Source organism: Xenorhabdus sp. NBAII XenSa04, assembly GCF_963866145.1.
GTDB classification, from domain to species: Bacteria; Pseudomonadota; Gammaproteobacteria; order Enterobacterales; family Enterobacteriaceae; genus Xenorhabdus; species Xenorhabdus indica.
This window is the reverse complement of sequence record NZ_CAWMEB010000405.1, coordinates 1-52,038: the sequence shown is the minus strand read 5'-3', so window position 1 is coordinate 52,038 and position 52,038 is coordinate 1. Positions and strand designations below refer to the sequence as shown.

Below are 52,038 nucleotides of genomic sequence, written 5' to 3'. Positions count from 1 at the left end.
TTGAACACCGAATTAATAATATCCGGTTTTATTGTACCGATGATTATGTCGCTTATGATTACCTTCCAGAAGAAGAACGATAGGCTATTCCAAATCTGAAGAAATACACGATAAAGTGATAGGAACGTTTATTGAGCGTGAATACTACTTTTTCTAAGCGATCTAACCGTTTAATACATACTCACAATTGGGAATACCAAACTGGTCTGACGGTTTTATTAACTAAATATGATTAACGAAAATGGCTCACATCAGTGAACCGTCATTCTTTTACCCTCAATTTAAAAATAACACCGTCATTATTATCTGATGATTGATTAGAGATGAGCGATGTATTTTTTATAAGTAATATAATTAAAAATATTATCAGATGTTTTTATGTCATTTGAGTGGGAGTATTGGGACTAAGTATGGTGGTTAAACAGACTTTGTAATTTAACTATATTGATTTTAAAAGTAAAAATGGGGTACTTTCCAATGAATGATTTCTGTCTGCTGGCTAGCTTATTTTTATGTATCAATCTAATAAATTGACCAGATTAAGTATCATAGATTTCAATTTATTCTTGAAACATTCATTTTTAAAATCTATTTAAATACTGAAGCCCGGTTGCGTTTTGTAACTGGGTTTTTTTATCTTCAATTTTTGCATTTATTCCGGGATTTATTTATGGGAAAACCATTTTGGAGAAGTGTTGAATACTTTTTTACAGGAAATTATTCCGCAGATGATGGTGATAATAATATTGTTGCCATCGGATTTGGGGGCCAAATACATGCTTATGGCGGTAATGATCATATTACATTAGGCTCTATTGGTGCTTCGGTTTATACCGGTTCAGGTAATGATACCGTCGTTGGCGGCTCTGCCTATCTGAAAGTTAGTGATACTACTGGCAATCTGAACGTCAAAGGTGCGGCGGGATATGCGGAAATCAATAAAGAAGGGGAAGGAACAATTACTTTCTCTGGTGGGGCTGGCGGGGTAGTTATTCAACATGATGGGCATTCTGGTAATGTGCACTATTCAGGGATAGCAGCCTATAACAATTTATATCGTCGGGGAAACAGCGGGGATATTAAATTTGCAGGGGGTGGCGGTTATAACCATCTCTACTCAGATGTCACTTTCGGCAATATTCATTTTATCGGAGGGGGAGCTTATAACCAAATTACCCGTAAGGGACAGGCTGATTGTTTGAGCGGTGAAGGCATTGCTTACGCAAAAGCAGAAGAAATTGTACTCACCACCGCCACGATGGGAGGAAGCTGGATTGAAGAATCACAGAAAGTCATTGGCATTAAATCCACGCGAGATATAAATACCTATCTGTTTGCATTTGCTGATGAGGAATATACAAAAGTTAATAAAATTCATCTTCATAATGATCCTAAAACCGGCAGGCTGAAATATTACACTACGTCTTGGTATAAAAAGGGAAATCATCTCAAAGATCTGGCATCTCAAGATGTTTCTGACTACGGTGGTTATAAAGCGGTCGATATTGATGGTGCTTATACCTTGTCAAATCTGATGGTTGAACAACACCAGTCATTTACGGTACATGCGCTGGAAAGTGAGCTACCGGAAAATGAGTGGGTAACGTATGCCGGTGGTGTCCAGATCGCAGCGGAAAACATTACTTTGTCGGATGCCCAAATGGGTGGTTATGCGGTTTCAACGGATGGTTCAACCGTTGCTGTCAAGCCGGTGAAATCCAACCGGATGAAAAATACCTATCTGTACGCCAAAGTCTTGGAAGGATACACCAAAGTTGTGGTCGTGCAACTCACTAACGATCCTAAAACCGGTGAGCTGAAATACATTGCCACACCTTGGTATAAAGCCGGTGATCAAACAGCAAATATAGCAAATCAATTTGTTGATATTCGTTCTGGCTACAAAGTTCTCGGTAAAGGCAGTTATACACTCAGCCATGTCCATTACAGTGTAAATACTGTCCGCGTGACTTCTGAGCGGATTGCCAATATACATGAATTCAGTGAACAGGAATTGTTATCCCAAAAACAGGATGACAGTCACGGTGATGTCCGGTTTGAAGGTGCAGGCGGCGGCAATGTTATTAAATCCAATGTGGCCCGTGGTAATGTTTACTTTAAGGGCGCAGGGTTGGCCAATGTGATTCTGCATAATTCAGAAATCGGTGACACTGAATTTGATGGCGCTGGGGCGGCCAATGTTATTTTCAAGAAAGGCAGAAAGGGGCAACTGCGTTTCAATGGGGGCGGTTTTGCTAATGTTATCACCCATATCAGCACGTCTCCTGCCGTTTCATTACAGGCACCTCATGACAGCCAGACTAAAGTTGTCGCTCTGGGCGGGGCCAATATTCTGACCCGAAAGGGGGAAGGGCAGGTTTTTGCCGTCATGGGTGGTGGAGCCAACGTATTGACCCATATCGGGCAGGGAGAAACCACCGGTGTGATGATAGGCGGGGCCAATATCCTGACCAAAGTGGGGGACGGAGAGACTACTGGCGTGATGTTCGGTGTCGGCAATGTGCTGACTCATGTCGGTAACGGCAGAACACTGGGGGCGATGGGGGCAGCAGGCAACGTCTTTACTAAAGTAGGGGATGGTGAAACTATTGCTGCCATGCTGGCCGTCGGCAATATCTTTACCCATGTCGGCCAGGGGGATGCATACGTCATGATGGCCGGCGGGGGCAATATCTTTACCAAAGTGGGGAACGGTCAGGCTCTGGCATTGATGGTGGCATTGGGTAATGTCTTTACCCATGTGGGGGATGGCCTGAGTGTCGCGCTGATGGTGGCCAAAGGCAATATAGCAACGAAAGTGGGGAACGGTGAAACCCTTGCTGCCATGATAGGAACGGGTAATAGCATGACCCACATTGGTGATGGTAGTACCTTTGCTGCGATGTTGGGTGAGGCGAATATTTTGACCAAAGTCGGTCATGATCTGACGGCGGCGCTGATGATAGGCCAGCTCAATATTTATACCCATGTGGGTAACGGCACCAGTATTGGTCTGTTTGCCGGTAAGGCCAATATCATGACAAAAGTCGGAGATGGCACAACGCTGGCGGCGATGTTTGGTCAGGCCAATATCATGACCCATGCCGGTCAGGGCATGACGGGGGTATTGGCCCTGGGTGAAGCCAATGTGGTGACGAAAGTCGGGCATGATTTTCTCGGTGTGGTGGCGGCAGCCAAAGCCAACGTAATAACCCATGTCGGGCAGGGCATGACAGCCGGTTTATTATTAGGCAAAGGCAATATTTTGACGAAAGTGGGCGCGGGGACGACAGCCGGCCTGCTGGTTTCTCAATTTGGCAATATCATGACCCATGTGGGTGATGGCAATACGGTGGGATTTGCCAAAGGTCATCTGAATATCCTGACCAAAGTGGGAGAGGGGCTGGCTGTCAATGCCGCGTGGGGGGATGCCAATAGCATGACCCACGTGGGGAGAGGCAATCACTATAGCTTTGCCAAAGGGAAAGCCAATATCGTTACCAAAATCGGGGAGGGGCAGACGGTCAGTATTGTGCAGGGGACAGCCAATATCCTCACCCATGCAGGTAAGGGGAATGATTATACCGGAGCCTGGGGTAAAGCGAATGTTATTACGAAAGTTGGCCAGGGGCGCCAGGTTACGCTGGCGAAAGGTGATGCCAATATCGTGACACAGGTGGGGCAGGGTGACAGCTTCAGCGCCTTGTGGAGTCAAAGCAATATCGTCACCAAAGTCGGCGATGGAATGCAGGTTATCGCCGCGAAAGGCAAAAGTAATGTCACGACCAACGTAGGTAATGGTTTAAGTGTCGTGGCCACCCACGGTGATTTAAATGTGAATACTAAAATCGGTGACGGTGTTTCTGTCAGTGTGGCGTGGGGTCAATTCAATATCAACACCAAAGTGGGGGATGGACTGGCTGTCTCAGTGATGAAAGGGACAGGCAATGCCAATATTCACGTGGGCGACGGGATGAACATCCACGCCTCTTATGCCCGCAATAACGTTGCTGTTCAAATCGGTAATGGTGATTTCTACAACCTTGCGCTGGCTTCCGGTCACACCGAGAAACATAAATTGGCCATGATGTTCAGTGAATTAAAACAAACATTATTGGGGGTGATGGGCAGTCAGGGCATTAATTTTCTGGTGTATGGTGATGAGGCAAACTCATCCGGCAGCTACCGGGGGCGTGGTGCCATTAATCTGCCGGAAGTCAATGCGCTGAACGGTTTCAAACTGACTGAAATGGCGGAAGTCAGATCAGACTTAGCCATGGATTTGCACGCTTCGGTGAATCAGCTCGATACGCCGGATGTCAGCAAACTGAAAAACATCATGAATGCCGATGAACAGCCGCTAAAAACACAAAAGCCAAATCTGATTGTCAATGGTGATTTTGAAGCGAGAGAGTCAGGTTGGGCATCTACCGAGGGCATGGAAGCTCAGTATTCCGCCGATGCTTATGGCTTGAGTAACTATGGACACGGTAAATATGTCACTGAGCTGGATGCGAATACGAATACCACTATTTATCAGCAGCTCCGGCAGCTTGAAGCAGGTGAAATCATCACCCTTGATTTTGATTTTGCCAGGCGTGTAGCCAGTAGCATTGATAATGGCCTGGAAGTCCTCTGGAATGAGCAGGTGGTTTTCTCATCGTCCAATGATGAAATCACTTGGCAACACAAGCAATTGATGCTGGTTGCGCGGGCAGGCAGCAACCGACTGGCGTTCAAAGGCATCGGTAACAGTGACGGCAGCGGTTATATTCTGGACAATGTCGTTGCAACCTCAAATCGTTCTGACAGTACACAAGTGAAACACGCGTCGCAAATGTCGGTGGCGGGTGATGTGCTGCATGATAAGGCAAACGCAGAAGCAGACCGTCAACGTCTGATGCAGGAAAAAGAGAAACAACGGGCGGCAATTGCAGAGACACAATCTCAGTTGGCGGCGACGGATCTTTCTGCCCTGAACACTAACGGACTGTCACAACTTAGTGCTATCAAGGAGGAAGAGCAGGCTGTAACGGATGAATTGTTGGCAAAAACCATAGCACTTGACAGTCTGAATAACCAAACATACGCAAGCCATCAGGGAGGTTCAGGGGCACAGTGGCGTCAGGATTTTGCCGGCGGATTGTTGGACAACTTCCAGACACAACTGGATAGGGTAAAAGAAACGGCAGGCCAGCAACTGGATAATGCACTTTCCACTATTTCAAAACAACAAGATCAGATAGAAATCGCGCTGGATAAGTCGGAAGTCAATGTTGCTAAATCTAAACAGGATCAACTGAATGCCCAGAAAGATGTTGCGGATGCTCAGGCTAAGGCAGAATACCGGAAAGAAGAGGCACTGACACAACAGAAACAAGCTGAAAAAGCCGCACAGAATAGTTATCAGACTCTTCAGGAGATTGAAGCTGAGGTAGAAGCTACAGCGAAGGACAATGCGCATAAACCGAATTTTACCAATGCTGGCAGTGGCCGGTCAGGTAAAGCCTATGAAGCAGAAGGTGCCGGTAATACAGCCAGCCATATTGGCTCTGGTTCCTTAATGCAGGGAATTGGTACTTTCAGCCAGAAGTTGCAAGAGTCAGATAAGGATTTGTCTGCACTTGCAGATGCTAAACAAGCTGTCGAACGTCTACAGATCAATGCAGGTCTTCGTGCCGGACATGCGAACACCATACATGTGCCACGGTCATTACACACATCGCAGTCGTCAGATCAATCAAATTCAGATCAATCAAATAATAGTTATGCTTCGTCTGTTGGCGCACTTGAATCGATAACAAATGTATCAGGATCGGAAAACCGAAAAGAACAACCTGTTTCCGGCCTGGATTTGAGTGGGCTGAAAGCGTTGGGAAGGACAGATCCCCGTTCAGACAACACTTCTCAAGTTCCACAACCACAAAGCAGTCAGAGTTCCCTGCAAAATGGAGCGACATATCCTTTTATTGCTGCAAGGGCTGCAAAAGTCGCGGATATCTACCGTTGGTTGAGCAAAAATAATGACCGGAGCGGAGGGCTTTCACAAGATAACTATATCCCTGTACCGGGTGGTGAACGTGTTGATATTGAGATAAATGACAACATCAGGTATGAGCTGACTCACTTTATTGAAAATTTTTTTAGTGTCATCCGACATACCATCCCTAAAGACCAAATTGCACCGCTGGCGAAGTTATTTGTCGATTCCACCATTGATTTTGACTGGGATAAGCGCGTTCAATTTATGACTAAATTGGAACGTTTTGGTTATAGCTTTGAACCCCCTCATGGTGAGAAAAGTATTGTTTCATTCTGGTCAGGCCGGGAGTTCAGTGCCTACCGTCATGTACTGGATGCAGCGCAGAAAGATGGCAAAAAAGTAGTTTATGATATTGATGTGAAAGGGAATGTACTTGCCCTTGAACTCAATAAGAAATTGATGGATTGGAACAACATGTCCCTTGATCCCGATGATATTAAGCAAGAAAACCTACATTCAGCCATCGGCGAAGCGGTGCGAAGTAATATCGGATTCTGGAGTTCCGTTTATGCAACCGGTGCGCGTGATGATGTTTATGTTATTGCACCGGAAGGTCTGCGTTTAGGGAATTTCTTCTGGAACGTTGAGTTGCCGGTATTGCGTCAATTGCAACGTGAAGGTCTGGTCAATGAAATTCGCTTGCTGGATAAACCAGTATATCACTACCGCGACAAGCCATTAGAATCCATTGGTCACAGACTGACCGATGCCGGCGTCAGAGTAAAAATACGTTTTGATTCACTGAGCACGGCTGAGCAGAAAAGTTATCTTGAACAAGATCCTGACGGTTACCACGCCAATTCACTGATAGATCTGGATATCAAGTTGAGTGCTATTGATAGCATGTTAAATCAAGCGATTCCATTCTATCGTTTACGGACTGAACGTAATATTTTGATACGTGAAGGCTTACATAACAGCTTTGAAGTTCTTCCCTGGGCTGAACCCCGATCTGCTCTGTTTAAAACCATAAAAGTTGATAATCCGAAAGATCCGGCACAGATAAAAACAATCGAACATTTCATTTTTGCTAATTACCAAAACTATGAACAACTCCCTGCTGAGTTGCGGCTGGTGGAAAATCATATTATTTCCCTTGAAGGGGGGCGTACCCGTATTCTCGCGGAAAGAGCGGATGGTGTCTGGCGTTATTTGCTGGATATCAAATTGATGTCAGGTGATGAGTTACAGAAAAAGGCTTATGTTAAAGGTAAGCCACTGGGGGAAAGTTACCGCAAGGTGATTGAGACGCTGCGTGCTTATGAACAAGTCCTGCTGGAAAAGCCGGATTACTCACTGGATGCGATTGAAAAATTAACTGATTTACACCAACAGGTGGAAGGTTATCTGCTTGGGCACTCTGAATCTGGGCGGGCACCAGCGATGAAACTGCTGCTTTCCCAAATTAACATACGCCTGACGGAATCATTAGTATTGGCAGAGCCGACATTGAGAAGCTCAGGCCAAGGTCATTTCAGCGAATTATACACCAAACTGGATAACGCCAATCTCAAGGATAGCAAACATCTCTATCTGGATGCACAGGGCGATTTTGTGACACGTGGTCAGTTCAGTTTGCACATCTCCAGAAATACCGCCGATGCCGGACTGCAACAGGTTATGGCAGCCGTGACCAAAGAGTATGGTCAAGATGTCACAAATGCAGTTTTTTCCAAACTTTCGGCCCGTGATCTGGCGAAAGATGGCCGGGGCATTGATATAGCCGGATTGAAAAAAGTCCATCTGGCGATTGAACAGCACTTATCCCCTGTCAGTGCAACATTGTATGTCTGGCGGCCAAGTGAGTACAGCACTCTTGGTCATGTAGCATTGCAAATTGGTCAGGGACGTGTTCTGGTCAATGCAGATGATGCCAAGCATTTGAATGAAATAAATTATGTCAGTTGGTGGCCGGCAGGGAGTAAAACTGTCGATATACGCGAGATGTTTGATATCTCAACACAAGATCAACCGGATCTGCGGCTTCGTTGGTATGACCTTAGCCAACCTGCTTTTCAGGCCCCAACGTTAGCATTTGATGTTGAAGCAGAAGAGGATGATGATTTCGGGTTGGTTGATGGTTCTGCTGAACTGAGAGAGTTTATTGAAAAACTGAGAATAGCCAAAGGGGTGGATGCCAAATTCAAGGATGTCAGTGAAGGTTTTGCGATGGTGGCCCTCGCTAATCCTGAACTGCTTAAGTCCGCTGAAATACCGGAATATATTTACCGGCCATTTCTTGCACAATGGGCTGATCCCGGCATAGATATGCACGAAATCGGCCGGAATTTTGCCGAAACCTTACGTATGGCAGCGCAAAGGCAGACATCTAAACGTATGGAAAGTGCAATTGCCGACGTCATGCATCAATTTGCTGAAAGAGAGCTGGCAGAAATTTCCGATTTCAAAAACAGTAAAACGGAACTTGCTCGGGTATACCGCATCAATCTGGAAGGGCTTGATGTGGCAGCAATGCAGGCTGAATGGAGTAAAATCAGCAGCGATCCGAATGCCCGTTATCAGTTACTGTCTAAAAATTGTTCCAGTGTCGTTGCTCGTATTCTCAGGGCGGGAGGCGCGGAGAAAGTGCTCGGCAAGGTCTGGCGACCAACCTTTGGTATCTGGACACCAAATGATCTGTTTGACTTCGGTCGGTCATTGCAGCAAGCAGTTCATATTGAACGGGTTAAACAAAAACATCTCCGTCTCAATGGAGAGCCATTTGAAGCAATTCTGAATAATGAAACCAATGAATATGAACTGGAGAGAGTTGCTATCTCAAACGATGGATCATTGCCACGTGAGAGAGAACCGCGTAATCCATTGACTCGCCTCATGAATAATGAACTGTATGGTGCAAAAGAAGAACGTCGCCGGATCAGTCAGGAGGTACAAAACAAGCTCAATTTGGCAGTAAACCAGGGTGTTGCACAAAAAATTACCTTACAGGGTGAAATCGGGCGCTTAGAAGGTTATTACTATCAGGCGCAAAACAATCAGGTACAAAGCTCGTTACATACAAACATGACAAATAAAGTCGTGTTGTTTATCCATGGCTCTGGTGCGTCTGTTGAAGAGCAAGCGAGTAAAATTCAGCCGCATTATCAACAACAGGGTATTGATATGCTCTCGGTCAATATGCGGGGTTACGGCACCAGCGATGGCTATCCGGGGGAATCAGGGATGTATCAGGATGTACGTACTATGTTCCGTTATCTGGTTAATGATCGTGGTATTAATCCGGAAAACATCATTATCCACGGTTATTCAATGGGTGCGCCAATTGCGGCAGATCTTGCTCGTTACGCTGACAGACAAGGCATGGCTGTTTCCGGCTTACTGTTAGACAGGCCGATGCCAAGCATGACCAAGGCGATCACTGCTCATGAAATACCGAACCCATCCGGTCTTACTGGTGTATTGGCAAAAGCCGTTAATGGTAAATTCTCGGTAGAACAGAATCTACGGGGGATCTCGAAGCAGACGCCAATTATGTTGCTGACCGACAATGAAGGTTTAGGTAATGAAGGTGAAAAACTCCGTACCAGATTAATGACAGCCGGTTATAACATTTCCGGGGAACGAACTTATCATGGTCATGAATCCAGTTATCAATTGATGAATCAGTATGCCGATAAAATTGTTTCTTACCTGTCTGGCACCAACCAGCAAGTACAAGAAAATACGGCTCTTAAAGGCATCAAGAGTGATTTGAGACGCTATATGCAGGCACTGAAACCTCAGATTGATGAAGTAGGTATAGAGCGCGATCTGCGTGCGACAAAGGCTTTCCTGTCAGGTTACAAACATAACCATGCTGAGCGTATTGTGGATGGCTTCCATTCGGATATGGACATCAAACAACTGGTGGATCTGTTGGTCAAAGGGAACTGGACGGCGGAACAAAAAGGGGCATTGGCATGGGAAATTGAAAACCGGGCACTGAAAATTACTCTTCGGCCAAAAACGGAGAAATATAGCCGACTGTTCCGTGATATTACTTCTACTGGCGCAGTAGATCCTAAGGCAAGTGAACATTTAGCGCCACAATTGCTATTGCTGAATTTATCTAATGATGGGTTTGGCGGGCGCTGTGTACCGTTATCGAAATTGGTTCTGCTGGCAAAACAGCTTGAAAATGACGGCCAGGAAAATGTTGGTCATGACTTGTTGAATAAACTTTACTCCGCCGCTTCGGTACTCAGCAATCCAGAGTTATATTCCGAAGTTGAACAAGCCAACGCCAGTAAGTTATTGGGTACATTGTCTGCACTCTATGCCAGAGATCCGATGTTAGACGGTACTTCCAAGGTATGGAAAGAGAAACTGAACGGTGAGAAAGCACTAACCGTAAAAGGTATGATTGAAAGAATCACTGCCACCAACGTGGATGGTCAACCGATTCTGCTGGAGCTGGATACATTGGGTCATGCCATGGCGGCATGGTCAAAAGGCAGTGGAGAGAACCGGATGTATGGGTTCTATGATCCTAATATTGGGATTGTGGAGTTTTCATCTGTGGAGAAATTCAGTAAATACGTTACACGTTTCTTTAGTCGTTCAGACCTGAACATGGCAGAAAGCTATAAAATGTCCAAAAATGGTCAGCGGGAAAGAATTTTCGAGCGTGTGATTGTACTGGATGGTCAAGTACTGGCATCTTATCGTCCGGTAATTGGTGACAAAACAACCATGAAAGATATTCTGGCAATGGAAATTTTTGATGGCTCACCAATGAGAAATACGCTGGAGAGACTCCGTCCGTTGAATAACCAGGATGTCAATACGTGGGAAGTTATTGATGTCTTTCCGAGATTAGAACGCAAAAAAATGCGTTTTGATGGCCAGGTCATTATTCAGCTTGAAGATGATCCTATTGTGGCCGACTCTGTCTCTTATCTGACCGGTAAGCACCCAAACGAGAGTGTCCTTGTCCAGCTTGATACCAATGGCCAGTATAAGGTGGTATACGGTGATCCAAGCTTATTGAACGGTAAAATACGCTGGCAGGTTGTTGGGCACGGTGGTGATGATATTGATGGATTTAATCACACGACGCTAAGTGATTACACTGCATCTGAGCTGGCGATGCGCTTAAAACAGTTTAAAAATAGCTTCCAATATGGAGGGGAGCTTGACCATATCAGTCTGGTAGGATGTTCTCTGCTCAGTGATGATAAGCGGGATGGCTTTGCTTATCGTTTGATTTCAGCTCTTGATGAAAATGGGATCCGTACCACGGTATCTGCCCGTCGCACTGAAGTTGCAATCGGTAAATCAGGGCGTAAGTATACGAAATCAGAACATAATACGCTGGAAAATAAGATCTTCGACAATAAAATCGTGTTGAACTGGAATGAGAATGGAGAATTGGAAGGTCATTCAGAACGTATACGCAATAATGTCTCTGAAAACGATGTTTCGCTTGCTCGTGTAGGCAGTCTGCGTACCGATAGCAGAAAAAACCGGGCACGCGGGATTATTACAGACAATACCGAAATATTCCATGCACCGAAACAATATCAGTATGAGGATTACCCTGCCGAAATGACGTCCAATAACCCGGTGAGTTATTCCGGTAATGTACAGGTACAGGCAGGAGACGGCGAATTTACAACCATTAACTGGGGAACCACCAACGTTGGTATTAAAGTCGGTACGGGTGGTTTCAAATCGCTGGCCTTTGGTGACAACAATGTCATGGTCCATCTGGGGAATGGTGACAGCAAGCACAGCGTTGATATTGCAGGTTATCAGGCATTGGAAGGTGCGCAACTGTTTATCGGAAACCGGAATATCAGTTTCAATCAAGGCCGCAGTAATGATCTGTTGGTCATGATGGATAAATCCATCCCGACACCGCCGATGCTTAATCCATTTGATAGCGTTTCCCGCATATCAGGGGTCCTGCAAAATATTGCCGGATCATTCTCTGCCCCTGACTGGTTGTCTGAGCAGGAAGCACAGTGGACGGTAGAAAGTGTGAAGAAATATCTACAGGATATGTCAGGGCTGGATATGACCAGTAACGTGGATTATATGTCGCTGACTAAGCTTGACTCCCAATATAAACGTAGTGGCCGTGGCCTGAAGAGTGATATCGAAAGCACACTGAATAAAAAATACAACCAATGGTTGAGTGGTGCGGGTAATAAACCAAAGCTGGGTAATCTCAGCCGGGCAGATAAGCTCCGGCAGGCAAATGAGAAATTATCCTTTAATTTCGCCGTTGGCGGACAAGGTGCTGATATTCAAGTAACAACCGGTAACTGGAACTTTATGTTCGGTGACAATATCCAGTCAATTCTGGATATCAACCTTGGTTCACTGTTTGGTTTGATGACACAGCAATACACCTCAACAGGAATGGCAAAAACCACCTTTACTTTTAGTCCGACGGATCTGCCTCGTCAGCTTAAAAACAAGTTGTTGAGAAACCTTGCCAGCGTGAATGCAGATACGACATTAGCCGATATCTTTAATGTGGATTACACATCGGATGGCGCTATTGTTTCCCGCTCAAATCAACCGGTGGATGGTGTCGCTATTCTGCGGGAAATGCTGGAAGTTATCGGTGAATTCAGTGGCAGCCAGTTGGAGGCATTTATTGATCCGGAAACATTACGTAATGGTTTGAAGACAAACCTGTCGGCAGGAGCAGATGGATTAAATTCTTTCCTTGAAAATCACGGAATCAAAGAAAAAGCGCCAACTGAGCAGACGGAGTCAACTGAAAATGTTGGTGCTGCACCGATAGCAGAAGATGCAAACTCAGAGCGCCCATTCGGGTTTAATTTCCTGAACCTGCCAAATTTGTTTGCAACTCTGTTCAGCCAGGATAAACAGCAAGAAATGAAAGAGTTAGCTTCCAACCTGAAACAGAATCTGACTGATGATCTGCTGCATATGCAGGAAAAAACTTTCGATTTCCTGCGCAACAGTGGTCATCTGCAAGGTGATGGCGATATCCATGTCTCTCTTGGTAACTACAATTTTAACTGGGGTGGAGACGGAAAAGATCTGGGCGCTTATCTGGGAGATAATAATAACTTCTGGGGTGGTCGCGGTGACGATGTCTATTACGCTTTAGGAACCTCCAATATCTTCACCGGTGGTGAAGGTAATGATATGGGAGCTTTGATGGGGCGTGAAAACATCATGTTTGGTGGCAAGGGTAATGATGTTGCCGTAGTTGCGGGACGTATCAACTATGCCTACATGGGAGATGGAGATGATCAGGTCTTTGCCTTTGGTGAAGGTGGTGTGATCGAGACGGGCAGAGGACGTGACTATATCGTCGCCTCCGGTAACTTCAATCGCATTGAGAGCGGGGAAGAGCAGGATTACGTGATTACTATCGGTAACAACAATCAGGTTGATTTGGGTAATAATCATGATTTTTCTACAGTTTTCGGTAACTATAATCAGATTGATGCTGGAGCGGGCAATGATACTATCAAGCTGATGGGTTATCATGCTCTGATCAATGGCGGGGCGGGTGATGATCACCTGATCGCGGATGTGATTGCCAAATTCAGTCAATTTGACGGCGGCGATGGTGACGATCTGTTGGTATTGGGCGGATATCAGAACAACTTCAAAGGTGGCACAGGGGTTAACAGCTATGTAGTCAGTGGAGATGTGATTGATAATGTGGTTGAAGATATCAAACACAGTGACAAGATCATTTTCAACAACCTTAACTGGCAAGACTTGTGGTTCCAGCGTAGTGGCTACGATCTGGTTATGTTGACCAACCGTAATATTGAGGATACTTCTGAGCAAGGACAGTTTGAAGCAATCGGCTCGGTGACGTTTACTGACTACTTCAATGGCAATCGTGCGGACATTATCACGCAAATGGGCAGTAAAGACACTCGTGGCGAGCGTGAATATACCGCACTCTCTGCCAATGCACTAGATTCATTGGTTCAGGCAATGAGCGGTTTTGCGCCAGCGATTGGCGATAGTGGTTTTATTGATTCACTGGATAAACAAACTCAATCTTCCATTATGATGGCCTGGTCGGATACCAAAACCGGGAAATTCAAACTGGCTTGATGGTTTTCTTAGCTGAACTTGATTAATCGAAATGGCTCACCAATGTGAGTCATTTTTTATTTAACTTCAAATGGTTAATTTAATATGCTTATGTTTTTTTAACGGGACATTATGATGGCTTTAACAATAGAATTGCTTCGTCGGGATGAGATTAATTAAACCTTGAGGAATTATAAACAGATGTTAGAGATTGCCCTTGAAGCGGTAAATACAATCAGAAAACGAACTCAAGATGCTTTTGACGGTGCGGGACAATTTGATTACAAGTCTAATCATTCTGTTGTCACCCAGACAGATTTAATGCTGGAAACCGAAATTCGCAACATATTAGAAAAACGTAGTCCCGGAGTCCCCATTTTGGGCGAAGAATTTGGGCTAAATGGTGTCGAGAAATTTGAATCCGGCTGGGTTATTGATCCTATAGATGGGACAAGAGCATTTTTGTATGGCGTACCGTTGTTCAGTACGTTGCTGGCTTTTGTTGAGAATGGTGAATCGTTAGTTGGTGTGATTAGTTTTCCGGCCATCTCAACCATTGTTTATGCTTCTCAGGGAGAAGGGTGTTGGATGAGTGTGGAAGGCAAGCCATTACGCCAACTCAAAATTGTTGGGAATTCACCAGAATTTATTGAAAATGCAGTGATTGCTGCTTCTGGAATACACAGTTCCAGCTATAACCTTGTAGACGGTTCGGTTCCTTATAATTTAGATACGTTAGTGAACACTTCCCGTGATTTTATTTTTGTCAATGATTGTTATCAACATGCTATGGTTGCTGCCGGAAGGTTACATTGTGCTATTGATACAATAATGAAACCGTGGGATAGCGCTGCAATTTTGCCCTGTATTAAAGAAGCGGGTGGTGATTTTTGTACACTGAATGGTCGCCGGGAAAAGGTGATGTTTGGTGGTAGCCTGGTATCGGCATGTAATTCAGAATTACTTAATCGGGTAGTGGAGAGAATGAATTCTTCTGTTACTGGTTAAGTAATTCAGAATTTTCTTATTAATTAAATAGCCTATATTCTTAGGCCATTTATTTTTTCCAATTTAATATCCTCTTCATCTTTCAAATTATTATTTTATTGGTTCATTTTGAAAGATGAAGAGATAAATTATTTGATGGTGTTAAAACTGACAAACAAATGCTATATCGTGACAGTTATTTTGGAAATCATCCCAAAAACCTGGTGGGTAACTATCAATATCGCTTTGTAACAGTGTGGGTTTATGCCATGTTAATTGTGTCAATCCTGCTTTATTGCACACTTCTTTATGTTGTTCACGACTCCATTGATACATGGTAAAAGGACTGGGTGGGGTGGTAAGAAATTCTGCCTTGACGAGAGCGCCTTCTTTCCAGGGTTCTTGACTAAGAATATTGACGCGATAATTTATACAGTTTCCTTTTGCTAACCGATAGTCAGGATCAATGGTATAAGCAATCAGTTTACCGTTAGGTGCCAGATTCTTTGCGACTGAACGAAACATCATTTCAAGGTCTTCAAGTGATAGTGCATTACAGAATAGCCAGGCTGCAACTATCAGATCAAATTTTCCGAATGATTCCATATTGCAGGCATCTCTTACATGAAATTCGATATTATCACCGTATTGTTGCGATTTGCTTTTGGCAATCTCAATCATGTTATGTGATATATCGACCCCCACAACTCTTGAAGCACCGTGGTTTCTGAACAATCGGCTAAAAAGACCATATCCACAGGCTAAATCTAACACGGATTTTCCTTGTATATCCCCTGCCAGATTGAGGATAGTCCGAATTTCGATGTTTATTTGGGCGGCAGAGTCTGAAAAACTCTCATATAGATCTGCGATAGGATTATATACGTTTTTAGGATCCATGGTTTTTATCCTTTAATTAATATCAATTGAAGGGGATATTTTTTACTTGGTAAGAATGAAATTTATTATTGGTGTAGTTTTTCCTGATATTTATTTCGTCACAGAACATTAGTGTATAAATAATAATTTAGATATAATTATTTTTGTATTAGTTATATAGTTTAATAAGTATGGAAATAAGGATTTAATAACTAGAATATTAAAAAATAACTTATTAGCGATAGTGTTGAATATATCTCTTGTTGCTACTAACAGGCGTTCAACCCACGTTTACAGGTGGGTTGATATGATGATTATTCTGTTTCTAAAAATCGATGAATTGCCCTGAGTACGGCTTCGGGTTTTTCTGCATGGACCCAGTGTCCGGCACCGGCTATTACCCATGCGTTAGCTTTTGGGAATTGTCTGATAATATCCTGTCGATATTCCTCGGTAATGTAATCTGAATTTCCACCACGGATGAACAGGGCTGGTTTATGCCATGCCGGGATCGTTTCCCAACCGATGATCTTTTCATATTCTTTTTGCAATACAGGCAGGTTGAACTTCCACTCTCCCTGGCGGAAGGATTTTAATAAAAACGGGATCACACCATCTTCCTGAATATTCTGTCGCATGATATCTGTTGCCGCCTGTCGGGTTTGTACCCCTGCTTCGGTAACTTTGTTCAGTGCTGTGAAAATGCCATCATGTTGCCGAACCTGATAAGCCACGGGGGCTATGTCAATAACTACAATTTTTTCAATTCGGTCCGGGGCAATTGCTGTCATGCTCATCGCAATTTTGCCACCCATAGAATGTCCTATGATGATAGCCTTCGGCACATTTAGTTCATCAAGTAGTTCATCAAGAAGTGCTAAAACGTCCTGAGCCATATCGCAATAATCCATATTTTCCGATTGCGGAGAAATACCGTGATTGCGCACGTCAATTTGAATAACCGGATAATATTGTTGTAAATCTCGGCCTAATATTCCCAAATTGCTCAAATCACCAAAAAGCCCATGGATAAGAATAATTGGTGTGGAGGACAGCGGGTTTTCCGGTTTGTGTAAATGATAATTTAATTGATTGTTTGACTTCATAATTTGCCTGAGTTTAATGCCATTCATACAATGTTTAATATTGTAGAGTTTAATATTATGACACATTAGCATGGACAAATGAAATGGGACAAAATGGCTGTAACTGATTGATTTATTTTAGAGGAAAAGCGACTTTTTTTTCAATTCTCAATTGCGGAAAGAATCACTTTAAGTTATTGAAAGTTTAATTGTTTTGTTTTGTTGCATTATATCTTATAATCCGGGGATAATTTTTTCATTAAGAACAGTACTGGATAGAAATGAAAACGATAGAAGTTGATGAAGACCTTTACCGCTTTATTGCAAGCCAAACCCTGCATATCGGTGAAAGTGCATCTGATATTTTACGGCGCATATTGAAATTGGACGCCGGGCAGCCAGTACAAACTACACAGCCTGCCAGCGAGTCTGTCCCTGTCGATAAAGTATCAAATGTGCGTTCCCGTGATACTGTTCGTGTTATGCGCGAATTATTGCTTTCCGATGAATATGCTGAAAAGAAAAAATCCGTTGAGCGTTTCATGTTAGTGTTGTCTACACTGTATAATTTGGACAGTGAAAATTTCTCCAAAGCAACAGAAGAGATGCACGGCCGTACCCGCACTTATTTTGCAGGCGATGAACATACGTTGCTGGCCAGTGGTAAGCAGACCAAACCTCGTCATATCCCCGGCACCCCTTTTTGGGTGATCACCAATACCAATACTGACCGCAAACGCAGCATGATTGAACATATTATGCAGGGGATGAGTTTTCCAGCAAATTTGATTGAAAAGGTGTGTAGCACTATCTAGTTTAGCTACCTGATTTAGCTAGTTAGTTAGCTCTTTAAACTACTCAGCTTATCTGTTCTATACTGCACTGGAGGGGAATCCAGTGCAGCCTTTCAGGAGAAATTAAAGTGGCAATTCATCCAAGGGCAGGGCAACTGGCCCAGCAGCATGATTTAATTAATGTTGCACTTCTCACTTCACAGTATTACACCATACAACCCCATCCAGAAAACCCGGCACATAACGTTAAGTTCGGTACTTCCGGTCATCGTGGCAGCGCTGGACGCAATAGTTTCAATGAAGCACATATTCTGGCAATTTCTCAGGCTATTGTGGAAGTTCGTCAGCAGCACGATATCACAGGACCATGCTATGTAGGGAAAGACACGCATGCACTTTCTGAAGCTGCATTTATTTCAGTGCTGGAAGTGCTGACAGCAAATGGTGTCGATGTCGTTGTACAGGAAAATAATGGTTTTACACCAACACCTGCCATTTCTCATGCAATTCTGTCTTATAATCGCCAGCGGAAAAATTTAGCAGATGGGATTGTGATCACGCCATCCCATAATCCACCAGAAGATGGTGGGATTAAATACAATCCACCGAATGGTGGCCCCGCGGATACGGATCTGACTTCCGTTATCGAGAATCGTGCTAATGAATTGTTGGCAAATAACCTGAACGGGGTTAAACGCCAGTCTTATGAGCAGGCATTGAAAAGTGAATATCTGCATCCACAAGATTTGGTTGAACCTTATGTGACTGCATTAGGTGAAGTTGTGGATATGGCTGCCATACAAAAGGCAGGGTTGAAAATTGGTATTGACCCGCTAGGTGGTTCAGGTATTGCTTACTGGCAGCGCATTGGGGAGTACTATGACCTCGATCTGACATTGGTGAATGACAATATTGACCAGACATTCCGTTTTATGACGCTGGATCGTGATGGTGTGATCAGAATGGATTGCTCATCACGTTGGGCGATGGCGGGTTTACTGGAACTACGTGATAAGTTTGATTTAGCTTTTGCCAATGATCCCGATTATGACCGTCACGGGATTATTACGCCAGCAGGTTTGATGAACCCTAATCATTATCTGGCGACAGCAGTGGATTATCTATTCCGCCATCGTCCACAATGGTCTGAAAAAGTTGCAGTGGGTAAGACACTGGTTTCCAGTGCCATGATTGATCGTGTTGTGACTGATCTGGGGCGTGAATTGGTGGAAGTTCCTGTTGGCTTTAAATGGTTTGTTGATGGACTATATAAAGGCGAATTGGGCTTTGGTGGAGAAGAAAGTGCAGGCGCATCTTTCCTGCGTTTTGACGGTACACCATGGTCAACAGATAAGGATGGTATTATTCTTTGTCTGCTTGCAGCAGAAATGATGGCGACTACCGGTGAAAATCCACAGCAACGCTATGATAAATTAGCTGCGCGTTTTGGTACTCCGAGTTATAGCCGCCTTCAGGCACCGGCAAGCCATCAACAGAAAGCACAATTGTCCAAATTGTCACCGGAAATGGTTAAAGCTGATACATTGGCGGGTGACCCTATTACGGCTCGTTTGACAACCGCTTCAGGCAATGGTGCTTCCATTGGTGGGTTGAAAGTGATGAGCGACAATGGCTGGTTTGCTGCTCGCCCTTCTGGCACAGAAGAAGCTTATAAAATCTATTGTGAAAGTTTCCTTGGTGCTGAACACCGTGAAAAAATTGAGCAAGAAGCTCAGGAAATTGTCAATCAAGTACTCGCTGCGAGTTAATTGACGCTTAACAATGATAAAAGGAAAGCCGTAGCTGTGACTGCGGCTTTTCCGTGGAGATTACTCCGCAATAGAACAAAGCGGTAAGGAAAAATGGAAGCTGGCTCCACCTTTTTCATTATTCGTTGCCCATATTTTCCCATTATGGATTTCAATGATGTTATAACAGATCGTCAACCCTAATCCGGCATTAGGTACAGTCGATTTTCGGTGATTATGTGAGAATTTATCAAAGATAGATTGTTCTTGCCCTACTGGAATACCTGAACCTGTATCCCAAACTTCAATATTAACTTGTTTTTTTTCAACAATGGCTTTGATGCCTAATACTGAGTCTTGATTAGTATGCTTAATAGCATTTTCCAGTAGATTGATAAATACACGCTCTAATAAGGAAGCGTCACACTGTAGCGTTAAATTGGAGGGCAGGGAAAGTTCTACAGAATAATGGCTGAGTGCATAGCTTAATGAATGCAGGGCATTATCAACAATTTTTTCCAACGAATAACAGCCAAAATTGGGCTGAAGGCTGCCTGATTGAATACGTACTATATCCAGAACGTTATTCACCAGATGAGAGGTATTGAGGATTTGTTGGTGAATTTGCTGAAATTGCTTAGCATGATGAGAATTTTCAATGGATAAATCTAATCTCAATGCTTCTGTCTGTTCAGTGAGGATTGTTAGTGGAGTAAGTAAATCGTGGGACAGTGCAGTCAGAAATGCGTTGCGTAATTGTTTCCATTTGTTATCTAATTTGGCTGTTTCTGCACCACGGGCTAAATGTAACCGTTCTAAGGCGTTAGCAATAATTCCAGTAAAAATATGCAGTAACCGCTGTTGTTCCGGTACTAGTAATTGACGAAGGTTAGGTGATTCAATCGCAAGAACAGCAAATACTTGCGACGGAGTTGTTATGGGAATTAACTGATAAGGTACGCCCGGTAGGGTATCCGTACCGGCTCCGGCAGGTTGTTTTTTCTCAAAACACCATTTGGCAATGGCTTCATCAACCAACATTTGCCCACCATTGTAGGATTTCACCTGATATAGGCGGTTATTATTATCCGGCAGTAACAGTCCTGTTTTGGCCTGAAAGCTATTAGATAAAAAGTGGTAGCTGATCCGGGCAACATCTTCTTCATTCAAGGCCCGGCTGAGTTCACGGGTAATTTCATATAAGTGCCGTGTCCGCTGTTCACGATGGCGGGCAACTCTGGCTTGATAACGTATACCCGCGGTCAGGTTTCCCACGACAACTCCTACGATCAACATGACGATAAAGGCGAGCAGGTACTGCATATCTTTAACTGCCAGTGACCAATGTGGCTGAACGAAAAAGAGATCGAAACTGACCACATTGATAAAAGCGGCAAAGACTGAAGGCCAACGCCCATAAAACAGGGCGATGACAACAACGCCGAGTAGGTAGAGTGTCACCAGATTAGCTTTATCAAGAGGCAGTAAAACAGCACGGGAAAATATGGTGATTAAGGCGCACAGTATAATCGCCATCACGAAGCCTTGGATCTGAATGAGCCACTTTTCATTAAATGAGCGGTGATCGGTATGTTCTTTATTATGCGTATGCCAATGTCTTTTGTCTTCCAGAGCAATAATAATGATATCCAGATCGGGGCCAAGTTTGCCTAAACGTTCAACGAAATCAGAGCGCCATCTGCGGTTAAAAATTTTTGAATACAAACTATGGTAACGCCCTACAATGATTTTACCGAGGTTATGTTCTCTTGCGTAACGAAGAATAGCCCTTTCTTTATGAGGCTCAGAAAGTGTAGCGGTTTCTGCTCCCAACTCTTGTGCCAGCCTTAATGCTTTTAAAATAGTACGCCGTTTGACTTCTGGTAGTCGGTGCAGTTTAGGGGTTTCAACGTAAACAGCATGCCAGATACAATCGAGTTTTGCGGCAAGCCGGGCAGCTTTGCGGATCAGTTTTTCATTTCCTTCATTATCACCTATACACAATAGTAAGTTATCCCGTGTATGCCACACTGGCTCTTTTCCCCGTGTATCGCGGAAAGCTCGCATCTGATCATCCACACGATCTGCTGTGCGACGTAAGGCAAGTTCACGTAAGGCGATCAGGTTTCCTTTGCGGAAAAAATGTTCGATAGCTCGTTCCGCTTGACCCGATATATAGACCTTACCTTCGTGGAGTCGCTGGCGCAGATCGTCAGGTGGAAGATCGACTAAAACAACATCGTCTGCACTATCAAATATGTGATCGGGAATGGTTTCCCGCACCCGGATGCCGGTAATGCCACCGACAACATCATTCAGGCTTTCAAGATGTTGTACGTTAATGGTGGTCAGGACATCAATGCCTGCTTCCAGAAGCTCTTCCACGTCCTGCCAACGTTTAGGATGACGGCAGCCTTGAGGATTACTGAATGCTAATTCGTCCATCAAAATAATGGCCGGGCGGCGGGCGATAGCAGCATCAATATCGAATACTGCTATTCTGCGTTTAGCATAGTGGATATGTTTTGGTGGCAGTTGAGGCAAACCTTTCAATAGTGCTGCGGTTTCCTGCCGCCCATGTGTTTCAACGACACCGACAATGACATCCAAACCCTGAGCCAGTAGACGTTGGGCTTCCTGTAACATGGCATAGGTTTTACCTACTCCGGCACAAGCACCAAAAAATATTTTCAGCTTGCCACGTGGTTTCTCATTCGCCAATGTTAGCAGATTGTCTGGGTCCGGGCGTTGTGGTTCGGTCTGATCCATAAGTTATCGGCCTTGTGGTTGCAAGTTATCTAATGCCAGATTAAGTTTCAGAACATTGACTACAGGTTGACCAATATAGTTCGGCAGTGGAGAAGTTGTGTTTTCCTGAATCAGTTTATTAATTACATTTATTGGTATATGGCGGATCGTGGCGATGCGCTGTGCCTGGAATTCGGCTGCTTCAGGTGAAATATGTGGGTCAAGTCCACTACCGGATGCTGTCACTAACTCGACAGGAATTGGTTGGTTTTCCGGGTAGTTAAATAAACGGATTTTAATAATCTGTTGTTGTATTTTATGAAATAAAATCGGGTTAGTCGGTGACAGATTGCTTCCCCCGGATGATAGCGCATTATAGGGCTGTCGGGCGGTCATGGAAGGGCGCCCATGAAAATAGGTGGCTTTGGTGAATTCCTGCCCGATTAATTCAGAACCGATCAATTTTCCATTCTGTTCAATCAATGAACCGGTAGCTTTATGGTGAAACAAGGCTGCTGAGATCCCGGTGATCAGCAGCGGATAAGCAATACCGGTGATCAGGGTAAGAAATATCAACAAAACAATGGAAGAACGTAACCAAATCATTTTTGTCACCTTATTACTTGATAGTCAAATTCTAGAATCTAATGATTTGAAAGCTGCATTATCTGAAATTGTTTTATTCAAAATTTGTGTTACTTAAAACCGAGTGCTGTAAGTAGCATGTCAATAAGTTTGATGCCCACAAAAGGCATAAGCAAACCACCAAGACCATATATCCATAAATTGCGCCGCAGAAGCGACAGTGCATTCATCGGACGATAACTGACACCTTTCAGAGCCAATGGCAGTAAAAAGATAATGACAATCGCATTGAAAATAACCGCCGACAGTACTGCCGATTGTGGTGAATGGAGGTGCATGATATTCAGGGTATTAAGCTGCGGATAAGTAACGGAAAATGCGGCAGGAATAATGGCAAAATATTTGGCAATGTCATTAGCAATACTAAATGTGGTCAAAGAACCTCTGGTCATCAGCATCTGTTTACCAATACGTACCACTTCAATTAATTTGGTGGGATTAGAATCCAAGTCCACCATATTGCCAGCCTCTTTGGCCGCTTGAGTACCTGAATTCATAGCAACGGCAACATCAGCCTGAGCCAGAGCGGGAGCATCGTTTGTACCATCACCAGTCATTGCAACCAAACGCCCTTCAGATTGATATTGGCGGATCAAAGTCAGTTTCGCTTCGGGTGTCGCCTCTGCGAGAAAATCATCAACCCCTGCTTCTGCAGCGATGGCCGCAGCGGTCAGATGATTATCGCCGGTGATCATGACAGTCTTGATCCCCATCCTACGCATTTCATTGAAACGCTCCTTAATACCACCTTTAATGATATCTTTTAGGGCAACGACTCCCAGAACCCGCTGATTTTCGGCAACAACCAGTGGCGTCCCCCCTTTGCTTGCTACTTGCTGTACCAGTAGGTTAATAGCTTCAGGAAATTGACTACGGTTGGCTTCAATATGGCGGCGGATAGCATCAACTGCACCCTTGCGGATCATACGGTCGTTAATGTTGACTCCACTCATGCGGGTCATGGCAGAAAAAGGAACAAACGTAGCGTTTAAGGCACGCAGGTCACGTTCACGCATATTAAAACGTTGTTTTGCCAGGATCACGATGCTACGTCCTTCAGGTGTTTCATCGGCAAGTGAGGAAAGTTGTGCAGCATCAGCCAGTTGTTGTTCCGTCACTCCGGGAGCAGGCAAAAACTGAGATGCCTGACGGTTGCCTAATGTGATCGTGCCGGTTTTATCCAGCAACAGAACATCTACATCACCTGCGGCTTCAATGGCACGCCCACTGGTGGCAATGACATTGGCTTCCAACATGCGACTCATACCTGCAACACCGATAGCAGAAAGCAAACCACCAATGGTGGTGGGAATTAAACAAACTAACAGTGCGATCACCACTGTGACCGTAATGGGAGCACCGGCATGGTTGACTTCAACACTGAATAAGGAAAAAGGGAATAAGCTGGCGCAGGTTAGCAGGAAAATGATGGTGAGAGCGGTAAGCAGAATCGAGAGGGCAATTTCGTTCGGTGTTTTTCGCCGTTTAGCACCTTCAACCATCGAGATCATTCTGTCGAGGAAAGTTTCTCCCGGATTGACAGAACATTCTACGATTAGCCAATCTGATAACACTTGAGTCCCTCCCGTTACGGAGGCAAAATCTCCTCCTGACTCCCGGATCACCGGGGCTGATTCCCCTGTAATAGCACTTTCATTAACCGAAGCACCGCCTTCAATGACTTCCCCATCACAAGGGATAATTTCACCCGCTTCTATGAGTACAATATCGCCTTTGCGTAAACTATCTGACGTGACTTTCTCTTTTGTAGCATCGTGACTGGGCGCGGAAAGTCTGGTGGCCCAGGTTGTTTGTTTTACCCCTTTCAGGCTGGAAGCCTGAGCCTGACTACGTCCTTCTGCCAGCGCTTCCGCAAAATTAGCAAACAGTACAGTGAACCATAACCATAAAGCAATTGACCCGGTAAAGAGTGCTTCACCCTCTGCCTGACCGATTAATATACCGAGCCATAACAAGGTAGTCAGGCAGCTACCAAGATAAACGACAAACATGACCGGATTGTGCCACTGAATGGCCGGATGACATTTTTTTATTGAATCGATAATCGCTTGGCGAATGAGATCGGATTCAAATAATGCCTGTTTTTTATTTCTCATTACTTATCTCACAATGTATCTCACAACTTCACCTAACGTGATAGTTGCCAAAGTTGTAAATGTTCAGCAATAGGGCCAAGAGCTAATGCGGGGATGAAAGTGAGGGCTCCAATCAATAAGATGACCAAAATGAGTAATCCAATGAATAAGGCACTATGCGTTGGTAGCGTACCATTACTGATCGGCTGGCGTTTCTTACTGCTCATGGAACCAGCGATGGACAATACAGGCAGAATGACACCAAAGCGCCCAAGAAACATCACTACTCCTAAGAGCAGATTATAAAATAGGTTGTTGGCTTCCAGGCCAGCGAAAGCACTACCGTTATTATTTGCCGCAGATGTGACAGCATAAAGTATTTCTGTGAAACCGTGCGCTCCGGGATTGGTTACGGCAGCTCGTCCCACATTAAACGAAACTGACAGTGCCGTTCCTAGCAAGATAAGAGAGGGAGTAACTAGAATTGCAAGAGCGACCATTTTCATTTCATGAACATCAATTTTCTTGCCCAAATATTCAGGAGCACGACCTATCATCAAACCCGCAATAAAGACGGCTAACAGAACAAATAGCAACATGCCATAGAGCCCGGCGCCTACGCCACCAAATACGACTTCGCCAATTTGCATTAACCAGAGTGGTATCATGCCCCCTAATGCCGTGAAAGAATCATGCATTGCATTGACTGCGCCACAAGAGGCTGCTGTCGTGATTATGCTGTAAAGAGAGGAAACAAGAATACCAAAGCGGCTTTCCTTTCCTTCCATATTGATATTGCTGTTGACTCCTAATTGCATGAAATGGGGATTACCGGCAGTTTCGGCGTACATCACAACAGATACAGAAACAAGGAAGATGATACTCATTGCCCAGAGTAAGGCATAGCCCTGGCGATTATCTCCGACAACCAGACCAAATGCGAAACACAAGGCGCTAGGGATCAGGAAAATTGCAAGCATTTGTACAAAGTTACTGATGGCATTTGGGTTTTCAAAAGGATGTGCTGAATTTGCTCCAAATATGCCCCCGCCATTTGTTCCCAATAATTTGATAGCTTCCTGAGAAGCAACCGGCCCCATAGGGAGCAGTTGCTGCTGTCCTTCAAGGGTATGGATTGCAACATAGGGAGAGAAATTTTGAATCACGCCCTGGCTGGCAAAGATAAGAGCAAAAATGATCGCCAGAGGTAACAGTAGATATAACGTGATACGAGTGATATCAACCCACGCGTTCCCCAGAGTTTTTACACCCTGACGGGAAAATGCTCGTATTAAGGTAAACGCAATAGCAATACCTGTAGCGGCTGACAGGAAGTTTTGCACTGTTAATCCTGCCATTTGGCTCAGATAACTGAGGGTGTTTTCGCCACTGTAGGCTTGCCAGTTAGTATTAGTTATAAAGCTAATTGCTGTATTGAGTGCCAAATCCCATTTCATACCTGCAAAATGTTGTGGATTGAGTGGCAGATATTTTTGACTTATCAGCAGGATAAATAATAACAACAAGCCTGCAACATTGAATATAATAATGGCAAATGTATATTGCCACCAGTTCATTTCTTTGAAGTTATTGCCAGGTTTTTGTAACCCACAACAACGCCATAGGATTATTTCTGTATTTGTAATCCAGCGAGGTAATTCTCCTTCGATTAGGTTAGCGATAAAATTTCCAAGAGGTTTACTTAATATAAATAGAAATAATAAGAAAGTGGCTATCAGCAGAAAAGAAGAGGCTTCCATTTAGAAATCCTCCGCATTTAATAGCGCATAAATCAAATAGAACAGTAATAGCACTACCAGGATCGCGCCAACAATAATGAGTAATTTATTCACCACTTATCTCCTTGTTTACTTCTTAATAGCTGTTTACTTCTTAATAAAAACAGACGGTTGAAAATAAAAGTGACTATATAAAGAAGATTAAAAAGAGAGCCTGCAAACGTAAAATATAAATGAATTTGATTGATTCAATGTCATAAAAAATAAGTTTAGCAAATCCCAGTAGGTTAATTTTATGTTTTTAAAATGTTTGTTTTGTTTCTGTTTAAGTGTTTTTTTGTAATTAAATTACGTGCCGACAAAAAAAGAGTGATTTTAGGCACTAAAAAAGTGGTCTGATCAGTAGTAAAATTTCATTTCATTGAGTAAAATTTAGTATGTCTTACAGGTATTGCCCATTATGGAGGGTCTTTATGTCTACATATCGTGAATATTCTCGGCATCAGGTTCTCTTACGGCGTGTTGGCGCTGTTGCAGTAGGTGTCATTGCGCTCCCTGTTATGTTATTCAGCCGAAACCGTGCCCGTTTTTACAGCTACTTGCATAAAGTATGGGTAAAAACAAGTGATAAACCCGTATGGTTAGAACGTGCAGAAATTGCCTCTGACACGTTAATTCCCTGAATCTTCTACTCTGTGACTGGCTGTTCTTCGTTTGTTTCTGCATAATGTTTTCTGACTGATATAGCCTACTGAATATAGAATTTAATGTAGTATTCTGACACCTTGCCAGCTTAAGCTGGCAAGGTGTTTTGCTCTTATTGCTTATGACTACTGATGTTGTTACTTAATACATATATATCACTTTGGCTAAGCGAAGAATAGGTACGTCTTCTATGGTGAAAAAGCTAAATAATAAGGGGTGTGTAATGAATAATGTTGAATTAGAGCATGTACTCAATACGGAACTGAATGTTCGTGAGTTTCAGGATTATGCCCCTAATGGATTGCAGGTGGAAGGACGCCCTCATATTCAACGGGTTATAACGGGCGTGACAGCATGTCAGGCTCTGCTGGATGAAGCTGTTCGTTTGGAAGCTGATGCTGTCATTGTACATCATGGGTATTTTTGGAAGAATGAATCGCCTGTTATCCGGGGTATGAAACGCCGTCGTCTACAAACTTTACTCTGCAATGACATTAACCTGTATGGCTACCATCTCCCGTTGGATGCTCATCCTACGTTGGGCAATAATGTCCAGTTAGCACGTCAGATGGGTGTGAAAATCATAGGAACGATTGATCCATTACTTCCTCATGGTGCATTTGATCAACCGATTACTCCGGCAGAATTGTCTGAGCGCCTTGAAAAAAGACTGGAGCGCAAGGTACTGCATTGTGGCGATAACGCCAGGGAAGAGATCCGCACTATCGCATGGTGTACAGGTGGCGGACAAAGTTTTATTGAGCAAGCTGCTGAATTTGGTGTTGATGCTTTTGTTACTGGTGAAGTATCCGAAAAGACCATTCATGTTGCCCGTGAAATGGGGTTACATTTTTATTCGGCAGGGCACCATGCCACTGAGCGCTATGGCATAAAAACGCTTGGTGAATGGCTGACGAATCATCATGGGTTGGATGTCACTTTTATTGATATTCCTAATCCAGCTTGATGTGTATCACAGATTTTTCAATGAAAGAGGCTATTTAATCAATAGCCTCAGTTTCTTATTTATCAGGGTATTACTTATTACGTGATAAAAAGATAATTATGACTCCACTGTAGATCAATATCGTACCTAACGTTTGGCTCCAACCAGCAAGCGCTAAGCCAGCCCCTAACAGCAAATAGTAAAACAACCCTAACAACGCGCCTGCTGTGCCTAATCTATCTGTATAGCGATTTAATGCAGATGCCAAAATATTGGGGATTGCAAGGCCATAAGCAATCACAATACCCAACATAGGGAAAATAAACAGCCAACTATTTTCAAGCAGATAAACACCAATCCCGCTTAATAAGACGAGCCATGCCGCAAGGGATATGATTTTTTTAGTTGGCCATTTCTTTGTTAAAAATTGCTTATTAGATACTGAACCCACCCCAACACCGAGAGTGAAGAGTAGCCCTGTATAACCGAAAAGCTCTGGTGATAATCCGAATTGTGCAAAGCGGAAAGGAGCCAGTTGATAGTAGCTGAATAGACAAATATTGAATAAAGCGATGAGAAACGCACTTCGCCAAATGGCAATATCTTTCAACATTATGCTGGCGGTATCAGATAGCGCAACTGTTGTTACAGTTAACGGGCGTGTTTCTGGTAAGCGAATAACAGACCCACTGATCAAAATAGCAGCCAAAATAGTCAATCCTGCGAATACGGCCTGATAACCGCCAAAATGATTCAGTACAGAGCCGCTGATCATACCAACGGCAGGACTAGCAGCCAATGCAATGCCCATAATGGAGAAAACACGTGCCAGTTCTTCTCCCTGATAACTATCGCGCATGATAGTTTGTGTCCCGATTGAGCTGGCTGCCGCTCCGAAAGCGGATAATATTCTGGCAACCAATAGCAGCCAGAAGTGCTCTGTTAATAGCGCCATAACACAAGCCAGACCATAGAGTAATAATCCGGCAATAATAGCAGGGCGTCTGCCAATAACATCACACATGCGACCCCATACGACGACACCAAAAGCAAAGGCAATAAAGTAAAGTGACAAGGTTTGCGAGGCGTGTTCTGCACTGACGGCAAAACTATTGGCAATATTGGTTAGGGCAGGGCTATAGATGGTTTCCACAATTTGGGGAAACATCATTAAAGCAATAGCGAGCCAAAGTGATGGTTTAACTTGCATGGTATTTTTTCGTCAATGATTGATGACCGGAAGGTTAGCATTCTGATGACTGTCTAATTATGATAAAAAAGACAATAAATTTATATAATCGGACATTAATTTAACGGAAGCTAACATGGCATGGTTGAGGCAAAATGATCATTTTGATCCTGACAGTTTGAATGTCCCTGTAGCAGGCATTGCAGCAGAGTTGGGACAGCACGATTCTGGTTTTCATCAACATAATATGGGGCAGCTACTGTTTACTCAGCGGGGTTGTATCAAGATCACTTTAGCTAATCAGATTTCTGTTTTACCTCCGACCAGAGTGGCATGGATCCCGCCAAAGACATTACATCGGGCGGAAATGCGAGGTTCTGTCGGGTATCGTTCTATCTATATTGATGTTTCTGAAATGGATTGGATACCTGACAGGAGTGAAGTATTGGAAGCTACACCATTGCTACAGGCAGTTTTGGAACGTATTGCAATATCGCCTTTTGATACTGACTGGAGTCAGGGAAAAGATGCACACTTATTGGCAGTGTTTTTTGATGAAATTTGTGAGGCGCGTCGAGAGCCAATTTTATTGCCTTTACCTCTGGATCGCCGTTTGGCCCGTTTGTCGTTTGAACAATTACCGCCACCACTACAGGAAATAGCTACTTATATCGGTGCCAGTGAAAAAACTATTACCCGCATATTTCAGCGTGAAACGGGAATGGGTTACCAACAATGGCGGCAACAATGGCGATTGATTAAGGCAATTGAATTATTGGCACAGGGTAAGACGATATCTTATGTGGCTCAGGAGTTAGGGTTTACCAATGACAGTACTTTTGTCACTTTCTTTCGCAAAATCATGGGAAAGCCGCCACGTGAATATATGGCAGGCTAAGGACTAAGGAGTAAAACCAGTTGCAGGAGACGAAGAGGAGAAAAAACAGATAGTTTCACCAGTAGAAAGCATCATAATCGTTGAAATAATAACGGGTATCATTACATAGCGGATACTGCACCCCACTGTCAGATGGCAAGCCAATTGTGGTGGATTGGCAGGTAAGGTGCAGTATATACACGCTTCAGAATATGAAGTGTGTCAGTCAGTTTGTCAGATTATTTTTGAATCTGACTCGTGAAGTCGCGCTTAGCATGGCCAGTGTAAAGCTGGCGAGGACGAGCGATCTTCAAGCCATCGTCATGCATTTCATTCCAGTGTGCAATCCAACCAATTGTACGGGCAATGGCAAAGATCACGGTAAACATGGAGGATGGAATCCCCATTGCTTTCAGAATAATACCGGAATAGAAATCGACATTCGGATACAGTTTTTTCTCAATAAAGTACGGATCGTTCAGGGCGATACGTTCCAGCTCCATGGCAACTTCCAACAAACTGTCATTCAGACCAAGTTCATCCAGTACTTCATGACAGGTTTCACGCATCACGGTTGCGCGTGGGTCATAGTTTTTATAGACGCGATGACCAAAGCCCATCAGGCGGAAGGAGTCATTTTTATCCTTGGCGCGGGCGACAAATTCAGGAATGTGATCGACAGTCTGGATCTCTTCCAGCATACGCAGACAAGCTTCATTTGCGCCACCATGTGCAGGCCCCCACAATGATGCAATCCCCGCAGCGATGCAGACGAATGGGTTCGCACCAGAAGAACCCGCGGTACGTACTGTTGAAGTTGAAGCATTCTGTTCATGATCCGCATGTAGAATAAAAATGCGATCCATTGCTTTTTCCAATACCGGATTGACCTTATATTCCTCACAAGGCGTTGAAAACATCATATACAGGAAGTTACCGGCATAAGAAAGATCATTACGAGGATAAACAAAAGGTTGACCAATGGAGTATTTGTAACACATTGCTGCCACAGTTGGCATTTTGGATAGCAGACGATATGCAGTAATTTCACGGTGTTGAGGATTATGAACATCCACTGCATCGTGGTAAAAGGCAGCAAGAGCGCCAGTCACGCCACAAAGTACAGCCATAGGGTGAGAATCACGACGGAAACCGTGGAACAGACGGGTAATCTGTTCGTGGATCATCGTATGACGTGTCACAGTTTTTTTGAATTTTTCATATTCTTCGGGTGTTGGTGGCTCCCCATACAGCAGAATATAACAAACTTCCAGATAGTTTGATTTCGTTGCGAGCTGATCGATGGGAAAACCACGGTGCAGCAAAATGCCTTCGTTGCCATCAATATAGGTGATTTTCGACTCGCAGGAGGCAGTGGAAGTGAAACCGGGATCGTAGGTATAGAAGCCTTTTGAGCCGAGGGTACGAACGTCAATCACTTCAGAACCTAGGGTTGGCGTTAGTACGTCTAGTTCGATAGCAGCTGAACCATTTATGGTCAACGTAGCCTTTTTATCAGCCATTTACATCTCCTTAGCGCTTATTTTTTATAACCCCTAACAACCTTCAGATAGGCGCAATTTTTCACTGTGCCGACGGCATTGTGCTACCGGAGAGAATTAAAAATCAGGCTGTATACATTTAGTGCTGAAATCTCATTTACGGACGACAATCGTTTTCAGGTTGTTAAAAAGTTTCTGGATGTCATATCTAAAGTATTTTTAACATAAAATGTTACTATTTTGTGTCATAACGATACTTTTATAAAGCTCGCGTTTTTCGTGAAGTTTACTTTTTCATCGGAAAACGACGGTGGATAATATGCACCGCCATATATGTAAGATAAATGTTTAATCTTTGTCAAACAAGATAGTGGTTTTTATGATAAATGTTTGAAGCGTGATCTTACTCACTGTTCAAGCTAAATGTTAATAATCATATTGTGTGGGAATTGTAATAACAATGTGAAGTACTTATACTGCGTTAAGGTCTCCGGATACCTGATGTAGGAGCACCCAGCGTAATCAAATCACAACGTTTGATGTACAGTAAGGATTGTTAAATTAATGATGTTGTGTCTTTGTATCCTCTTAACGCTGTCTGATTCCCACCCAGGGCCGGAGGATGGAAAATAAAAAAAAGCTGTGTGGGCAAAATTGTGAAAAAACAAAGACCTGTCAACCTCGATTTGCGGACGATAAATCAACCCGTCTCCGCGATAGCTTCGATCTTGCACCGTATCTCAGGCGTCATCACCTTTATAGCAGTCGGCATTTTGCTGTGGTTGCTCGGTATGTCACTGTCTTCGCAAGAGGGCTTCCAGCATGCATCTGAAATTATGACTGGCTTTTTCGCCAAATTTATCCTGTGGGGGATATTAACGGCATTGGGTTACCACATTTGTGGTGGGATCCGCCATGTTTTGATGGATTTTGGCTTCTTGGAAGAGAGCCTTGCTACGGGTAAAACTTCTGCCAAAGTGGCAATCGTGATCGCAGTTATTCTGTCTATTCTGGCTGGGGTATTAATATGGTAAGCAACGCATCCGCATTGGGGCGCACGGGTATTCAGGACTGGCTGTTGTTACGTGCATCTGCAATCGTTATTGTTTTATATGTTTTTTATCTCGTTGGTTTTGTAGCAACAACGTCAGACATCACCTATGAAGTCTGGAGTGGTTTTTTTTCTTCATCTCTCACTAAAGTGTTCACCATATTGGCACTGATTTCTATTCTGGTTCACGCATGGATCGGAATGTGGCAGGTGCTGACAGATTATGTGAAGCCACTGGCACTGCGTCTTGTGTTGCAACTGGTGATTATTGTTGCGCTGCTGGCTTATTTGATTTACGGAACAATTGTTGTGTGGGGTGCATAAATGAAACTGCCGGTAAGAGAGTTTGACGCTGTTGTTATTGGTGCTGGCGGTGCAGGTATGCGTGCTGCACTACAAATTTCACAAATGGGCTTGTCTTGTGCCCTGATTTCTAAGGTTTTTCCGACTCGATCCCATACAGTTTCAGCACAGGGTGGCATTACCGTTGCTCTGGGTAACTCTCATGATGATAACTGGGAATGGCATATGTATGACACGGTAAAAGGCTCCGACTATATCGGTGACCAGGATGCCATCGAATACATGTGTAAAACTGGTCCTGAAGCGATTTTGGAACTGGAACACATGGGGTTGCCATTTTCACGCTTGGATGATGGACGTATCTATCAGCGTCCATTTGGTGGGCAATCCAGAAATTTTGGCGGTGAGCAAGCTGCCCGCACAGCTGCTGCTGCTGACCGTACTGGTCACGCATTACTTCATACCCTTTATCAGCAAAACCTGAAAAACCATACGACCATTTTTTCTGAATGGTATTCTCTGGATCTGGTCAAAAACCAAGATGGTGCTATCGTTGGCTGTACAGCCATCTGTATTGAAACAGGTGAAGTTGTCTATTTCAAAGCCAAGGCAACAATTCTCGCAACAGGCGGTGCAGGCCGTATTTTCCAATCTACGACTAATGCTCACATCAATACTGGTGATGGTGTTGGTATGGCATTGCGTGCTGGTGTTCCTGTCCAGGATATGGAAATGTGGCAATTCCATCCGACAGGAATTGCGGGGGCTGGTGTATTGGTGACAGAAGGTTGCCGTGGTGAAGGTGGCTATCTGCTGAATAAAGATGGTGAACGCTTTATGGAGCGTTATGCACCCAATGCTAAAGATCTGGCTGGTCGTGATGTGGTTGCACGCTCTATGATGATCGAAATCCGTGAAGGTCGCGGTTGTGAAGGCCCATGGGGACCTCACGTGAAATTGAAGCTGGATCATTTGGGTAAAGAGGTTCTGGAATCGCGTCTGCCGGGTATTCTTGAACTGTCCCGTACTTTTGCCCATGTAGATCCTGTAAAAGAACCGATTCCGGTGATCCCAACCTGTCATTACATGATGGGGGGAATTCCAACTAAGATTACGGGTCAGGCACTGACTATTAATGAGAAAGGCGAAGATGTTATCATTCCGGGCTTATTTGCTGTGGGTGAAATCGCTTGCGTATCTGTTCATGGTGCGAACCGTTTAGGGGGTAATTCATTGCTGGATTTGGTGGTTTTTGGTCGTTCTGCTGGTTTGCACTTGAAAGAGTGCCTGATGGAACAGGGAACCAGCCGTGATGCCAGCGAGTCTGATGTTGAAGCAGCACTGCAACGTCTGAACCGTTGGAACAATACCCGTTCAGGCGAAGATCCAGTTGAAATCCGTAAAGCATTGCAGGCTTGTATGCAGCACAACTTCTCTGTATTCCGTGAAGGTGATGCGATGGCGAGAGGATTAGATGAATTGAAAGTCATCCGTGAGCGCCTGCAAAATGCCCGTTTAGATGATACATCATCAGAATTCAATACCCAGCGCATCGAATGTCTGGAATTGGATAACCTGATGGAAACCGCTTATTCGACTGCTGTAGCCGCAAATTTCCGTACAGAAAGTCGTGGAGCACATAGCCGTTTCGATTATCCAGAGCGTGATGATGCAAATTGGCTGTGCCATAGCTTGTATTTACCGCAGACTGAGAGCATGACCCGTCGTGAAGTGAACATGCAGCCAAAATTGCGTGAAGCCTTCCCGCCAAAAGTGCGTTCTTACTAATTGCGTTGTTGATGTTCCAGTTGCGGAGAAATAGATTATGAAACTTGAATTCTCAATTTATCGTTATAATCCGGATGTAGACAACGTACCCCGTATGCAGGATTACACGCTGGAAGCTGAAGAAGGGCGTGACATGATGCTGCTGGATGCACTTATCCAGTTGAAGGAACAAGATCCAACGTTGTCATTCCGCCGTTCGTGCCGTGAAGGTGTATGTGGTTCTGACGGTCTGAATATGAATGGAAAAAACGGGCTGGCTTGTATTACTCCTGTCTCAGCACTACACCGTGGTAACAAGAAGATGGTTATTCGTCCGCTGCCTGGTTTGCCAGTTATTCGTGACCTGGTTGTTGATATGGGGCAGTTTTACGCGCAATATGAAAAAATCCGTCCTTATTTGCTCAATGACGGTAAAAATCCACCTGCACGTGAACATCTGCAATCACCAGAACAGCGTGCAAAATTGGATGGTCTTTATGAATGTATCTTGTGTGCCTGCTGTTCGACGTCATGCCCGTCATTTTGGTGGAATCCGGATAAATTTATTGGGCCTGCAGGTCTTTTAGCTGCATATCGTTTTCTGATTGATAGTCGTGATACTGAAACCTCATCCCGATTGGATGGGCTGAATGATGCTTTCAGTGTCTTCCGCTGTCATGGGATCATGAACTGCGTTAATGTGTGTCCTAAAGGCCTTAACCCAACAAAAGCGATTGGGCATATTAAGTCGATGTTGTTAAGACATAGTGCTTAATTAAAATATGACTTAATTAAATATACTGACAATGTATAGATAGTGCATAAATAACACATAAACTGTGTGTAAATAATGCATATAAGGTTGCCCTCCACAATTTTGAAATAAATATCAAACCAGTGGAGGGCATAAAGAATGAAAAATGATAAATTGCCTGCTGCTAATGACGGCGCATGTTATTGGAATAAGGAACCTTTAAAAACTGCCTCTCAGTTTTTAAAGGTTCCTTGAAGGGTAGGATAACCCAAATAAAGAACATGCATTAAGCACGTCCAAATGAACCTTTTATCAACACCGCTTATTAATAAAGCGGTATTTGTTAACCACGGCGAAAACTAAAGCTTTTAAAGCTTAAGGGATCACAATGCAGAACGGTGCAATGAAGGACTGGCTGGACTCAAGCTTTCTGGCTGGTGCAAACCAGTCTTACATAGAGCAAATCTATGAAGACTATATAACCGATCCTAATTCTGTTGATGCAGGTTGGAGAGAAATTTTCCAACAATTACCGGATGCAGGACTTCACGGGGAACAACTTCACTCACAGACACGTGATTACTTCCGTCGTCTGGCAAAGGATGCCACTCGTTACCACACTTCAGTCAGCGATCCAGCAATGGATGCAAAACAAGTTAAGGTTTTGCAGCTTATCAACGCATTCCGCTTCCGCGGTCATCAACATGCGAATCTTGATCCATTGGGATTATGGAAACAGGAACCTGTATCGGATCTCGATCCTGCTTTCCATAATTTAACAAAAGCTGATTTTGAAGAAACGTTTAATGTAGGCTCATTTGCTAGCGGCAAAGAGACAATGAAATTGGCGGATTTGTATGACGCACTGAAACGCATTTACTGCGGCTCTATTGGTGCGGAATATATGCATATCACCAATACAGAAGAAAAACGCTGGATCCAGCAGCGCCTGGAATCTGTCTCTGTCAGCTCACAATTCAGCGCAGATGAAAAACGTCGCTTTCTGGCGGAGTTAACTGCGGCGGAAGGTCTGGAACGTTATCTGGGGGCTAAGTTTCCAGGAGCGAAACGTTTTTCTCTGGAGGGCGGTGATGCACTAGTTCCAATGCTGAAGGATTTGATCCGTCATGCAGGCAAGCAAGATACACGCGAAGTTGTACTTGGCATGGCTCACCGTGGTCGCCTCAATGTTCTTATTAATATCTTAGGTAAAAAACCTGCTGATCTGTTTGATGAATTTGCCGGAAAACATAAAGAACATCTCGGAACAGGTGATGTGAAGTATCATCAGGGTTTTTCCTCTGATTTCGAAACTGAAGGCGGTTTAGTACACTTAGCGTTAGCATTCAACCCATCTCACCTTGAAATTGTCAGCCCTGTAGTTATTGGGTCAGTACGTGCTCGCCGTGACCGTCTTGATGAAGGCCAGAGCAACATGGTGTTGCCGGTAACCATTCATGGTGATGCAGCGGTAACAGGGCAGGGGATTGTTCAGGAAACACTGAACATGTCTCAGGCTCGCGGCTATGAGGTTGGTGGTACTGTTCGCATTGTGGTTAACAACCAGATTGGTTTTACTACTTCTAACCCGAAAGATGCCCGTTCAACACAATATTGTACTGATGTTGTGAAAATGGTTCAGGCCCCGATTTTCCACGTAAATGCTGATGACCCGGAAGCTGTCGCTTTTGTTACCCGCCTGGCCTTGGATTTCCGTAATACCTTTAAACGTGACGTGATGATTGATTTGGTTTGTTACCGTCGTCACGGTCATAACGAAGCTGATGAGCCAAGTGCAACTCAGCCACTAATGTATCAGAAAATCAAGAAACATCCGACTCCACGTAAAATCTATGCGGACAAACTCATCGCAGAAGGTCTGCTGTCACCTAATGATGTGACTGAAATGGTCAACTTATATCGTGATGCATTGGATCATGGTGAATGTGTTGTAGATGAATGGCGTCCAATGGGGTTGCATTCGTTTACATGGGAACCTTACCTGAATCACGAATGGGATGAAGATTATCCACATAAAATGGATATGAAGCGTCTGCAAGATCTTGGCAAACGCATTAGTACCATTCCTACCGAAGTGGAAATGCACTCTCGTGTTGCGAAAATCTATGCTGACCGTGCAGAAATGGCCAACGGCAACAAGCTGTTTGACTGGGGGGGAGCGGAAACGCTGGCTTATGCAACCTTGGTTGATGAAGGTATTCCAGTTCGTCTGTCTGGTGAAGATGCTGGCCGTGGTACATTCTTCCACCGCCATGCGGTTATCCATAATCAGGCTAATGCTTCTGTTTATGTCCCTCTGGCAAATGTTCACAACAGTCAGGGGGGATTTAACGTATGGGATTCTGTCCTGTCAGAAGAAGCTGTACTGGCATTTGAATATGGTTATGCAACGACAGAGCCTCGTGCATTGACTATCTGGGAAGCCCAGTTTGGTGATTTTGCTAACGTAGCACAGGTTGTGATTGACCAGTTCATCAGTTCTGGTGAACAAAAATGGGGTCGTATGTGTGGTCTGGTCATGCTGTTGCCGCATGGCTACGAAGGACAAGGTCCTGAGCACTCATCAGCACGTCTGGAACGTTACCTGCAATTGTGTGCAGAACAGAACATGCAGGTTTGTGTGCCATCAACTCCGGCTCAAGTTTATCACATGCTGCGTCGTCAGGCACTGCGTGGTATGCGTCGTCCTCTGATAGTCATGTCACCTAAGTCGTTGCTGCGTCATCCATTGGCAGTATCCAGCCTGGATGAATTGGCTAACGGTAAATTTGAGACAGTCATTGGTGAAGTTGATGCGTTGGAGCCAAAAGGTGTGAAACGTGTTGTACTTTGCTCCGGTAAAGTTTATTACGATCTGCTGGAACAACGTCGTAAGAACGAGCAGACCGACGTCGCCATTGTGCGTATTGAACAACTGTATCCATTCCCGCGTCAGGACATGCAGACTTTACTTGAGCAGTATGCTCATGTGCATGATTTTGTCTGGTGTCAGGAAGAGCCATTGAACCAAGGGGCTTGGTATTGCAGTCAACATAATTTCCGTGAAGCGATCCCATTTGGGGCTTCTTTACGTTATGCAGGGCGTCCGGCTTCTGCTTCCCCGGCTGTGGGCTATACGTCTGTTCACCAGCAGCAACAGCAAGCTCTGGTTAATGACGCACTGAACGTTGAATAAATAAGGATAGAAAATGAGTAGCGTAGAAATTCTGGTTCCAGACCTTCCTGAATCTGTTGCGGATGCCACTGTTGCGACATGGCATAAAAAACCAGGTGATACCGTAGAGCGTGATGACATTCTGGTTGAAATCGAAACAGACAAAGTGATTTTAGAAGTACCAGCAAGTGAAGCGGGTGTTCTGGAATCTATTCTGGAAGAAGAAGGTGCCACTGTACTGTCTAAGCAATTGATTGGCCGTATTAGCCTGAGTGACAGTACGGGTATGCCGGCTGTGGTGAAAGAACAAACAGAAGCAACACCAGCACAACGCCAGACAGCGTCTTTGGAAGAAGAAAGCAATGATGCACTGAGTCCGGCAGTTCGTCGTTTGATTGCTGAGCATGATTTAAATCCTGCTGCGATTAAAGGTAGTGGTGTAGGTGGCCGTATTGTGCGTGAAGACGTAGAAAAATATATTGCTGCGAACAAAAAAGAGAGTACTAAAACCGCTGAATCTGCTCCAGCGGCTCAACCATCTCAGTTGCCTCATCGCAGTGAAAAACGCGTCCCAATGACGCGTTTACGTAAGCGCATTGCAGAACGTTTGCTCGAAGCGAAAAACAACACAGCAATGCTGACGACTTTTAATGAAGTCAATATGAAGCCAATTCAGGAATTGCGTAAGCAATACGGTGATGAATTTGAAAAACGTCACGGTGTTCGTCTGGGTTTCATGTCTTTCTATGTGAAAGCTGTTGTCGAAGCGCTGAAACGTTATCCAGAAGTTAATGCTTCTATTGATGGCACTGATGTGGTTTACCACAACTATTTTGATATCAGCATCGCAGTATCTACACCTCGTGGTCTGGTGACGCCAGTACTGCGTGATGCAGATGCATTGAGCATGGCTGATATTGAGAAAAACATCAAAGAGCTGGCTATTAAAGGCCGTGACGGCAAATTGACCGTTGAAGAACTCACCGGTGGTAATTTCACTATTACCAATGGTGGTGTTTTTGGTTCCTTGATGTCTACTCCAATCATTAACCCACCACAAAGTGCGATTCTTGGTATGCACGCTATTAAAGATCGCCCAATGGCAGTAAATGGTCAGGTTGCGATCCTTCCAATGATGTATCTGGCTCTGTCTTATGACCATCGTCTGATTGACGGGCGTGAGTCTGTAGGCTTCCTGGTGACTATCAAAGAAATGCTGGAAGATCCAACACGTTTGTTGCTGGATGTATAGCATCACCATCAGGGCGGAGGGTGTTAAATTCTGTCCAGTCTGAAATAAAACGATGTTGATGTAAAAAGTGCTGATGTAACAAATTATGCGGCCAGCCTTCGGGCTGGTCATATCCAGAGCAACAAAATAGAAGGTAATTTACCTTTCTTAGATTAAATTATGGATAGAACATCATGAATTTACACGAGTATCAGGCAAAACAACTTTTTGCACGGTATGGCTTACCAGCACCTGCTGGTTATGCCTGCACGACACCGCGCGAAGCAGAAGAAGCAGCATCCAAGATTGGTGCAGGCCCTTGGGTCGTTAAATGTCAGGTTCATGCAGGCGGTCGCGGTAAAGCCGGGGGCGTGAAAGTCGTCAATAGCAAGGAGGATATCCGTGCTTTTGCTGAACAGTGGCTGGGTAAACGACTGGTAACTTACCAGACAGATGTACAGGGGCAACCTGTCCATCAGATCCTAGTAGAAGGGGCTACCGATATTGCTAAAGAGCTGTATCTTGGTGCCGTTGTTGACCGTGGTACACGTCGTGTAGTGTTCATGGCCTCTACCGAAGGTGGTGTCGAAATAGAAAAAGTGGCGGAAGAAACGCCCGAACTGATTCATAAAGCAATCATCGATCCACTGGCTGGCCCTATGCCCTACCAAGGCCGTGAACTGGCGTTCAAGCTGGGTCTGACTGGTAAACAAGTCAACCAATTCACTAAAATTTTCCTGGGATTGGCAAACCTTTTCCTTGAACGTGACCTGGCTCTGGTCGAAATTAACCCGTTGGTTATTACAACTCAAGGTGATCTTGTCTGTCTGGATGGGAAGTTGGGTGCGGACGGTAATGCTATGTTCCGTCAGGCTGAACTGCGTGAAATGCACGACCCTTCGCAGGAAGATCCACGTGAAGCTCAGGCTGCACAATGGGAACTGAATTATGTTGCGTTGGATGGCAACATTGGTTGTATGGTAAATGGTGCTGGTTTGGCGATGGGAACGATGGACATTGTCAAGCTGCACGGTGGTGCTCCGGCTAACTTCCTTGATGTAGGCGGTGGTGCGACAAAAGAGCGTGTTACTGAAGCCTTCAAAATTATCCTGTCGGATGAAAATGTGAAAGCTGTCTTGGTAAATATCTTTGGTGGGATCGTCCGTTGTGACCTGATTGCTGACGGTATTATTGGTGCGGTGGAAGAAGTAGGTGTTCACGTACCTGTAGTCGTTCGTTTGGAAGGGAATAATGCTGAACTGGGTGCGAAGAAACTGGCTGATAGTGGATTGAATATCATTGCAGCAACCAGTTTGACAGACGCAGCTAAACAGGTAGTCGCAGCAGCGGGGAACAAATAATGTCTATTTTAATTGATAAAAACACCAAAGTGATTTGTCAGGGTTTCACTGGCAGTCAGGGTACTTTCCATTCAGAACAGGCGATCGCTTACGGTACTCAAATGGTTGGCGGCGTAACGCCAGGTAAAGGTGGTACGCAACATCTTGGTCTGCCCGTCTTTAATACCGTCCGCGAAGCAGTTGAAGCAACAGGTGCGACAGCTTCTGTGATTTACGTACCAGCACCATTCTGTAAAGACTCTATTCTGGAGGCTATTGATGCAGGTATTAAACTGATCATTACCATTACTGAAGGTATCCCAACGCTGGATATGCTGACAGTTAAGGTAAAACTGGATCAGGCTGGTGTTCGTATGATCGGCCCTAACTGTCCGGGTGTTATTACTCCGGATGAATGTAAGATCGGTATCATGCCTGGTCATATTCATAAGGCAGGTAAAGTAGGTATTGTGTCCCGTTCAGGGACTTTGACTTATGAGGCCGTGAAGCAAACAACTGACGCAGGATTAGGCCAATCCACTTGTGTTGGTATCGGCGGTGACCCAATCCCAGGTTCAAACTTTATTGATATTCTGAAACTGTTCCAGGAAGATCCACAGACTGAAGCTATCGTCATGATTGGTGAAATTGGTGGTACAGCAGAAGAAGAAGCTGCTGCGTATATCAAAGAGCATGTTACTAAACCAGTTGTAGCTTACATCGCGGGTGTAACAGCACCTAAAGGCAAGCGAATGGGACATGCAGGAGCGATTATTGCAGGTGGTAAAGGTACGGCGGATGAAAAATTCGCAGCATTGGAATCTGCGGGAGTGAAGACTGTCCGCAGCCTTGCTGACATAGGCGATGCAGTTAAGGGTTTATTGACCAGTAAATAGTCACAAAATAAGCCATTTTTATAGAAAAAGGCTGCTGCTTTAAAGCAGCCTTTTTATTTTCATTTATAAGATAAACAGTAAGTTAGTCTTTTTATATGGAGAGATATTTTCAAATTTAATTGAACTTATTTTAGAAAATTCTATTTAATCGATTAATTTAATTATAAATATTAAAAAAATATATTTTTCTCATAATGAAAATGAAAAGTTAATTTTATAATGCTTTTTACAGCAAAAAATAAATTAATCGGCATTGTGAGAAACAAATTATTAACACTAAATCAACCGTAATGAAATAATAGCTGTAATGATTAACAAGGAACAAAAAAATTGACTAAAATCAATTTATTACTGTGGAATGTGTTAGCTAATCTTGATTTAATTGTTCTAAAATAAATGGTATTACCTCATAAATTAGCGGCAATATTGGCCTATATTGAGAATTCCAACTTTAGTCATGTAAAAGCTATTTATTGTGTGCGAATATAGGCGTAATATTATTGGGGTATCTACTGAATTTTGATTTAATTAATAATTTATTGTTGTGTTTGAGGCATTTATTGCTGGTAGTTACGAGACTTTCATTTTACGAAAGTCGGGTTGCCGCAAGTCGGTGTCTTCCTGCTAGGAGCAAGGAGTCAAAATGTTTGATATTGTCGAACTGTCACGATTACAGTTTGCCTTAACTGCTATGTACCATTTCTTATTCGTACCATTAACACTCGGTATGGCGTTTTTGCTTGCGATTATGGAAACGGTATATGTTCTGTCTGGTAAACAAATCTACAAAGATATGACAAAATTCTGGGGAAAGTTATTTGGTATTAACTTTGCCTTGGGGGTTGCAACAGGTTTGACTATGGAGTTCCAGTTCGGAACAAACTGGTCATATTTCTCACATTACGTTGGTGATATTTTTGGTGCACCACTGGCCATTGAAGGTTTAATGGCTTTCTTCCTTGAATCCACATTTGTTGGTTTGTTCTTTTTCGGTTGGGATCGCCTGAGCAAGAAACAGCATCTGGTTGTAACTTGGTTGGTTGCATTAGGTTCTAACTTCTCTGCTTTATGGATTCTAATTGCGAATGGCTGGATGCAAAACCCGATTGCCTCTGATTTCAATTTTGAAACCATGCGCATGGAGATGGTGAGCTTTAGCGATCTGGTTCTGAATCCTGTTGCTCAAGTGAAATTTGTTCATACTGTAGCTGCTGGTTATGTGACAGGTGCGATTTTCGTCTTGGGGATCAGCGCTTATTACTTGCTTAAAGGGCGGGATATTCCATTTGCTAAACGTTCATTTGCCATTGCATCAAGTTTCGGTATTGCAGCAGTCCTGTCCGTCATTGTACTGGGGGATGAATCTGGATATGAAATGGGGGATGTGCAGAAAACTAAACTGGCTGCCATTGAAGCAGAGTGGGATACTCAAACTCCTCCGGCTGCATTCACGCTGATTGGTATTCCTGATCAGGATAAGATGGAAAACAAATATTCCATTCAAATTCCTTATATATTAGGTCTTATCGCTACACGTTCTACTGATACTCCGGTTGTTGGCTTGCGTGATTTGATTAGTCAGCATGAACAACGTATCCGTAACGGCCTTAAGGCATATGAATTGCTGGAAGAGCTGCGTGCAGGTAACACTGATCCGACAGTACGTAAGGCATTCAATGAAAACAAAAAAGACCTTGGTTACGGCATGCTCGTAAAACGTTACACTCCAGAGGTGGCAAACGCGACAGAAGAGCAAATTAAAGCCGCTGCGAAAGATTCTATTCCACGTGTGGCACCGCTTTATTTTGCATTTCGTATCATGGTTGCTTGTGGCTTCATCATGTTACTGGTTATCAGCTTGGCATTCTTCAGTGTTATCCGTAATCGCATTGGTCAACAAAAGTGGTTGTTACGTGCGGCGTTATTTAGTATTCCCTTACCGTGGATTGCGGTTGAAGCGGGTTGGTTTGTTGCAGAGTATGGCCGTCAGCCTTGGGCTATTGGTGAGGTATTGCCAACCGCAGTGGCAGCTTCGACACGCAGTGCTGGTGATCTCATTTTCTCAATGGCACTGATTTGTGGTCTGTATACCTTGTTCCTGATCGCCGAAATGTTTCTGATGTTCAAATTTGCTCGCCTTGGTCCAAGTAGTCTCAAGACCGGGCGTTACCATTTTGAACAGAAATTCATTTCTTCAACCAATAATTCTTCAGCGAATAATATTGAGTAAGCAGGAGTCCACTTATGCTTGATTATGACGTGTTACGATTTATATGGTGGCTGCTGATTGGTGTATTGCTAATCGGGTTTGCAGTGACCGATGGTTTTGACATGGGTGTTGGTGTCCTGCTGCGGATTATCGGCAAAAATGACACTGAACGCCGTGTCATGATTAACTCAATTGCACCTCACTGGGACGGTAACCAGGTATGGTTAATCACAGCGGGTGGTGCACTGTTTGCTGCCTGGCCAGCAGTATATGCTGCCGCTTTCTCCGGTTTCTATGTAGCGATGATTTTGGTGTTGGCTGCCTTGTTCTTCCGGCCCGTAGGGTTTGACTATCGTTCAAAACTGGAAAACAGAAAATGGCGTAACATGTGGGACTGGGGGTTGTTTGTTGGCAGTTTTGTACCTCCATTGGTCATTGGAGTTGCATTCGGTAATCTGCTGCAAGGCGTACCACTGATGATAGATGTAGATCAGAGGGTTTCCTATGAAGGATCATTCTTTGGGTTGCTGAACCCTTATGGGCTGCTGGCAGGTATCATCAGCTTGATGATGATTACGACACAAGGGGCAACTTACCTGCAAATGCGTACTACGGGTGAGTTGCATTTGCGTTCCCGTACTGCGACACACATTTGTGCATTGATAACTGCGGTAGCTTTCTTACTAGCGGGAGTGTGGCTGATTTATGGCATTGATGGTTATGTTGTGACCGGTGGCCTGGATGTGAATGGAGTATCTAATCCATTACATAAACAAGTTACTCAACAGGTTGGGGCGTGGCTGATCAATTTCAATAATCAGCCTATATTGTGGGCAATACCTGTATTGGGTGTCATTCTTCCTTTGTTGACTATGCTGGCAACTCGATTGGATAAAGGGGCCTGGGCGTTTCTATTTTCATCACTGACAGTTGCTTGCATTATTCTGACCGCAGGAATATCCATGTTCCCGTTTGTGATGCCATCAAGCCTTAATCCGAATGTCAGTTTGACTGTGTGGGATGCAACATCCAGTCAGTGGACGTTGCAAATTATGTTCGTTGTTGCGCTTATCTTCGTTCCTATTATTCTGTCATACACCATTTGGTGTTACTACAAAACCTTTGGGCGTTTGGATAAGAGCTACATTGAAAACAACAAACACTCACTGTACTAGAGGAGCATAGAACATGTGGTATTTTGCTTGGATTCTGGGAACGCTCTTAGCTTGTAGTTTTGCTGTTATTGCAGCTTTGGCACTTGAGCATAGTGAATCAGAAGAAGTAACTGAGAGTGATAAAAGATAATGTTGGTTGACAAATTTTACCAACTGATGAGTAAGGGCCTGCTAAGGGCCCTTATCCTTATTATGGCTCTGGCACTTGCTGGATGTGTATTGTGGGATCCAACACGTTTTGCTGCGGGCACAAGTTTATTAGCTGTATGGCAAGGCATTTTACTGATCTGGGCGGTATGTTCCGGGGTGATTTTTGGTATTGGATTTAATCCTAAGCATTTTATCTGGCGTCTTTTTTTTCATCCATTACCTGCATTTTTGATTCTGATTTTTGGCTTATATCATTTCTTTAAGTAAACTATTTATGATTTTATAGGACGCTGGCCTATAAATTTTTTTGATTTCTTTAATAACAAGTCATTCCAAAGCGCTATTGTCTTGAGTATAGTGACAGCGTTAATTCGCCTAATTAGGATTATATGTGAGTAATATGTTGTTCCGTTGGCCTATCCGTGTTTACTACGAAGACACAGATGCTAGTGGTATAGTCTATCACGCTCAATATTTGGCTTTTTATGAAAGAGCACGTACAGAGATGCTGCGTGATAAGGGCTTCCACCAAAAGTATATGTTGGATGAACAAGTTGGTTTTGCTGTCAGCCGCATGACCGTTGACTACCGGAAACCAGCGAGGCTGGATGACCAGTTAGTTGTGGAAAGCGAGATCACGAACATCCGTGGTGCTTCACTGACATTTATTCAACGAATTATTGATTGTAATGATGTAGTTATCAGTAACGCAGAATGCCTGATCGTCTGCGTAAATTCATCTCAAATGAAGCCTATTGCGCTTCCAAAGTCTATTGTCGCGGAGTTTAAGCAGTGACTGACATGAACATCCTGGATTTATTTCTGAAGGCAGGCTTTTTAGTGCAGCTGATCATGTTAATCCTGATTGGCTTCTCTGTAGTTTCTTGGGCAATTATTATTCAAAGAACAAGAGTTCTGAATGCTGCTACTCGGGAAACAGAAGCATTTGAAGATAAATTTTGGTCTGGGGTTGAATTATCCCGTCTTTATAAAGAAAGCCAGTCACGCCGAGATTCTTTAAGTGGCACTGAACAGATTTTCTATTCTGGTTTTAAAGAATTCGCTCGCTTACATCAGGCAAATAACCATGCACCAGAGGCTGTCATTACGGGAGCTTCTCGCGCTATGCGAATTTCAATGAATCGTGAATTAGAAACATTGGAAAATCATATCCCATTTCTGGGTACTGTCGGTTCTATTAGTCCCTATATCGGACTGTTTGGCACAGTCTGGGGGATCATGCATGCTTTTATTGCTCTGGGAGCAGTAAAACAGGCAACATTGCAAATGGTCGCTCCTGGTATTGCGGAAGCGTTGATTGCAACAGCAATTGGTTTGTTTGCTGCGATTCCGGCGGTGATGGCTTATAACCGTCTGAACCAGCGTGTCAATAAACTGGAACAAAGTTACGACAATTTTATGGAAGAATTTCTGGCGATTTTGCATCGGCAGGCTTTTGTTTCTAATTCCAATAAGTCGTAATTCATCGTAAGGGGAAAAAGCGAATGGCGCGCACTCGTAGTCGCAGACGTGAGCTAAAATCCGAGATCAATATCGTCCCCTTGCTGGACGTGTTGCTGGTTTTGCTGCTGATTTTTATGGCAACTGCCCCGATTATCACACAAAGTGTAGAAGTTGATTTACCTGATTCGGTAGATTCCAAAACCGTCTCCAGTTCTGATAATCCACCGGTTATTGTAGAAGTTTCCGGGGTAGGGCGCTACAACATGGTTGTTAATCAGGAGCGTTTAGAATTACTACCTGAACAGCAAATTATTGCTGAAGCTCAAACCTTGATGAAAGCTAACCCAAAAACAATTTTCTTGATTGGGGGTTCAAAGGAAGTTCCTTATGATGAAATCATCAAGGCACTTAATATGCTTCGTCAAGCGGGTGTGAAATCGGTTGGTTTAATGACTCAGCCTATTGGTGCCTGATGGCGGCTTTTACTTAAAGTTTCTGGATGTCGAGCGTGGGAAAGACAAACAAGCAAAACAGCGGGCTAAATCGTGCCGTTATCATTTCAATTATTTTGCACATTATCCTGTTCGGATTTTTGATTTGGGGATCTTTGAAGCAAAAAACGGAAATGGGAGGCGGTGGAAATAGTGGTACGGTGATTGATGCCGTTATGGTCGATCCGAATGCGGTAGTTCAGCAATATAATCAGCAACAGCAACAGCAAGCTAATGCAAAGCTGGCTGAGCAGCAACGGAAGAAAAAAGCTGAACAACAGGCAGCCGAATTGCGTGCTAAACAGGCAGAAGAGCAGGAACGGCTGAAAGCCGTAGAAGAAGAGCGGATAAAAGCACAACAAGCCGCGGAAGAACAGAAAAAGCTGGCTGATGCTGCGGCAGCTAAGGCCCGTGAAGAGCAAAAGATTGCCGAAGAGGCCGCTGCTAAAGCGAAAGCGGAGCAAGAAAGAATTATGAAAGAGCAGGCAGAAGCTCAGAGAAAAGCAGAAGCCCAAGCTAAGAAAGAAGCAGAAGAAACTGTGAAACGAAAAGCAGAAGCTGAAGCGAAGGCAAAAGCAGAAGCGGAAGCAAAGGTTAAAGCTGAAGCCGCAGCTAAAGCAAAAGTCAGAGCTAAGGCTGAAGCCCAAAAAGAGGCGCAGGCAGTTGATGATCTGCTTGGGGGATTAACTTCTAATGCACCTAAACAGCAAGGTGGAGCATCCGCTGTGGGTAAAGGTGGTAGTAAGAAAAGCGGTGTTTCTGAATCGGATATTAATAATTATAAAGGGCAAATTCGGGCTGCTATCCAGAATCATTTCCGTGATCCGAGTTTATACTTAGGGCGCACCTGTGACTTGAGCATAAAACTGGCATCAGATGGTATGTTGATTAGTGTTCAGGCTAATGGAGGCGACCCCGCATTATGTAGGGCAGCAATTGCCGCAGCGAATCAAACCAAAATGCCACGTCCACCAAGTAAAGAGGTTTATGAACATTTCAAGAGTTTTTCACTAGACTTTAAACCACAGTAGGGTAAATATTTGGTGGGAACGTGTTATTTATTAGGTGAAATTTCGGATAATTTACTTGTGTAAATAAAATTATTAGATTTTATTTAGGTATCTGGTTTTGTTTGTTGGCGTTTGTTAGAATCCGGCGGATTATTGCGGGCATATCGATCGCGATAAGGGAGAGATGATGAAGCAAACTTTTAAACTGACGTTTAAAGCATTATTGGGTTTTCTGATGCTATGGGCAACGTTTGCTCATGCAGAAGTTCGCATTGAAATTACAGAAGGTGTTGATTCTGCCCGTCCTATTGGTGTTGTTCCATTTAAATGGACTGGTGCAGCTAATCCGCCAGAAGAAGTTGGTTCAATTGTTGCTGCCGATTTGAGGAACAGTGGGAAATTCAATCCCATTACTCCGGATCGCATGCCACAACAGCCTGCTACAGCCTCTGAAGTAACACCTGCGGTATGGTCTGCTCTTGGAATAGATTCTGTAGTCGTAGGGCAAATTCAGCCTGCTGCTGATGGTAAATTTTTGGTTTCCTATCAGTTGGTTGATGTAGCTGGAACACCGGGTTCAGTATTAGCGCAGAATCAATTTTCAGTTGAGAAAAAATGGCTACGCTATGCTGCGCATACAGCCAGCAATGAAGTATTTGAAAAGCTGACCGGCATTAAAGGCGCATTCACCACGCGTATCGCTTATGTGGTTAAGAAGGCTGCGGCGAATAAGTATTCGTATGAACTGCGTGTTGCTGATTATGACGGTTATAATGAAACTCCGGTACGTAGTTCAGCAGAACCTTTAATGTCACCAGCATGGTCACCAGACAATTCTCAACTGGCATATGTGACATTTGAAGGCGGTCGTTCTTCTCTGGTGATCCAAACATTGGCAACAGGAACGATTCGTCATGTAGCTTCATTCCCTCGTCACAATGGAGCGCCGACATTTTCCCCTGATGGAACTAAGCTCGCTTTTGCTCTATCTAAAACAGGTAGTCTGAACTTATATGTGATGGATTTGGCCTCAGGGCAAATTCGCCAAATAACAGATGGCCGCAGTAATAATACCGAGCCAAGCTGGATGCCGGATAGCCAGACACTGGTCTATACCTCTGATCAGGGTGGTCGTCCACAATTGTATAAAATCGATATTAATGGCGGTGCTCCACAACGACTGACTTGGGAAGGTTCACAAAACCAAGACGCTGATGTGAGTCCAGATGGTACTTTTATCGTTATGGTTAGCACAGCGAGTGGCAGTCAGCACATCGCCAAACAGGATCTGGTAACGGGATCTGTCCAGGTTTTGACAGATACGTTTCTAGATGAAACGCCGAGTATCGCACCTAACGGCACTATGGTTATTTATAGCTCCACCCAAGGGTTGGGGACTGTATTGCAGCTAGTTTCGACTGACGGGCGTTTCAAAGCGCGTCTTCCGGCTACCGATGGACAGGTTAAATTTCCTGCCTGGTCGCCGTATCTGTGATGCATAATAAGTATGTATGGCAAACTATAAAAGGATCAAAGAGATGCAACTGAACAAAGTGCTAAAAGGGCTGATGTTAGCTTTACCAATCATGGCCGTAGCAGCGTGTACCACTAATAAAAATGGCAACAATGATCAGTCTGGTGTAAGCACTGTTGATAATTCTTCTAAAGCAGGTCTGTCTGCTGAAGAATTAGCACGTCAGCAGATGCAAGAGCTGCAAAACAACAATATCGTATACTTCGGTTTCGATAAATACGACATTAACAGCGAATTTGCTCAGATGCTGGATGCGCATGCTGCATTCCTGCGTAGCAATCCATCTGTTAAAGTAACTATTGAAGGCCATGCAGATGAGCGCGGTACTCCTGAGTACAATATCGCTCTGGGTGAGCGTCGTGCAAATGCAGTTAAAATGTATCTGCAAGGCAAGGGTGTTTCAGCTGACCAGCTTGCTATCGTTTCTTATGGTAAAGAAAAACCCGCTGTACTTGGTCATGACGAAGCAGCATACGCTAAAAACCGTCGCGCTGTAATCGTATACTAAGAGTAAGGCATGAACAGTAACTTCAGACGTTTTGTATTGGGTCTGTCGTTATTGGTTGGCGTAGCGGCTCCGTGGGCCGCTACTGCCCGAGCGCCAATCAGTAATGTCGGCTCAGGCTCCACAGATGAGCGCCTTTCCCAATTAGAGCGTATTTCCGACGCTCATAGTCAGTTATTAACTCAACTCCAGCAACAGCTTGCTGATTCTCAGCGTGATATTGATACACTCCGTGGCCAGATTCAGGAAAATCAATATCAATTGAATCAGATCATTGAGCGCCAGAAAGATATTTATCAGCAGTTGGATAAAATCACTAACCCTTCAGGTGCAGAAAATGATAATACAGCGACCCCAGCGGAAAAGGGGGCTGATAATCAGCCCGCAACTGCCACCAGCACAGGAAGTGAAAAGGGAGATTATGATGCCGCTGTTGCTTTAGCTATCAACACTAAGGAATACGATAAAGCTATCGTAGCATTCCAGAATTTTGCTAAAGCTTATCCCAAGTCGAAATATTTACCGAATGTCAACTATTGGTTAGGTCAGTTGAATTACAACAAAGGTAAGAAAGATGATGCGGCTTATTATTTCGCGACTGTAGTGAAAAATTATCCTAAATCACAAAAAAGCAGCGATTCTCTGTATAAAGTTGGTTTGATTATGCAGGAAAAAGGGCAAAAGGATAAGGCGAAGGCAGTTTATCAACAGGTGGTTAAGCAATACCCCGGCACTAGTGCGGCTAAAATGGCCGAAAAAAAGATTGCAGGAATGTAATAATTATCCCCAAGAGGTTATTTATCGGTCTTTTTGGGGATGATTGGTTGATTAATAGGCGCTTGAACGGGGTTTTATAAAATAAATATTGCGCCCAACAAGGAAATCAGTATTATATGCCGCCGTTGGTAAGCAATTAAGAAAGCAATGCCAGACAAGATTTAGATGGGTCGTTAGCTCAGT

35 protein-coding genes and 1 pseudogene are annotated in these 52,038 nt (G+C 44.0%); 27 read left to right on the top strand and 9 right to left on the bottom strand.

What is annotated here, in order from left to right; all coding sequences use genetic code 11:
* The 3 genes and pseudogenes from AAC147_RS14735 to AAC147_RS14725 form a co-directional block, all read left to right on the top strand.
* Nucleotides 1-157: pseudogene (locus tag AAC147_RS14735) on the top strand (IS1 family transposase); the annotation flags it as partial.
* A 513-nt stretch (nt 158-670) separates the two neighbouring features.
* Nucleotides 671-14,104 carry an MARTX multifunctional-autoprocessing repeats-in-toxin holotoxin RtxA gene (rtxA, locus tag AAC147_RS14730; RefSeq protein ID WP_047682456.1) on the top strand — a complete coding sequence of 4,478 codons (13,434 nt, stop codon included), beginning with the start codon at nt 671-673 and terminating at the stop codon, nt 14,102-14,104.
* 180 nt (nt 14,105-14,284) lie between these two features.
* Nucleotides 14,285-15,091, top strand: a complete 807-nt coding sequence (locus AAC147_RS14725) for an inositol monophosphatase family protein (protein ID WP_047682454.1) — start codon at nt 14,285-14,287, stop codon at nt 15,089-15,091.
* A gap of 141 nt (nt 15,092-15,232) precedes the next feature.
* On the opposite strand, the gene AAC147_RS14720 is transcribed toward AAC147_RS14725, so the two are convergent.
* On the bottom strand, nt 15,233-15,970 hold the full coding sequence (locus AAC147_RS14720) for a class I SAM-dependent DNA methyltransferase (RefSeq protein ID WP_047682452.1): 738 nt from the start codon (nt 15,968-15,970) through the stop codon (nt 15,233-15,235).
* A gap of 293 nt (nt 15,971-16,263) precedes the next feature.
* Nucleotides 16,264-17,055: an esterase gene (ybfF, locus tag AAC147_RS14715; RefSeq protein WP_047682450.1), complete on the bottom strand. Its 792-nt coding sequence runs from the start codon at nt 17,053-17,055 to the stop codon at nt 16,264-16,266.
* A 260-nt stretch (nt 17,056-17,315) separates the two neighbouring features.
* Between ybfF and seqA the strand changes: the two genes are divergently transcribed.
* Entirely contained in the window at nt 17,316-17,849 is a 534-nt protein-coding gene (seqA, locus tag AAC147_RS14710) for a replication initiation negative regulator SeqA (protein WP_047682448.1), read from the top strand.
* Between the two features lie 107 nt (nt 17,850-17,956).
* Nucleotides 17,957-19,597, top strand: coding sequence for a phosphoglucomutase (alpha-D-glucose-1,6-bisphosphate-dependent) (gene pgm / locus AAC147_RS14705; protein ID WP_047682447.1), 1,641 nt, complete (start codon nt 17,957-17,959; stop codon nt 19,595-19,597).
* A gap of 60 nt (nt 19,598-19,657) precedes the next feature.
* On the opposite strand, the gene kdpD is transcribed toward pgm, so the two are convergent.
* The 5 genes from kdpD to kdpF form a co-directional block, all read right to left on the bottom strand.
* Complete coding sequence (kdpD, locus tag AAC147_RS14700) at nt 19,658-22,345, bottom strand: two-component system sensor histidine kinase KdpD (RefSeq protein WP_047682445.1); 2,688 nt, start codon at nt 22,343-22,345, stop codon at nt 19,658-19,660.
* A 3-nt stretch (nt 22,346-22,348) separates the two neighbouring features.
* A complete protein-coding gene (gene kdpC, locus AAC147_RS14695; RefSeq protein WP_047682443.1) occupies nt 22,349-22,930 on the bottom strand; it encodes a potassium-transporting ATPase subunit KdpC in 582 nt (193 codons plus the stop codon).
* An 89-nt stretch (nt 22,931-23,019) separates the two neighbouring features.
* Nucleotides 23,020-25,086, bottom strand: a complete 2,067-nt coding sequence (gene kdpB / locus AAC147_RS14690) for a potassium-transporting ATPase subunit KdpB (protein ID WP_047682441.1) — start codon at nt 25,084-25,086, stop codon at nt 23,020-23,022.
* Nucleotides 25,087-25,118: 32 nt separating this feature from the next.
* Nucleotides 25,119-26,825 (bottom strand): potassium-transporting ATPase subunit KdpA, encoded by a 1,707-nt coding sequence (kdpA, locus tag AAC147_RS14685; RefSeq protein ID WP_047682439.1) that lies wholly within the window; start codon nt 26,823-26,825, stop codon nt 25,119-25,121.
* Complete coding sequence (kdpF, locus tag AAC147_RS14680) at nt 26,826-26,918, bottom strand: K(+)-transporting ATPase subunit F (protein ID WP_069202319.1); 93 nt, start codon at nt 26,916-26,918, stop codon at nt 26,826-26,828.
* Between the two features lie 359 nt (nt 26,919-27,277).
* On the opposite strand from kdpF, the gene AAC147_RS14675 reads away from it, so the two are divergent.
* Both AAC147_RS14675 and AAC147_RS14670 read left to right on the top strand, forming a co-directional pair.
* Entirely contained in the window at nt 27,278-27,487 is a 210-nt protein-coding gene (locus AAC147_RS14675; RefSeq protein ID WP_047682437.1) for a YbfA family protein, read from the top strand.
* A gap of 245 nt (nt 27,488-27,732) precedes the next feature.
* A complete protein-coding gene (locus AAC147_RS14670) occupies nt 27,733-28,476 on the top strand; it encodes a type 2 GTP cyclohydrolase I (RefSeq protein ID WP_047682435.1) in 744 nt (247 codons plus the stop codon).
* A gap of 70 nt (nt 28,477-28,546) precedes the next feature.
* Here AAC147_RS14670 and AAC147_RS14665 read toward each other — a convergent pair whose 3' ends face one another.
* A complete protein-coding gene (locus tag AAC147_RS14665; RefSeq protein WP_047682433.1) occupies nt 28,547-29,665 on the bottom strand; it encodes a multidrug effflux MFS transporter in 1,119 nt (372 codons plus the stop codon).
* 115 nt (nt 29,666-29,780) lie between these two features.
* Between AAC147_RS14665 and AAC147_RS14660 the strand changes: the two genes are divergently transcribed.
* Nucleotides 29,781-30,542, top strand: coding sequence for an AraC family transcriptional regulator (locus AAC147_RS14660; protein WP_047682431.1), 762 nt, complete (start codon nt 29,781-29,783; stop codon nt 30,540-30,542).
* A gap of 218 nt (nt 30,543-30,760) precedes the next feature.
* Here the strand turns inward: AAC147_RS14660 and AAC147_RS14655 are convergent, their stop codons facing one another.
* Nucleotides 30,761-32,044: a citrate synthase gene (locus AAC147_RS14655; RefSeq protein WP_047682429.1), complete on the bottom strand. Its 1,284-nt coding sequence runs from the start codon at nt 32,042-32,044 to the stop codon at nt 30,761-30,763.
* 623 nt (nt 32,045-32,667) lie between these two features.
* On the opposite strand from AAC147_RS14655, the gene sdhC reads away from it, so the two are divergent.
* The 19 genes from sdhC to cpoB all read left to right on the top strand — a co-directional run bounded on the left by sdhC (nt 32,668) and on the right by cpoB (nt 51,855).
* Complete coding sequence (gene sdhC, locus AAC147_RS14650; protein WP_047682427.1) at nt 32,668-33,057, top strand: succinate dehydrogenase cytochrome b556 subunit; 390 nt, start codon at nt 32,668-32,670, stop codon at nt 33,055-33,057.
* Nucleotides 33,051-33,398, top strand: a complete 348-nt coding sequence (gene sdhD / locus AAC147_RS14645; protein ID WP_047682425.1) for a succinate dehydrogenase membrane anchor subunit — start codon at nt 33,051-33,053, stop codon at nt 33,396-33,398. The genes sdhC and sdhD overlap by 7 nt, the downstream gene beginning before the upstream one ends.
* Nucleotides 33,399-35,165 carry a succinate dehydrogenase flavoprotein subunit gene (gene sdhA, locus AAC147_RS14640; RefSeq protein WP_047682423.1) on the top strand — a complete coding sequence of 589 codons (1,767 nt, stop codon included), beginning with the start codon at nt 33,399-33,401 and terminating at the stop codon, nt 35,163-35,165.
* Nucleotides 35,166-35,202: 37 nt separating this feature from the next.
* Nucleotides 35,203-35,919: a succinate dehydrogenase iron-sulfur subunit gene (locus AAC147_RS14635; RefSeq protein WP_047682421.1), complete on the top strand. Its 717-nt coding sequence runs from the start codon at nt 35,203-35,205 to the stop codon at nt 35,917-35,919.
* Between the two features lie 367 nt (nt 35,920-36,286).
* Nucleotides 36,287-39,094, top strand: coding sequence for a 2-oxoglutarate dehydrogenase E1 component (gene sucA / locus AAC147_RS14630; RefSeq protein ID WP_047682419.1), 2,808 nt, complete (start codon nt 36,287-36,289; stop codon nt 39,092-39,094).
* 13 nt (nt 39,095-39,107) lie between these two features.
* Nucleotides 39,108-40,325, top strand: coding sequence for a 2-oxoglutarate dehydrogenase complex dihydrolipoyllysine-residue succinyltransferase (gene odhB, locus AAC147_RS14625; protein ID WP_047682415.1), 1,218 nt, complete (start codon nt 39,108-39,110; stop codon nt 40,323-40,325).
* A gap of 173 nt (nt 40,326-40,498) precedes the next feature.
* On the top strand, nt 40,499-41,665 hold the full coding sequence (gene sucC / locus AAC147_RS14620; RefSeq protein WP_047682413.1) for an ADP-forming succinate--CoA ligase subunit beta: 1,167 nt from the start codon (nt 40,499-40,501) through the stop codon (nt 41,663-41,665).
* The gene (sucD, locus tag AAC147_RS14615; RefSeq protein WP_047682412.1) at nt 41,665-42,540 is read left to right on the top strand and encodes a succinate--CoA ligase subunit alpha; all 876 of its coding nucleotides are present in this window, start codon (nt 41,665-41,667) and stop codon (nt 42,538-42,540) included. Before sucC ends, sucD begins: the two co-directional genes overlap by 1 nt.
* 643 nt (nt 42,541-43,183) lie before the next feature.
* Nucleotides 43,184-44,770, top strand: a complete 1,587-nt coding sequence (gene cydA / locus AAC147_RS14610; RefSeq protein ID WP_047682410.1) for a cytochrome ubiquinol oxidase subunit I — start codon at nt 43,184-43,186, stop codon at nt 44,768-44,770.
* A gap of 14 nt (nt 44,771-44,784) precedes the next feature.
* On the top strand, nt 44,785-45,924 hold the full coding sequence (cydB, locus tag AAC147_RS14605; RefSeq protein ID WP_047682408.1) for a cytochrome d ubiquinol oxidase subunit II: 1,140 nt from the start codon (nt 44,785-44,787) through the stop codon (nt 45,922-45,924).
* Between the two features lie 13 nt (nt 45,925-45,937).
* Entirely contained in the window at nt 45,938-46,054 is a 117-nt protein-coding gene (gene cydX, locus AAC147_RS14600; protein ID WP_072032519.1) for a cytochrome bd-I oxidase subunit CydX, read from the top strand.
* Complete coding sequence (ybgE, locus tag AAC147_RS14595) at nt 46,054-46,341, top strand: cyd operon protein YbgE (protein WP_047682406.1); 288 nt, start codon at nt 46,054-46,056, stop codon at nt 46,339-46,341. The genes cydX and ybgE overlap by 1 nt, the downstream gene beginning before the upstream one ends.
* Nucleotides 46,342-46,465: 124 nt before the next feature.
* Complete coding sequence (ybgC, locus tag AAC147_RS14590; protein ID WP_047682404.1) at nt 46,466-46,870, top strand: tol-pal system-associated acyl-CoA thioesterase; 405 nt, start codon at nt 46,466-46,468, stop codon at nt 46,868-46,870.
* Entirely contained in the window at nt 46,867-47,556 is a 690-nt protein-coding gene (tolQ, locus tag AAC147_RS14585; protein ID WP_047682402.1) for a Tol-Pal system protein TolQ, read from the top strand. The genes ybgC and tolQ overlap by 4 nt, the downstream gene beginning before the upstream one ends.
* A 23-nt stretch (nt 47,557-47,579) precedes the next feature.
* Nucleotides 47,580-48,011, top strand: coding sequence for a colicin uptake protein TolR (gene tolR / locus AAC147_RS14580; protein ID WP_047682400.1), 432 nt, complete (start codon nt 47,580-47,582; stop codon nt 48,009-48,011).
* 35 nt (nt 48,012-48,046) lie between these two features.
* On the top strand, nt 48,047-49,060 hold the full coding sequence (gene tolA / locus AAC147_RS14575) for a cell envelope integrity protein TolA (protein ID WP_047682398.1): 1,014 nt from the start codon (nt 48,047-48,049) through the stop codon (nt 49,058-49,060).
* A gap of 166 nt (nt 49,061-49,226) precedes the next feature.
* Nucleotides 49,227-50,534 (top strand): Tol-Pal system beta propeller repeat protein TolB, encoded by a 1,308-nt coding sequence (gene tolB, locus AAC147_RS14570; RefSeq protein WP_047682396.1) that lies wholly within the window; start codon nt 49,227-49,229, stop codon nt 50,532-50,534.
* Between the two features lie 43 nt (nt 50,535-50,577).
* A complete protein-coding gene (gene pal / locus AAC147_RS14565; RefSeq protein ID WP_047682394.1) occupies nt 50,578-51,081 on the top strand; it encodes a peptidoglycan-associated lipoprotein Pal in 504 nt (167 codons plus the stop codon).
* A gap of 9 nt (nt 51,082-51,090) precedes the next feature.
* Nucleotides 51,091-51,855 carry a cell division protein CpoB gene (cpoB, locus tag AAC147_RS14560; RefSeq protein WP_047682392.1) on the top strand — a complete coding sequence of 255 codons (765 nt, stop codon included), beginning with the start codon at nt 51,091-51,093 and terminating at the stop codon, nt 51,853-51,855.
* The last annotated feature ends 183 nt before the right edge of the window (nt 51,856-52,038 follow it).

Coding starts and splice junctions, on each gene's coding strand:
- rtxA (WP_047682456.1), top strand. CDS start 671: ATGGGAAAACCATTTTGGAGAAGTGTTGAATACTTTTTTACAGGAAAT.
- AAC147_RS14725 (WP_047682454.1), top strand. CDS start 14,285: ATGTTAGAGATTGCCCTTGAAGCGGTAAATACAATCAGAAAACGAACT.
- AAC147_RS14720 (WP_047682452.1), bottom strand. CDS start 15,970: ATGGATCCTAAAAACGTATATAATCCTATCGCAGATCTATATGAGAGT.
- ybfF (WP_047682450.1), bottom strand. CDS start 17,055: ATGAAGTCAAACAATCAATTAAATTATCATTTACACAAACCGGAAAAC.
- seqA (WP_047682448.1), top strand. CDS start 17,316: ATGAAAACGATAGAAGTTGATGAAGACCTTTACCGCTTTATTGCAAGC.
- kdpD (WP_047682445.1), bottom strand. CDS start 22,345: ATGGATCAGACCGAACCACAACGCCCGGACCCAGACAATCTGCTAACA.
- kdpC (WP_047682443.1), bottom strand. CDS start 22,930: ATGATTTGGTTACGTTCTTCCATTGTTTTGTTGATATTTCTTACCCTG.
- kdpB (WP_047682441.1), bottom strand. CDS start 25,086: ATGAGAAATAAAAAACAGGCATTATTTGAATCCGATCTCATTCGCCAA.
- kdpA (WP_047682439.1), bottom strand. CDS start 26,825: ATGGAAGCCTCTTCTTTTCTGCTGATAGCCACTTTCTTATTATTTCTA.
- AAC147_RS14675 (WP_047682437.1), top strand. CDS start 27,278: ATGTCTACATATCGTGAATATTCTCGGCATCAGGTTCTCTTACGGCGT.
- AAC147_RS14670 (WP_047682435.1), top strand. CDS start 27,733: ATGAATAATGTTGAATTAGAGCATGTACTCAATACGGAACTGAATGTT.
- AAC147_RS14665 (WP_047682433.1), bottom strand. CDS start 29,665: ATGCAAGTTAAACCATCACTTTGGCTCGCTATTGCTTTAATGATGTTT.
- AAC147_RS14660 (WP_047682431.1), top strand. CDS start 29,781: ATGGCATGGTTGAGGCAAAATGATCATTTTGATCCTGACAGTTTGAAT.
- AAC147_RS14655 (WP_047682429.1), bottom strand. CDS start 32,044: ATGGCTGATAAAAAGGCTACGTTGACCATAAATGGTTCAGCTGCTATC.
- sdhD (WP_047682425.1), top strand. CDS start 33,051: ATGGTAAGCAACGCATCCGCATTGGGGCGCACGGGTATTCAGGACTGG.
- sdhA (WP_047682423.1), top strand. CDS start 33,399: ATGAAACTGCCGGTAAGAGAGTTTGACGCTGTTGTTATTGGTGCTGGC.
- AAC147_RS14635 (WP_047682421.1), top strand. CDS start 35,203: ATGAAACTTGAATTCTCAATTTATCGTTATAATCCGGATGTAGACAAC.
- sucA (WP_047682419.1), top strand. CDS start 36,287: ATGCAGAACGGTGCAATGAAGGACTGGCTGGACTCAAGCTTTCTGGCT.
- odhB (WP_047682415.1), top strand. CDS start 39,108: ATGAGTAGCGTAGAAATTCTGGTTCCAGACCTTCCTGAATCTGTTGCG.
- sucC (WP_047682413.1), top strand. CDS start 40,499: ATGAATTTACACGAGTATCAGGCAAAACAACTTTTTGCACGGTATGGC.
- sucD (WP_047682412.1), top strand. CDS start 41,665: ATGTCTATTTTAATTGATAAAAACACCAAAGTGATTTGTCAGGGTTTC.
- cydA (WP_047682410.1), top strand. CDS start 43,184: ATGTTTGATATTGTCGAACTGTCACGATTACAGTTTGCCTTAACTGCT.
- cydB (WP_047682408.1), top strand. CDS start 44,785: ATGCTTGATTATGACGTGTTACGATTTATATGGTGGCTGCTGATTGGT.
- cydX (WP_072032519.1), top strand. CDS start 45,938: ATGTGGTATTTTGCTTGGATTCTGGGAACGCTCTTAGCTTGTAGTTTT.
- ybgE (WP_047682406.1), top strand. CDS start 46,054: ATGTTGGTTGACAAATTTTACCAACTGATGAGTAAGGGCCTGCTAAGG.
- tolR (WP_047682400.1), top strand. CDS start 47,580: ATGGCGCGCACTCGTAGTCGCAGACGTGAGCTAAAATCCGAGATCAAT.
- tolB (WP_047682396.1), top strand. CDS start 49,227: ATGAAGCAAACTTTTAAACTGACGTTTAAAGCATTATTGGGTTTTCTG.
- pal (WP_047682394.1), top strand. CDS start 50,578: ATGCAACTGAACAAAGTGCTAAAAGGGCTGATGTTAGCTTTACCAATC.
- cpoB (WP_047682392.1), top strand. CDS start 51,091: ATGAACAGTAACTTCAGACGTTTTGTATTGGGTCTGTCGTTATTGGTT.